The sequence below is a fragment of the Streptomyces shenzhenensis genome (assembly GCF_021462265.1).
Lineage (GTDB): Bacteria > Actinomycetota > Actinomycetes > Streptomycetales > Streptomycetaceae > Streptomyces > Streptomyces shenzhenensis.
The window spans coordinates 113,595-171,265 of sequence record NZ_JAJONF010000002.1 but is presented as its reverse complement, the minus strand read 5'-3'; the positions used below and the strand labels follow the sequence as shown (position 1 = coordinate 171,265).

The 57,671-nt window shown below is 71.1% G+C and carries 44 protein-coding genes and 3 pseudogenes (2 of these 47 cut by a window edge); 19 read left to right on the top strand and 28 right to left on the bottom strand.

Annotation, left to right across the window (positions count from 1 at the left end):
• A protein-coding gene (locus LQ326_RS03295) for an ABC transporter substrate-binding protein (protein ID WP_234532122.1) crosses the window boundary here: on the bottom strand, nt 1-288 show its beginning. 1,005 nt of this gene lie to the left of the window's left edge; only the first 288 of its 1,293 coding nucleotides appear in the window; its start codon is at nt 286-288; the stop codon falls past the left edge of the window.
• A 226-nt stretch (nt 289-514) separates the two neighbouring features.
• Here LQ326_RS03295 and LQ326_RS03290 point away from each other — a divergent pair, with 226 nt between their 5' ends.
• Complete coding sequence (locus LQ326_RS03290) at nt 515-1,558, top strand: LacI family DNA-binding transcriptional regulator (RefSeq protein WP_234532120.1); 1,044 nt, start codon at nt 515-517, stop codon at nt 1,556-1,558.
• A 125-nt stretch (nt 1,559-1,683) separates the two neighbouring features.
• Here LQ326_RS03290 and LQ326_RS03285 read toward each other — a convergent pair whose 3' ends face one another.
• Nucleotides 1,684-1,821, bottom strand: coding sequence for a hypothetical protein (locus LQ326_RS03285; RefSeq protein ID WP_234532119.1), 138 nt, complete (start codon nt 1,819-1,821; stop codon nt 1,684-1,686).
• Nucleotides 1,814-4,195 carry an alpha-L-fucosidase gene (locus tag LQ326_RS03280; protein ID WP_234532830.1) on the bottom strand — a complete coding sequence of 794 codons (2,382 nt, stop codon included), beginning with the start codon at nt 4,193-4,195 and terminating at the stop codon, nt 1,814-1,816. The genes LQ326_RS03285 and LQ326_RS03280 overlap by 8 nt, the downstream gene beginning before the upstream one ends.
• 255 nt (nt 4,196-4,450) lie before the next feature.
• On the opposite strand from LQ326_RS03280, the gene LQ326_RS03275 reads away from it, so the two are divergent.
• Entirely contained in the window at nt 4,451-5,794 is a 1,344-nt protein-coding gene (locus LQ326_RS03275) for an amidase (RefSeq protein ID WP_234532118.1), read from the top strand.
• A gap of 43 nt (nt 5,795-5,837) precedes the next feature.
• On the opposite strand, the gene LQ326_RS03270 is transcribed toward LQ326_RS03275, so the two are convergent.
• Nucleotides 5,838-6,320, bottom strand: coding sequence for a GNAT family N-acetyltransferase (locus LQ326_RS03270; protein ID WP_234532117.1), 483 nt, complete (start codon nt 6,318-6,320; stop codon nt 5,838-5,840).
• Between the two features lie 57 nt (nt 6,321-6,377).
• Nucleotides 6,378-6,551: a hypothetical protein gene (locus LQ326_RS03265; RefSeq protein ID WP_107436349.1), complete on the bottom strand. Its 174-nt coding sequence runs from the start codon at nt 6,549-6,551 to the stop codon at nt 6,378-6,380.
• Nucleotides 6,552-7,034: 483 nt separating this feature from the next.
• On the opposite strand from LQ326_RS03265, the gene LQ326_RS03260 reads away from it, so the two are divergent.
• Together LQ326_RS03260 and LQ326_RS03255 are read left to right on the top strand one after the other, a co-directional pair.
• Entirely contained in the window at nt 7,035-7,412 is a 378-nt protein-coding gene (locus LQ326_RS03260; protein ID WP_234532116.1) for a hypothetical protein, read from the top strand.
• 25 nt (nt 7,413-7,437) lie between these two features.
• Nucleotides 7,438-8,196 carry an SDR family oxidoreductase gene (locus tag LQ326_RS03255; protein ID WP_234532114.1) on the top strand — a complete coding sequence of 253 codons (759 nt, stop codon included), beginning with the start codon at nt 7,438-7,440 and terminating at the stop codon, nt 8,194-8,196.
• Nucleotides 8,197-8,395: 199 nt separating this feature from the next.
• On the opposite strand, the gene LQ326_RS03250 is transcribed toward LQ326_RS03255, so the two are convergent.
• The 6 genes from LQ326_RS03250 to LQ326_RS03225 all read right to left on the bottom strand — a co-directional run bounded on the left by LQ326_RS03250 (nt 8,396) and on the right by LQ326_RS03225 (nt 17,278).
• On the bottom strand, nt 8,396-9,898 hold the full coding sequence (locus tag LQ326_RS03250) for an SDR family NAD(P)-dependent oxidoreductase (protein WP_234532112.1): 1,503 nt from the start codon (nt 9,896-9,898) through the stop codon (nt 8,396-8,398).
• A 103-nt stretch (nt 9,899-10,001) separates the two neighbouring features.
• Entirely contained in the window at nt 10,002-11,333 is a 1,332-nt protein-coding gene (locus LQ326_RS03245) for a wax ester/triacylglycerol synthase family O-acyltransferase (RefSeq protein ID WP_234532110.1), read from the bottom strand.
• Between the two features lie 150 nt (nt 11,334-11,483).
• On the bottom strand, nt 11,484-13,805 hold the full coding sequence (locus LQ326_RS03240; protein ID WP_234532109.1) for a GH92 family glycosyl hydrolase: 2,322 nt from the start codon (nt 13,803-13,805) through the stop codon (nt 11,484-11,486).
• A gap of 160 nt (nt 13,806-13,965) precedes the next feature.
• Entirely contained in the window at nt 13,966-15,186 is a 1,221-nt protein-coding gene (gene glgC, locus LQ326_RS03235; protein WP_234532108.1) for a glucose-1-phosphate adenylyltransferase, read from the bottom strand.
• Between the two features lie 92 nt (nt 15,187-15,278).
• Nucleotides 15,279-16,430, bottom strand: coding sequence for a glycogen synthase (gene glgA / locus LQ326_RS03230; RefSeq protein WP_234532828.1), 1,152 nt, complete (start codon nt 16,428-16,430; stop codon nt 15,279-15,281).
• 38 nt (nt 16,431-16,468) lie between these two features.
• On the bottom strand, nt 16,469-17,278 hold the full coding sequence (locus LQ326_RS03225) for a (2Fe-2S)-binding protein (RefSeq protein ID WP_234532826.1): 810 nt from the start codon (nt 17,276-17,278) through the stop codon (nt 16,469-16,471).
• Nucleotides 17,279-17,490: 212 nt separating this feature from the next.
• On the opposite strand from LQ326_RS03225, the gene LQ326_RS03220 reads away from it, so the two are divergent.
• Nucleotides 17,491-18,588 carry a DMT family transporter gene (locus LQ326_RS03220; protein WP_234532107.1) on the top strand — a complete coding sequence of 366 codons (1,098 nt, stop codon included), beginning with the start codon at nt 17,491-17,493 and terminating at the stop codon, nt 18,586-18,588.
• Here the strand turns inward: LQ326_RS03220 and LQ326_RS03215 are convergent.
• Nucleotides 18,578-19,768, bottom strand: a complete 1,191-nt coding sequence (locus LQ326_RS03215) for a transglycosylase family protein (RefSeq protein WP_234532106.1) — start codon at nt 19,766-19,768, stop codon at nt 18,578-18,580. The two genes, LQ326_RS03220 and LQ326_RS03215, sit on opposite strands and share 11 nt — an antisense overlap.
• Nucleotides 19,769-20,120: 352 nt before the next feature.
• Between LQ326_RS03215 and gnd the strand changes: the two genes are divergently transcribed.
• The gene (gene gnd, locus LQ326_RS03210) at nt 20,121-21,560 is read left to right on the top strand and encodes an NADP-dependent phosphogluconate dehydrogenase (protein ID WP_234532105.1); all 1,440 of its coding nucleotides are present in this window, start codon (nt 20,121-20,123) and stop codon (nt 21,558-21,560) included.
• Between the two features lie 663 nt (nt 21,561-22,223).
• Here the strand turns inward: gnd and LQ326_RS03205 are convergent.
• From LQ326_RS03205 to LQ326_RS03170, 8 genes and pseudogenes are all read right to left on the bottom strand, one after another.
• On the bottom strand, nt 22,224-22,883 hold the full coding sequence (locus LQ326_RS03205; RefSeq protein WP_234532104.1) for an aspartate/glutamate racemase family protein: 660 nt from the start codon (nt 22,881-22,883) through the stop codon (nt 22,224-22,226).
• 3 nt (nt 22,884-22,886) lie between these two features.
• On the bottom strand, nt 22,887-23,231 hold the full coding sequence (locus LQ326_RS03200; protein ID WP_181805538.1) for a GNAT family N-acetyltransferase: 345 nt from the start codon (nt 23,229-23,231) through the stop codon (nt 22,887-22,889).
• A gap of 21 nt (nt 23,232-23,252) precedes the next feature.
• On the bottom strand, nt 23,253-23,672 hold the full coding sequence (gene panD / locus LQ326_RS03195) for an aspartate 1-decarboxylase (protein WP_234532103.1): 420 nt from the start codon (nt 23,670-23,672) through the stop codon (nt 23,253-23,255).
• Between the two features lie 447 nt (nt 23,673-24,119).
• Nucleotides 24,120-24,422 (bottom strand): annotated as a pseudogene (locus tag LQ326_RS03190) (NAD(P)-binding domain-containing protein); the annotation flags it as partial.
• 222 nt (nt 24,423-24,644) lie between these two features.
• The gene (locus LQ326_RS48225) at nt 24,645-25,364 is read right to left on the bottom strand and encodes a GNAT family N-acetyltransferase (protein WP_234532102.1); all 720 of its coding nucleotides are present in this window, start codon (nt 25,362-25,364) and stop codon (nt 24,645-24,647) included.
• A gap of 218 nt (nt 25,365-25,582) precedes the next feature.
• On the bottom strand, nt 25,583-25,897 hold the full coding sequence (locus tag LQ326_RS48565; protein WP_372496716.1) for a transposase: 315 nt from the start codon (nt 25,895-25,897) through the stop codon (nt 25,583-25,585).
• 107 nt (nt 25,898-26,004) lie between these two features.
• A complete protein-coding gene (locus LQ326_RS03175; protein WP_234532101.1) occupies nt 26,005-26,931 on the bottom strand; it encodes a GNAT family N-acetyltransferase in 927 nt (308 codons plus the stop codon).
• A gap of 173 nt (nt 26,932-27,104) precedes the next feature.
• Entirely contained in the window at nt 27,105-27,947 is an 843-nt protein-coding gene (locus LQ326_RS03170; protein WP_234532100.1) for a GNAT family N-acetyltransferase, read from the bottom strand.
• An 839-nt stretch (nt 27,948-28,786) separates the two neighbouring features.
• On the opposite strand from LQ326_RS03170, the gene LQ326_RS03165 reads away from it, so the two are divergent.
• Complete coding sequence (locus LQ326_RS03165; RefSeq protein ID WP_234532099.1) at nt 28,787-28,993, top strand: SDR family NAD(P)-dependent oxidoreductase; 207 nt, start codon at nt 28,787-28,789, stop codon at nt 28,991-28,993.
• Between the two features lie 281 nt (nt 28,994-29,274).
• On the opposite strand, the gene LQ326_RS03160 is transcribed toward LQ326_RS03165, so the two are convergent.
• Complete coding sequence (locus LQ326_RS03160; protein ID WP_234532098.1) at nt 29,275-29,802, bottom strand: TetR/AcrR family transcriptional regulator; 528 nt, start codon at nt 29,800-29,802, stop codon at nt 29,275-29,277.
• Nucleotides 29,803-31,346: 1,544 nt separating this feature from the next.
• Between LQ326_RS03160 and LQ326_RS03155 the strand changes: the two genes are divergently transcribed.
• From LQ326_RS03155 to LQ326_RS03145, 3 genes are all read left to right on the top strand, one after another.
• Nucleotides 31,347-32,339 (top strand): PP2C family protein-serine/threonine phosphatase, encoded by a 993-nt coding sequence (locus LQ326_RS03155; RefSeq protein WP_234532097.1) that lies wholly within the window; start codon nt 31,347-31,349, stop codon nt 32,337-32,339.
• Nucleotides 32,340-32,455: 116 nt separating this feature from the next.
• Entirely contained in the window at nt 32,456-33,958 is a 1,503-nt protein-coding gene (locus LQ326_RS03150) for an ATP-binding SpoIIE family protein phosphatase (protein WP_234532092.1), read from the top strand.
• 406 nt (nt 33,959-34,364) lie between these two features.
• Nucleotides 34,365-35,699 (top strand): FAD-binding oxidoreductase, encoded by a 1,335-nt coding sequence (locus LQ326_RS03145; protein ID WP_234532090.1) that lies wholly within the window; start codon nt 34,365-34,367, stop codon nt 35,697-35,699.
• A gap of 497 nt (nt 35,700-36,196) precedes the next feature.
• On the opposite strand, the gene LQ326_RS03140 is transcribed toward LQ326_RS03145, so the two are convergent.
• Nucleotides 36,197-36,766: a TetR/AcrR family transcriptional regulator gene (locus LQ326_RS03140; protein ID WP_234532088.1), complete on the bottom strand. Its 570-nt coding sequence runs from the start codon at nt 36,764-36,766 to the stop codon at nt 36,197-36,199.
• A gap of 200 nt (nt 36,767-36,966) precedes the next feature.
• Here LQ326_RS03140 and LQ326_RS03135 point away from each other — a divergent pair, with 200 nt between their 5' ends.
• The 3 genes and pseudogenes from LQ326_RS03135 to LQ326_RS03130 all read left to right on the top strand — a co-directional run bounded on the left by LQ326_RS03135 (nt 36,967) and on the right by LQ326_RS03130 (nt 39,591).
• Complete coding sequence (locus LQ326_RS03135; RefSeq protein WP_234532086.1) at nt 36,967-38,322, top strand: carboxypeptidase regulatory-like domain-containing protein; 1,356 nt, start codon at nt 36,967-36,969, stop codon at nt 38,320-38,322.
• 106 nt (nt 38,323-38,428) lie between these two features.
• Nucleotides 38,429-38,515: pseudogene (locus tag LQ326_RS48560) on the top strand (aldehyde dehydrogenase family protein); the annotation flags it as partial.
• Nucleotides 38,516-38,685: 170 nt separating this feature from the next.
• A complete protein-coding gene (locus tag LQ326_RS03130) occupies nt 38,686-39,591 on the top strand; it encodes an NAD(P)H-binding protein (protein ID WP_234532085.1) in 906 nt (301 codons plus the stop codon).
• Between the two features lie 641 nt (nt 39,592-40,232).
• Here the strand turns inward: LQ326_RS03130 and LQ326_RS03125 are convergent.
• Both LQ326_RS03125 and LQ326_RS03120 read right to left on the bottom strand, forming a co-directional pair.
• Complete coding sequence (locus LQ326_RS03125; RefSeq protein ID WP_372496729.1) at nt 40,233-41,759, bottom strand: FMN-binding glutamate synthase family protein; 1,527 nt, start codon at nt 41,757-41,759, stop codon at nt 40,233-40,235.
• Nucleotides 41,760-42,187: 428 nt separating this feature from the next.
• Nucleotides 42,188-45,040 carry a helix-turn-helix transcriptional regulator gene (locus LQ326_RS03120; protein ID WP_234532083.1) on the bottom strand — a complete coding sequence of 951 codons (2,853 nt, stop codon included), beginning with the start codon at nt 45,038-45,040 and terminating at the stop codon, nt 42,188-42,190.
• Nucleotides 45,041-45,199: 159 nt separating this feature from the next.
• Here LQ326_RS03120 and LQ326_RS03115 point away from each other — a divergent pair, with 159 nt between their 5' ends.
• Nucleotides 45,200-46,723, top strand: a complete 1,524-nt coding sequence (locus LQ326_RS03115; protein WP_234532082.1) for a 4-hydroxyphenylacetate 3-hydroxylase family protein — start codon at nt 45,200-45,202, stop codon at nt 46,721-46,723.
• Between the two features lie 190 nt (nt 46,724-46,913).
• On the opposite strand, the gene LQ326_RS03110 is transcribed toward LQ326_RS03115, so the two are convergent.
• The 4 genes from LQ326_RS03110 to LQ326_RS03095 form a co-directional block, all read right to left on the bottom strand.
• Nucleotides 46,914-49,133: a winged helix-turn-helix domain-containing protein gene (locus LQ326_RS03110; protein ID WP_234532079.1), complete on the bottom strand. Its 2,220-nt coding sequence runs from the start codon at nt 49,131-49,133 to the stop codon at nt 46,914-46,916.
• A gap of 174 nt (nt 49,134-49,307) precedes the next feature.
• Nucleotides 49,308-49,796 (bottom strand): flavin reductase family protein, encoded by a 489-nt coding sequence (locus LQ326_RS03105; RefSeq protein WP_234532077.1) that lies wholly within the window; start codon nt 49,794-49,796, stop codon nt 49,308-49,310.
• A gap of 343 nt (nt 49,797-50,139) precedes the next feature.
• Nucleotides 50,140-51,009, bottom strand: coding sequence for a dioxygenase family protein (locus tag LQ326_RS03100; RefSeq protein WP_234532074.1), 870 nt, complete (start codon nt 51,007-51,009; stop codon nt 50,140-50,142).
• Between the two features lie 70 nt (nt 51,010-51,079).
• Complete coding sequence (locus LQ326_RS03095) at nt 51,080-52,135, bottom strand: maleylacetate reductase (RefSeq protein ID WP_234532073.1); 1,056 nt, start codon at nt 52,133-52,135, stop codon at nt 51,080-51,082.
• Between the two features lie 504 nt (nt 52,136-52,639).
• Between LQ326_RS03095 and LQ326_RS03090 the strand changes: the two are divergent.
• From LQ326_RS03090 to LQ326_RS03065, 5 genes and pseudogenes are all read left to right on the top strand, one after another.
• A pseudogene (locus LQ326_RS03090) lies at nt 52,640-52,949 on the top strand (3-oxoadipyl-CoA thiolase); the annotation flags it as partial.
• A 125-nt stretch (nt 52,950-53,074) separates the two neighbouring features.
• Entirely contained in the window at nt 53,075-53,758 is a 684-nt protein-coding gene (locus LQ326_RS03085) for a TetR/AcrR family transcriptional regulator (protein WP_234532070.1), read from the top strand.
• Nucleotides 53,755-54,507 (top strand): SDR family NAD(P)-dependent oxidoreductase, encoded by a 753-nt coding sequence (locus tag LQ326_RS03080; RefSeq protein WP_234532066.1) that lies wholly within the window; start codon nt 53,755-53,757, stop codon nt 54,505-54,507. The genes LQ326_RS03085 and LQ326_RS03080 overlap by 4 nt, the downstream gene beginning before the upstream one ends.
• A gap of 151 nt (nt 54,508-54,658) precedes the next feature.
• A complete protein-coding gene (locus LQ326_RS03075) occupies nt 54,659-55,537 on the top strand; it encodes an ABC transporter substrate-binding protein (protein ID WP_234532065.1) in 879 nt (292 codons plus the stop codon).
• A 680-nt stretch (nt 55,538-56,217) separates the two neighbouring features.
• Nucleotides 56,218-57,671, top strand: partial view of a multifunctional oxoglutarate decarboxylase/oxoglutarate dehydrogenase thiamine pyrophosphate-binding subunit/dihydrolipoyllysine-residue succinyltransferase subunit gene (locus LQ326_RS03065; RefSeq protein WP_308401848.1) — the 5' portion only. It continues 1,447 nt past the right edge of the window; 1,454 of the gene's 2,901 nt are visible here — the first part of the coding sequence; its start codon is at nt 56,218-56,220; its stop codon lies off the right edge, out of view.

The following is a 57,671-nucleotide window of genomic DNA, read 5'->3' as shown; positions in this document are numbered from 1 at the left end:
GGTGCCGCCGGCCGCGTCTGCGCTGATCTTGTCGGCGTAGCCCTCGGCCGGCTGGTCGATCCACTTCACCTTGGTACCCGGGTACTTCTTCTCGAAGTCCGCGACCAGGCCGTCGAAGTACGGCTTGAAGTTGGCCCGCAGGTTCCAGGTCTGGAAGGTGATGTCGCCCTCGACCTTGCCCGAGGCGTCGGTGGAGCCGCCGTCGTCTCCCCCGGAACCGCAGGCGCTCAGCGGCAGGGCGAGGACGGCGGCAGCGGCGAGGGCGAAGGCTCTGCGGGAGATGCGCATGGTCCGTTGCTCCTTTGCGACGGGATCGGCGGAAGGTGCCGGGCCAGACCTTGCACGCCGTTTCCGCATCCCGTCAATGGATTCGGCGCAGCTAAAGTCATTAGTGGCGCGAAACCCCAGGTCAAAAAGGTGTTACGAACGCATTGCCGCCGATCACTAATGCGCTTTAGAGTGAGCGGACTCAAGCGCATTAGCAGAGCGCGGTCCGACCGAATGAGGAACTGAGTTGGCGGAGAAACGCACCCCCGCGCGCCGGCCGACGATGAAGGACGTCGCGCGCCGCGCCGGAGTCTCCGAGAGCGCGGTCTCCTTCGCGCTCAACGGCCGCCCCGGGGTCTCCGAGACGACCAGGGCCCGGGTCCAGCGGGTCGCCGAGCAGCTGGGCTGGCGCCCCAGCACGGCCGCCCGCGCCCTGTCCGGCGAGGGCGCGGCCACGGTCGGCTTCGTCCTGGCCCGCCCGGCGCACTCGCTGGGCGTGGACTCCTTCTTCCTCCAGCTGGTCTCGGGCATCCAGGAGGTGCTCGCCGAACGCCATCTCGGGCTGCTCTTCCAGATGGCGGAGGACGTGGCCGACGAGTGCGCGGTCTACCGCCGCTGGTGGGCGGAGCACCGCGTCGACGGCGTCCTGGTGGTGGATCCGCGCGCCGACGACCCCCGTCCCGGCCTGCTCGACGAACTCGGCCTGCCCGCCGTGGTGATCGGTGGCGCACCCGACGACCGGCACCCCGGACTGTCCACGGTGTGGGCGGACGACGCGGCCGCGATGGCGTCGGTGGTCGACGAGCTGACCGGGCTGGGCCACCGGCGCATCGTGCACATCGCCGGCCTGCCCGGCCTCGCGCACACCCAGCGCCGGATCCGCACCCTGCGCGCCGAGGCCGGCCGGCGCGGTCTCGGCGAGGTCCACTCGGTGACCACCGACTACTCCGACGCCGAGGGCGCCGCCGTCACCCGCCGCGTCCTGCGCGCGAGCCCGTCCCCGACGGCCCTGATCTACGACAACGACGTGATGGCGGTGGCCGGGGTCGCGGCGGCCGCCGAACTCGGCTACGCGGTACCGGACGACGTCTCGGTCGTCTCCTGGGAGGACTCGGCCCTGTGCCGCATGGTCAAACCCTGGCTCTCCGCCCTCTCCCGCGACAGCACCGCGTTCGGCCGCACGGCGGCACGGGAGCTGACGGCCCTGCTGGACGGCGGTGCGGCACGGGCGGTACGGGTGCCGGTGCCCCGGCTGACCGTCCGGGGCAGCACGGCACCCGCGCGCGCCTGAGCGCTCAGCCGGGTGGCGGTTCGTTCACCGCGGGCCGGCGGCGAGGATGCCGGCGGCCCCGTGCCCGGCCGCGCCGGAGGCGACGAGGCGCGCCCGCGAGTCGGACGACTCCCCCGCGTCAGGGTTCAGCCGGTCAGCGCAGGTACGGTGACCGGCGTGGCCGCCTGCCGCTCCCGCGCCACCCCCGGGGCCCGCGCCACCAGCGGGGCCGGCGCCGCCGCGGCTCCGAGGAGGGGCAGCCGCCTCTTCCCGGCCTCACCCATGCCACTCCACCTTGAACACCCACACGTGCTGTCCCGCCTTGCGGGCCGCCTCGGGCACGTCGATCACCAGGGCACCGCCGGTGACGGTCCAGGTCAGTGGCCGGCCGTGACCGAGCATCGTCACCTTGTCGCCGGCGCGGACGGGTACCGGCGCCTCGACGGTGAGCCTGGCACCCGGCCGGGTCAGGGAGTGGATGTAGAAGGCCTCGTTCGGACGGACCGTGAACCGCAGGTCCTCGCCGAGCTGGGCCATGCGCGACCAGTACGTGGTGCCGTAGACCGCCTCGCCGTTGACGGCGAGCCAGGCGCCCGTCTCGCGCAGCCGGGTCTGCATGATCTCCGGGATGGTGCCGTCGGCGCGCGGGCCGATGTCGAGGAGGAAGTTGCCGTTCTTGGAGACGATGTCGACGAGAGTGCGCACGACGTCCTCGGCGGTCATGTAGGCGTCGTCCGGGGTCTGCCGGTTGTAGCCGTAGCTGCGGGGGTCCAGGCCGCGGCTGGCCTCCCACTTGGCGACGACCGTGTCGGCGTACGTCGTGTACTCGGGTGTCGTGTAGTCGTGGAAGCCGATGCCCGAACGGTCGTTGACGGTCACGTCGACGGGGCGGTGGCGGTTCTTGGCATGGTTGAAGTACTCGGCGAGGACGTCGACGCTGTCGTTGGCGCCGCCGATGTCGCACCAGATGATCTCCGGGTCGTAGCCGTGGATCAGTTCGAGCAGCTGCGGGGCCTGGTAGTCCCGCACGAAGTCCCTGCCCGCGGTGTATCCGGTGTACGGCAGCGGATCCAGGGTGTAGGGGTTGCGCGGGGCGTGGCCCATCCAGGGGCTGTCGGGGTTGAACCACTCCGGCATGGAGAAGTAGAGACCGCGGTGGAGTTCGGGCGCGTGGCGCCGGGACGCGTCGAACAGTTCCCTGACCAGGTCGCGTCTGGGGCCCAGTCGGACGGCGTTGCGGCCGGAGACCTTGGTGTCCCACAGGGCGAAGCCCTCGTGGTGCTTGGAGGTCAGGACGTGGTACTGGGCTCCGGCGTCCCGGAACAGCTCCACCCAGGCACGCGGATCGAACTTCTCGGCGGTGAAACGGGGGATGAAGTCGTCGTAGGCGAAGTCCGCGCCGTAGGTGTCCCGGTGGTAGGCATGGGTGGGGTTGCCCGGGTCCTGCATCTGGTCCCAGTACCACTCGGCGTACTGCACCCCGACCGGCGCCCACGCGGGCACCGAGTAGACGCCCCAGTGGATGAAGATGCCGAACTTGGCGTCGTTGAACCAGTACGGCGCCCGGTGGCCGGCCAGCGAGGTCTCGGTGGGCTGGTAGTCGGCGGTGCCGAGCGTCAGCGGGCCGCGCCGGGCGGCGGCCTGGGCGCCGCGTCCGCGTACACGCACCGTGCCGTCCTCGGCGGTGCCGGGCGCGGTGCCCGTGCGGTTGCGGATGCCGACGTGGACGCGTGCCTGTTCGCCGGGGTCGAGGCGGCGGATGCGGGCGGGCTCGACCGTGCGGGCACCGGGGACGTCGACACGTACGGAGACCGCGTCGCCCGCCAGGATCGCCACGGTGCCCGCGTTGACGACGGTGGCCTCGACGCTCTGGGCGCCGGTGGCGGTGAGCAGCGAGCTGGTGGACCGGGTGTCGCGCAGGACCAGTGCCCGCCCCTGGGCGACGGGCTGGAGGGAGAGCGCGAAGACGTGCAGGGCGGTCTTGCCCGCCTCGGCCGGGTTGGTGACCGGCAGGGTGAGGGCGACGGCCTCGCGTCCCGGGTCGATCCACACCTCCGAGGTACCGATCCCGACGCTGTGCTCGTCCTTGCCGCCGTCCGGCCGACGGCGGTACGGCGCCGACAGGGGGCCGCCCACCGCGTACCAGTCGCCGCCGCTCAGGGTGGCGGTGCTGGTCGTGCCGTCGGCGTAGTGCACGGTGGCCGTGCCGGAGGCGCTGCCGTAGCTGCCGGCGGTGAGGAAGAGGGCCGACAGGTAGCGGCCCTTGGGCAGGTCCAGGCGCTGGCCCAGCGCGACGACGTTGTTCTTCGCGCCCGCGGTGGCGGCCGGGAAGTCGAAGGGGACGCCGTCGACCTCGATGCGGCCGGCCGGGAGTTCCTCGCCCGGGAACGTGTAGCCGGAGCCGTCGAAGTCACCGCCCTGGGCGGCGGCGGTGTCGATGCCATCGTTGTCATAGAGGGAGTCGAGCGGTACGGGAACCGGGTCGGGGACGGGAACCCAGGACGGCGCCTCCCCCGCCCGGACCCGCGCACCGGCCGGCCCGGCCTCGGCCGGCCCGGCGGCATGCGCTTCGGTCGGCGCGGCCAGGGGCAGGGCGGCCGCCGCGGCGGCGCCCGCCGCGATCCCCAGGACCTGACGTCGTCTTGGACTAGGAGACATGCTCATTGCGCGGCTCCATTCATCGGATGTCTGATGATCGAGCGGGCTCTGAATCCTGTCAATGGGGCGCGCACCAACGGAAGTTCACCAAGTCGTCGGATGACCTGAGGGAAAGGTGCCGCCGCCGATGGCCGCTCCGCGGCCCCTCCGCTCCGCATGACCAGCGGCCGAGCCCCTCGACGCGGAGCCCGCGGCGAGGCAGAGTGCCTTTTCGTACCGACGAGTAAGACGCATTCCGCACCCCGAGGAGCGCCCGTGACCGACTGGGCCGGCCGGACCGCCACAGACATAGCCGCCGCCGTACGCGAGAAGCGGGCCACTCCCCGGGACGTGGTCGCCGCGCATCTGGAGCGGATCGCCCGGCTGGACGGGCGGATCGGCGCCTTCCGCAAGGTCCGGGCGGACGCGGCGCTCGCGGAGGCGGACGAGGTCGCGGCCCGCGCCGACCTCGCCGGACTTCCCCTCGCCGGGGTGCCGTTGGCGGTGAAGGACAATCTGGCGGTGCGCGGCGAGGCGCATCTGGACGGTTCCGCCGCGATGCCGGACGCGCCCGCCGACGCGGACCATGTCACCGTGGCCCGGCTGCGGGCGGCGGGCGCGGTGGTCATCGGCCTGACCAACGTGCCCGAGCTGTGCGTCTTCGGCACCACCGAGGGGGCTCACGGCGTCACCCGCAACCCGTGGGACACCCGGCGCAGCGCGGGCGGCTCCTCGGGCGGCAGCGCGGCCGCGGTCGCCGCCGGGCTCGCGCCGATCGCCCTCGGCAACGACGGCATGGGCTCGCTGCGCATCCCCGCGGCCAACTGCGGTCTGGTCACCATCAAACCGGGATCCGGGGTGGTACCGGCCGGGATCGGCAACGGCGACTGGTTCGGCATGTCGGAGAACGGGCCGCTGGCGACCACCGTGGCGGACGCCCGGCTGATGCTCGCGGTGCTGGCGCAGCGGGAGTTCGAGAGCGCCGGGCAGCACACCCCGCGGAGGATCGCCGTCTCGCTGCGCAGCCCGCTGGTCGGGACCACCGTGAGCAGGCCGTATACGAAGGCGGTGACGGAGGCGGCCGGGCTGCTGGCGGGCACCGGGCACGAGCTGCGGCGCGCCGAGCCGCCGTATCCGACCTCGATCGGGGTCACCGCGCTCCGGCACTGGACCGCCGGGACAGCCGTGGACGCGGCGGGCCTGGACCCCGCCCTGCTGGCCCGGCGGACCCGGGTGCACGCGGCCGTCGGGCGCCGCTTCCTGCGCGGGGTGCGGGTGGGCGACGCCCGCGAGCGGCTGCGCGCCCGGCTCACCCCGTTCTTCGCCGAGTACGACGTGCTGCTCACCCCGGCCCTGGCCCGCCACGCTCCGCTCGCTGCCCCCTGGCACCAGCGGGGCTGGCTGCGCAACGTCCTGGCCGGAACCAGCCACTCCCCGCTGACCCCGGCCTGGAACCTGACCGGCTGGCCCGCCATGTCGGTCCCGTTCGGCACGCTGCCCTCGGGCGCCCCCTGCGCCGTACAACTGGTGGGCAGGCCGGGCTCGGAGGCGGTCCTGCTGGAGGTGGCCCGGCAACTGGAGACGCTCCGGCCGTGGCAGCGGACGGCGCCGCTCGGCTAGGGCCCGCCTCTCGGAAAGGACCCCGAGGCGGTGGTCCGCCGGGTCACAGGGCTCGGTACATGATGTGCAGGCCGACCGGTCCGTGTTTCGGGTGGTCGAAGGCGCGCGGGACCGTGCCGAGGATCGTGAAGCCGAGGGAGGTCCACAGGGCCACGGCGGGGTTGGTCTCGACGACGGCGTTGAAGACCATCGCCCGGTAGCCGTGCGCCCGGGCCTCGGCGAGGACGTGCTCGGCGAGTGCGCGCCCGATGCCCCGGCCGCCCTGGTCGGGATCGACCATGAAGCCGGCGTTGGCGACGCCGGCGGCGGGGCCACCGTAGTTGGGGGTGAGGTAGGCGGAGCCGACGACGGTCCCGGTGGGGTCCTCGGCGACGTAGACACGTTTCGCCGGGCCCATCCACAGGGCGCGGGCCGCCTGCTCGGAGGTGCCGGGGTCCCATCCGTACGTCTCGGCGGCGGCGACGATCCGGTGCCAGAAGGGCCAGATCTGCGGCCAGTCGGCCGCGGTGGCTTCTCTGATCAGCATGGGCGTGAGTCTCGCACGCCCATGCGCGTCGGCGATCGCGACGGAACAGCCCTGCGGTCAGTCCACGCTCGGCAGGATGTGGGGCTCGGCGAGGTCCTCCTCGTAACCCGCGAGGCGGATCGGGGCGGAACGGGCCCACACGTCGAGGCTGCCGAGCTGTCCGGGCCGGGTGCCCGCGCGCTCCGTGCGTTCCTTGGGGCGCTGCTCGCGATTCGTCTTCTCAGGTGTCACCGCGCACTCCTTATGTGTCGGTCACCCTCGGGGCGTGCCGGACGGTCTGCGTTCCGGTGCCCGGCGCCCGCTCGGGTCTGGATGGAAGGCCAGTTCGGACGCGGTGGCGCCGGTACTTCACAAGAGAGCAGGCCTGGTCGACCGGCTTGTCCCGGGACGGACCGTGGGTGTGGGTGGGACCCCTTGTTGCTGTCCGCCCCCCCTAGGTTAACCAAATGAGCAGGGGTCCGCTCGATCGGGAGTGCAAACAAGGTGTAACTATCGCGAGTCATTGCGCACGTCGATGACCCGGAATTGCACCCTCTTGTACCACAATGCTCTTTTCGTCCGCCACCCGCCCAGCCCGCCGCACGAACATCTCTTCGAACAAACAGGTCTGCGCTTTCTTCACGGGCTGCGCAGTTCAGCCCGCGTTGGCCGGGTCGAAAACTCGACCTGATCCGATGGCGCAGGACAACGGCTGTCTCGCGGAAGGACTGACGCATGGAGCTGCGCAGCGTCGAGGAGCTGATGGATCTGCTGTACGCCTGCCGGCACCAGCGCGCCCTGCGCACCGCGGCACTGCTGCGCCGCGGCCGCCCCGCCGACAAGGAGCTCCAGGTCGCCGGCCTGGTGCACGGCATCAAGGAACCGCCGGGCCCCGCCGACGGCGCCGCGCACGCGGTACGCCACCTGCTCGGGGAACGCGTCTACCACCTCGTCCGCGGGGACGGCGCCGCCACCCACGACGACGTGCTGCGACTGCGCCAGGCCGACGAGGAGAGCCGCACCGCACGCTTCGACGCGGGCGTCCTGGAGGACTGGCGGACCGTCCTGGAACTGGTCGCCGCCCGCAACTCCCGTCTGGGGGCTGTTGACTGACGGTCCGTCATGAGACGGTACGGCGATGACGTCGTCGTACGGGTTCAGGGGCAGGGCGGCCGTCGTCACCGGCGGCACGCGCGGGATCGGGCGCGCGGTCGCCGAGGCGCTCTCGGCGGCCGGTGCGCTGGTGTGCGTGAGCGCGCGGGACGCGGACGAGGTGCGGCGTACGGCCGCGGAGCTGGGCGGGGTCGGCCTGCCGGGCAGCGTCGCCGAGCCTGAGCACGCCCGGGAGCTGACCCGGCTGGCGCTGACCGAGTTCGGGCGGCTGGACATCCTCGTCAACAACGCGGCGACCAACCGCCCGTACGGCTCGCTCATGGACGCCGACCTGGGCGTGTGGCGGGAGGCGTTCACGGTCAACGTGGAGGCACCGCTGCGGCTGACGCAGTGCGCGTGGCGGGGCTGGATGCGGGAGCACGGCGGCTCGGTGGTCAACATCTGCACGGAGGGCGCGGCCCATGTCGGCCCCCACGTGGGGGCGTACGGCACCAGCAAGGCCGCACTCCTGCACCTGACCCGGCAACTGGCGGGCGAACTGGCCCCCCGGGTACGCGTCAACTCGGTCTCACCGGGCCTGGTCCGCACCGAGATGGCCCGCTTCATGTGGGAGCCGCGGGAGGACGAGATCGCGGCGGGGCTCCCGATGGGGCGGATCGGCGAGCCGGAGGACGTGGCGGGGGCGGTGCTGTGGCTGTGCTCGGACGCCGCGCGGTGGGTGACCGGAGCGGACCTGGTGGTGGACGGCGGTACCCGGGTCCGGGCGGCACGCACCACCACGTAGGGGCGCGGGGCCGTCCCGCTCGGCGGCTGCCACCGCGCCGACCCGACCGACGGCGTCTCACGACGTCGCAGGCGCGACCCCCGGGGGCGCGGGGCAGAAGCTGCATGCGGCTCCGCCGCGTGGGCGCGACCAGCGCCAGCCCCCACGCACCCGCACCCGCACCCGCACCCGCACCCGCACCCGCACGATCACGCAGGACTTACCACTTGCCCGGCTCGTAGTCCTTCAGGAAGACCCCGTACACGTCCTCCCCCTCCTCGCCGCGCACGATCGGGTCGTAGACCCGGGCCGCCCCGTCGACCAGGTCGAGCGGCGCGTGGAAGCCCTCCTCGGCCAGCCGCAGCTTGTCGTAGTGCGGCCGCTCGTCTGTGATCCATCCCGTGTCGACGGAGGTCATGAGGATGCCGTCGGCCTCGAACATCTCCGTCGCGCTCGTCCGCGTGACCATGTTCATGGCAGCCTTGGCGGCGTTGGTGTTGGGGTGCCCGGCGCCCTTGTAGCCGCGGCCGAAGACGCCCTCCATCGCCGAGACGTTGACGACGTACGACCGTTTGCGCGCCGCCTGCCTCGCGGCCGCGGCCATGGCCGGGCGCAGTGCGCTGATCAGGATGAACGGCGACGTGTAGTTGCAGAGCTGGGTCTCCAGGAGCTCCACCGGGGAGATCTGGTCGATGGTCTGCACCCAGGTGTTGGTGTCGACGACGTCCGGGACGAGGCCGCCCGCGTCGATGGCGGTGCCGTCGAGGTGCCGGGCCACGCTGGCGTTGCCCGCGACGAGGGCCAGGCCGGCGACCTGCTGCGCGTCCAGGCCGCTGGTACCGAGGGGCAGCGCGGCGATGCCGTCGACGGCTCCGGAGTTGAAGGCGCCGATGACGTGGTGGGCGGGGAGCTCACCGGCGGGCAGCGGGGCGCTCTCGCCCTCCACCAGGGCGGCGTACGCGGAGGGCAGCCGGCGTACGGTCTGGGTCGCGTTGTTGATCAGGATGTCCAGCGGGCCCGCCGCGCTGACCTGCTCCGCGAGGGCGACGGCCTGCGCCGGGTCGCGCAGGTCGATGCCGACGACCTCCAGGCGGTGCAGCCAGTTCGCCGAGTCCTCCATCGCCTTGAAGCGGCGGATGGCGTCCTTCGGGAAACGGGTGGTGATCGTCGTGTGGGCGCCGTCGCGCAGCAGCCGCAGCGCGATGTACATGCCGATCTTGGCGCGGCCGCCGGTGAGCAGGGCGCGCTTGCCGGTGAGGTCGGCGCGGGCGTCGCGCTTGGCCCGGTTCAGCCGGGCGCAGTCCGGGCAGAGCTGGTGGTAGAAGTAGTCGACCTCGACATAGCGGGTCTTGCAGGTGTAGCAGGAGCGCGGGCGCTGGAGTATCCCCGCGACCCTGCCCTCGTCGGTCCGGGAGGAGGGCAGCAGGCCCTCGGTCTCGTCGTCGATGCGCTGGGCGGAGCCGGTCGCGGTGGCCTCGGTGACCGCCTTGTCGTGGGCGGTCTTGGCGGCCCGGCGCTCCTGGCGGCGGCGCTGCTTGACCGTGCGGTAGACGCCGGCCGTGGCCCGGCGCACCGCGATGGCGTCCGGGTGGTCGACCTCCAGCTCGTCCAGCTCCGCGAGCACGCTGAGGCAGACGGCGAGCCGCTCGGGGTCGATGCCGGGGCCGTAGACCACGGCCTCCACCGTGTCCTCGGCCGCCGGGCCGTCCTGTGTCACCGTCATCGCGCTGCCGCTTCCCTGGTCCACCAGCGGCGCTCCGACTCGCGCCCGCTTTCGAACCAGGAATTTTACGGAGCGCCCGGCGTTACCTCCAAACTCGACCGGATCATGGATCGCAGACCGCGATCAGCGAGTCCACCTCGTCGGTGACCGCGCGGGCCAGCACGTGGAGGTCCGGGACGGCGCTCGCGTCGGCGACCAGGCCGTAGTGGACGCGGTTGCGGTAGGTGGAGATGGCGACGGCCAGGGACTGGCCGGGCGCGAGCGGGGCCAGCGGATAGACCGCCGTGAGCGGGTGCCCGCCGAGGCGCAGACCGACGCCGGGCAGCGGCACGCTGGTGACCAGGATGTCGAACCACAGCCGGGCGGCCTGGCCGACCAGCGGCCCGCCGAGCCGGTGCCCGAGCGCGGGCACGTGGTCGGCGAGCAGGGCGACGGCACCGGCGCCCCGGTTGGGGCCGGCGTCCTTGTTGCGGACCATCGCCGTGCGGACGCGGTCGAGGCGGGCGAGCGGGTCGGGGTTGTCGACCGGGAGCCGTATCAGATACCCGGAGAGCCGGTTGCCCTGTGGGGTGGCGGTGCGCGGGCGGCGCTTGGCGACCGGGATCAGGGCGCGCGGCGCGACACCCTCGGTGCCGTCGCCGCGCTCGTCCAGCCAGCGGCGCAGGGCACCGGCGACGACGGCGATCAGGACGTCGTTGACGGTGCCGCCGACGGCCTTGCGGACCCGGTGCACGTCGTCGATGTCGAGGTCGACCCCGGCGATGCTCCGGGTGCCGGTCGGCTCGGACTTCAGTGCGGCCGAAGAGCTCACCCCGAGGGCGGACAGGGCGACGGAGGCGCCGATGTCGAGGGCCCTGCCCACGTCCGAGAGGGCGCCGCGCACCAGCTCGGGCAGCCTGCGCACGTCGGGCAGCGCGAGCATCGGGCGCGGCGGCTCGATCGAGCGGGGGGCACGCGCGGGCAGGTCGAGCGGGTCCATGACCCCGGCGGCCAGCTTGAGGGCGCGCAGCCCGTCGGCGAGGGCGTGGTGGAACTTGAACAGCACCGCGAAGGACACCCCGTCCTCGCCGGGCAGCACATGCGCCTCCCACGGCGGCCGGCCGCGCTCCAGGGGACGCTCCATCAGCCGGCTCGCGACGGCCTGGAAGTCCGAGGTCGGCGCGTGCAGCCGGACGTGGTCGAGGGGGTCGAAGTCCGGGTCGCTCTCGCGGGCGGCGCCGCCGAACGCGAGCGGCTGCCAGACGTCCCGGATGCGCATGCGCAGTCCAGGCACGGCGGCGGCCCGCGCCGCGAGCAGGTCGGCGGCGTGCGCGCCGGCGGTCGGCGAGTGCGCCGAGAACACGCCGAGCGCCCCGAGGTGCATCGGGTGCCGGTCGGACTCGATGTTCCAGAACGCCAGATCGAGAGGTGCGAGCAGGTCAGCGGTCGCAGTCATCAAAACGGGTGCCTCGCGTCGGACGAAGGGTGGATCAGCAGTCAAACGCCGACTCACGATTACGGTCAAGTACGATCAGGCTACGCTCAGTTAACAGCAGATTAAGTCCCGCCCGCTCCGAAAGAGGCGGGGCGCAAGGGACACCTGAGGTCACTTCAGCACCGGTGGCCCCGCCTCGGGTGACGTACCCCACTCCGACGGGCGCGAGCCGACCGTGAACGCCAGCGACCGCAGGGAGCGCAGCGCGCCGGTCGTCAGATAGGTACGGCCGTAGTCGGTGTCGTCGGTACGGGCCCGCTGGATGTACCGGTGCTCGGCGGAGGTGCCCGGCGCGGTCACCGTGAACCCGCCGCTCGGCCAGAAGCGGCGGTCGAGTCGGACGTCGGCCCGGTCGAAGACGGGCGTGGACAGTCCCCAGGTGCCGTAGCCGGGCTGCACCGGGAAGATGCCGAGGGACGACAGCACGTTCCAGGCGGACATGGTGCCGAGGTCGTCGTTGCCGGTCATACCGGTCGGTCCGTCGGTGAACAGGGTCAGCGCCGCGTGCACCACGTCGGTGGTCTTCCAGGGCTGGCCGGTGGAGAGATAGGCGTACGGGGCGGTCAGGTCGGGCTCGTTCATGGGGTTGTACACGGCCGCGTTGTAGTAGGCGTACGCGTTGCCGTGCACCCACACCTCGCGCGCGGTCCTCTCCGGGTCGGCGAGCAGCTTGTCGTAGGCGAAGAAGGAGTCGAGCCGTGCGTTGGCGGCGCGCTCGCCGCCGATCAGGGAGATCACGCCGGGCAGGTCCTGCGGGACGAGCCACTGGTACTGCCAGGCGGTGCCCTCGTGGAAGCCGATGCCGCGGGCCGGGTCGGGGTCGCCGGTGAAGGCGCCGGAGGCGTCGCGGGCGCGGAAGAAGCCGGTGGAGGGGTCGAAGACGTTGCGGTAGTTCTGCGCCCGGGTGGCGTAGCGGGCCGCGTCCGCGCCGTGGCCGAGGTCCCGGGCCATCTGCCCGAGCATCGCGTCGGACAGCGCGTACTCCAGGGTGACGGAGGCGCCGTGGTCGTAGTCGGAGTCGCCCACCTTGGCGTGCGGGCGGCCCTTGAGGTACGGCGCGAACCCGTCGGCGAGGTACTCGGCGTTGGCCTCGCGGCCGACCCCGGCGTTGGCGGCCGGCGGCACGCCGTCGGCGTTCTTCCGCAGCGCCCGGTAGGCCCGCTCCTCGTACCCCTTGAGCAGGCCCAGTTGGTAGGCGGTGGTCAGGAACGGGGTGACCGGGTCGCCGGTCATGATGTTCGTCTCGACCGTGCCGTAGCCCCACTTGGGCAGCCAGCCGCCCTCCTCGTCGATCTTCAGCACCGACAGCGCCATGTCACGTGCCTCACGCGGGGCGAGCAGGGCGAGCGCCTGGGCCTGGGTGCGGTAGGTGTCCCAGAGCGACCAGTTCTGGTAGTAGGTGAACCCCCGGGCGCGATGGACCCGGCGGTCCCAGCCGGTGTAGCGGCCGTCGGCGTCACCGCCGACGTTGGGCGCGAGGAAGGTCCGGTACAGGGAGGAGTAGAAGGTACGGCGGAGGGTCGGCGAGCCGCCCCGCACGCGGACACCGGCGAGCCGCCGCTCCCAGGCGTCCTGGGCCTGCCGCCGTACCGTGTCGAACGGACGTCCGCCTTCGGCACGCAGGTTGGCCTCGGCGCCGTGCGCGTCCACGTACGACAGGGCGGTGGTCGCCTCGACCGTACGGTCCCGGGTGGTGTCGAAGCGGACGTAGGCGCCGTCGGCCCCGGTGCGGGAACCGGGGGTGAGCGCGGTGCCGTTCCAGGTGCCGTACGCGATGAAGGGGCGGCTGAAGCGGGTGACCGTGTAGACGGTGTAGGGGGCCGTCTCGCGGCAGAAGCCGTGTCCTGTGATCCTGGTGCGGACCGTGTGGTCGTCGAGGATCTCGACCTCGCTGCCGACCGGCTTGTGCAACGCCTGGGCCGCGTTGAGCAGGACGTTCGCCTTGCCGGTGGCCGGGAAGGTGTAGCGCTGGACGCCGGTGCGGGCGGTGGCGGTCAACTCGGCCGTCACGCCCGAGTCGAGGCCGACCCGGTAGTAGCCGGGGCGCGCCGCCTCGTCGGCGTGGTCGAACCCGGCGGCGTACCGGGCGTAGTCCGTCTGTGTGACGTCCCCGGTGGTGGGCAGCACGGGCAGGTCGCCGCCGATGGCACAGCCGACGCCGGAGAGGTGGACCAGGGAGAAGCCGCGGATCCGGTGCTGGGAGTAGTCGTAGCCGGTGCTGTGCCCGGTGTCCGGGGAGAGTTGCACCATGCCGAAGGGCACGGCCGCGCCGGGGAACGTGTTGCCCTCGTCCTGGCTGCCGATGAAGGGGTTCACCAGGTCGGTGAGGTGGCCGTCGGCCGGTCCGGCGGCACCTGCGGCGGGGGCGGTGAACAGCGCGGACGCCGTCAGTACCCCGGCGAGGCACAGCCGTGTGCGCCGGGTCCCTCTCATGTCGGATGACCTCCGAAGCTCGACATTGCTGTCTGCATCGTGAGGGGAAAGAGCCGCAAAGTCCGGCAAATAAGGGTTTTTTACTCACCGCGCGTCGCGCGAGTCGGCACCCCGCGACGGGGTCGCGCATGAGTCGGCCGCACCGGGTCGGGGGCTGGTCCTAGGAGACCAGCTGCCCCTTCCCGAGGGCGATGACCCCGCCCTTGGAGACGGTGTACAGCTCCGCGTCCCGGTCCGGGTTGACGCCTATCGTCGCGCCCGGCGGGACCTCCACGTTCTTGTCCAGGACCGCACCGCGCACCACCGCGCCCCGGCCCACGACGACGTTGTCGTGCAGCACCGACCCCTGGACCACCGCGCCCGGGTCGACACGCACGCCCGGGGACAGCACCGACCGGGTGACCTGGCCGCGGATCAGGCAGCCCGCGCTGATGATGGACTCGCTCGCCATGCCGCCGGCGTTGAAGCGGGCCGGGGAGAGCTGGTACGAGTGCGTGTAGATGGGCCAGCTGCGGTTGAACAGGTTGAACGCGGGCCGCTCGGCGATCAGGTCCATGTGGGCGTCGTAGTAGGCGTCGAGGGTTCCGACGTCCCGCCAGTAGCCGCGGTCGCGGCTGGTCTCACCGGGTACGTGGTTGGCGGCGAAGTCGTAGAGCTGGGCCTCGCCGCGGGCGGTGAGCTGGGGCAGGATCGAGCCGCCCATGTCGTGCACCGAGTCGTCGTCCTCGGCGTCCCGGTGCAGGGCCTCCACCAGGGCCTTGGTGGTGAAGATGTAGTTGCCCATGGAGGCGAAGACGCAGTCCGGGTCGTCCGGCAGGCCCGGCGGGTCGGCGGGCTTCTCCAGGAAGGTCTCTATGGTCTGCCCGTCCGAGCCCGGGGTGATCACACCGAAGGCCGAGGACTCCACGCGCGGGACGCGGATGCCCGCGACGGTGACGCCGGCGCCGCCCTCGATGTGCTGCTGGAGCATCTGCCGCGGGTCCATGCGGTAGACGTGGTCGGCGCCGAACACCGCGACGTACTCGGGCTGTTCGTCGTGGACGAGGTTCAGGGACTGCAGGAGGGCGTCGGCGCTGCCCAGGTACCAGCGCGGGCCGAGCCGCTGCTGGGCCGGGACCGGGGTGACGTAGTTGCCGAGCAGACTGGACATCCGCCAGGTGGTGGTGATGTGCCGGTCCAGCGAGTGCGACTTGTACTGCGTCAGCACGCAGATGCGCAGCACGTCCGCGTTGACGAGGTTGGACAGCACGAAGTCGACCAGGCGGTAGGTACCGCCGAAGGTCACCGCTGGTTTCGCGCGGTCCGCGGTCAGCGGCATCAGGCGTTTGCCTTCCCCGCCCGCCAGCACGATCCCGAGTACCGAAGGCCCACCACGACGCATGGCCGCTCCCCTCACCCTGGTGCTCCATGCCTGCCCTGGGAGCACACGCGCTAAGCCTGCACCCGGATCACGTCGAACAGGCGGCCTGTTCGTTACGCCTGTTTGAGAATCTCCTCGTAGAGCCGGACCGTGCGCCGGGCCACCGCGTCCCAGCCGAACTCCCGCACGGCGCGCTCCCGTCCGGCCTCGCCCATCCGGCGGGCCGTCTCCCGGTCGCTGACGACCGCGTCCAGCGCCCGCGCCAGGCCCTCCTCGAAGTCGTCGTCCAGGTCGACCAGCAGACCCGTCGTGCCGTCCTCGACGACCTCCGGGATACCGCCCACCCGGGACGCCACCACGGGCGTGCCGCAGGCCATCGCCTCCAGGTTGACGATGCCGAGCGGCTCGTAGACCGACGGGCAGGCGAACACGGCGGCGTGGGTGAGGAGTTGGATGACGTCGGCACGCGGCAGCATCTGCGGGATCCAGTGCACGCCGGCCCGGACCCGGCTCAGTTCCGCGAACAGCTCGCGGAACTCCCGGTCGATCTCCGCGGTGTCGGGCGCCCCCGCACACAGCACGACCTGCGCCGCCGGGTCGATGTCCCGCACCGCGCGCAGCAGATGCGGCACGCCCTTCTGGCGGGTGATCCGGCCGACGAACAGCACGTAGGGGCGGTCCGGGTCGATGCCGATCCGGGCGAGGACGTCGGTGGCGTGGTCCGGGCGGTAGAGAGTGGTGTCGATGCCGTTGTGCACGACGTGGACGTTGGCCGGATCCAGGGCGGGATAGCAGTCGAGGATGTCCGCGCGCATCGCGCCGGACACCGCGATCACGCCGTCGGCGGCCTCGATCGCGCTGCGCTCGGCCCAGCTCGACAGGGCGTAGCCGCCGCCGAGTTGCTCGGCCTTCCAGGGCCGCAGCGGCTCCAGCGAGTGGGCGGTCACCACGTGCGGGACGCCGTACAGCAGCTTGGCCACATGGCCGGCGAGGTTGGCGTACCAGGTGTGGGAGTGGACGAGTTCGCGGCCTTCGAGGCCCGCGGCCATGGCCAGGTCCACGGAGAAGGTGCGCAGCGCGTCGTTGGCGGTGTCCAGGGCGGACCAGGGGCGGTGCCGGACGACGCCGACCCCGCGGCCCTCGCCCCAGCAGTGCACCTCCAGGTCGACCAGGGGCCGCAACTCACGGGCGAGGAACTCCACGTGAACACCCGCGCCGCCGTACACGTCCGGGGGGTACTCCCGGGTCAGCAGTCCGACTCGCACCCGCAACCCCTCGCTCTCCACGGCCGGTTGTTCCATGGTCACCCAGATGCGACGCGCGGGGAAGAGCGCGGCGGTTGTGTGAAACAACAGTCACCGCAGACCCCGCCGCCCGGTACCCGGTAGTAGAGACAGCAACTCCGGCGCCGGAGGGCCAGGCCGGTCCGGGTGCCCGTCGCGCTCAGCAGGGGGTGCGTGAAGAGGGCGTCGGTGAGAGCGCGGGTCCGGGCGGCCGCCTGCGCGTGGTCGTTCGCGCGCGCCCAGCGGTCGAGTTCCCGGGCGGCACCGGCCAGCGCGGAGCCGGCGTTGCCCCACAGCAGGCCGGGAGCGATGCCGTAGCGGTCCCGCAGCGCCTCCCCGAGGGGTTCGAGATGGCCGTGGACGACCGTGCGCACGACGGTGTCGGCGAGCGCGGCCGGGCCGGCACCGCCGGGCTGCGCGCGCACCTCGGTGAGCCAGAGGTCGTCGGGGGCGGCGGCGCCGGGGTCCCAGCGGAGCAGGGCCGGGTCGAGGTCGGGGAGGCGGCCGTAGCGGACGGCGCAGCCGAGGCCGACGGACCAGAGCCGGGCGGCGAGTCCCTGGTGGGCGATGGAGGCGGCGACCCGGGGTTCGTCGGTGCGCAGACGCCTCGAAACATCGTCGACCCGGTAAGTCAGGGAATTCAGGCGAACATCCGATGTGGGTCTTTCGTAGCTCTTTGCCAGAGTCGCGAGTTCACCGGTCCGCGCCGCCTCGGGACCTCCTGCCGTCGACCTGAGCGTCCGCAGGACGAAGAAGCCGCCGAGCTGGCGAAGCGCGGCGAAATCGGGGTCCAGGTCCGTGAAAAGGTCCACGAACAGCAGTAGTACCAGGCCTCCCGAAATCCCGTGCGCACGCCCTCTCCACCCCGCGGCCCCCACCCTGGGGATGATCGGGATCCCGTCGTACTCCATCGGTAGTACGACCCATTGGGTGCTCAGGTACGACGACGGGAAGCATACGGGCCCGGCAGAGTGTTGCTCATGGAAGCCGACCGATCACCGCGCGGGGCCAGGCGGCACCGCCAGACGCAGAGGAGCCGAGTATGAGCGCCCTCGCGTTGTCCGTGCTGCTTTCCTTCGTCTCCGCTGTCGCCTACGCCGGCGGAGCGATCGTGCAGGAGCAGGTGGCGGTCTCCTCCCCCGACGAGCAGTACGCGCCGCTGCGCCGCCCGAGCTGGTGGGGGGCGATGGCGCTGAACGGCCTCGGCGGCCTGCTGCACGTGGTGGCACTGGCCTACGGCCCGCTGAGCCTCGTGCAGCCGCTGGGCGCGCTCACCATCGTGTTCGCTCTGCCCATGGCGGCCCTCTTCGTCGGCCGCCGGGCCGGGACGACCGCCTGGCGGGGCGCGATCATGGCGACCGTGGGTCTGGCCGGTCTGCTCTCCCTGGTCGGCTCCTCCGACTCGCACACCCTGGACTCCGCCGGGCGGATCGGGGTCGCGGTGGTCACCGGCGGCGCGGTCGTCGCCCTGATGATCGCGGGCCGGGCCGTGCACCGGCACCCGGCGGTGCGCAGTGTGCTGCTCGCCACCGCGTCCGGCATAGCCTTCGGCATGTCCTCGGTGTTCACCAAGGTCGTGGCGATCGACTGGGACGGCGGGATCGCCGCCGCCGACCTGCTCTGGCTGGCCGTGATCGGCGCCTATGCCGTCGCCGGCGTCCTGATCTCCCAGGCCGCCTACCGCGGCGGCGGCCTCGCCGCGCCGCTGGCGACGCTGACCGTGGTCAACCCGGTGCTGGCCGCCGCGGTCGGCATCACGATGTTCGGCGAGACGTTCCGCCACGGCGCGACGGGCACCCTGCTGGCGCTCGGCTGCGGTGTGGTGGCGGCGGGCGGTCTGATCCTGCTGACGACCGAGCGCATCGAGCGCACCCCGCACCCGGCGCTCCCCGTGCCCGAGCCGCTGGTCGAGGCGCTGGTGGAACTGGCCGAGGCGGAACTGGCCGAGGCCGGTGCGGCGGAGGTCCTTTCGGCGGGCGACGGCGACGCGCGCGCCGTGCCGGCCTCACTGGTCCAGATGCCCCAGCAGCGGACGGGGTCCGCGGCGCCCGCGCCGGAGGTGGCCGACGTGCTGCTGCCCGCCGCGGACTACGCGCACGGTGCGCTCCGGGACCGGCACCGTACCCGGGTCACATCCTGACGCCGCCGGCCCGGAGATAGGCGACCGGGTCGATGTCCGTGCCGAAACCGGGCCCCGTCCGCACCTCGAAGTGCAGATGCGGGCCCGTGGTGTTTCCGGTGGATCCCGAGCGGCCGATCCGCTGGCCCGTGGAGACGCTCTGCCCGGCCCGCACGGAGATCGCCGAGAGATGGCCGTACTGCGTGTAGCGGCCGTCCGCGTGCCGGATCACCACCTGGTAGCCGTAACTGCCGCCCCAGCCCGCCGTGACGACCTGCCCGGCCTCGACCGCCTTGACGGAGGTGCCGGTGGGCGCGAGGAAGTCGACGCCGGTGTGGTAGCCCTTCGACCAGTGCGAACCGGACGCGTGGTAGGGGGTGCCGATCGGGGCGTCGACCGGGGCGACGAGAGAGTGACCGGTGTGGGTGGCGGCCTTGGTCCGCGTCTCGGCCTTGGTCTTCGCCTTGGTCCTGGCCTCGGTCTTGGGGTGGGGCTCGGTCTTCGGGTGCGACTTGGTCTTCGGGTGGGACATGGTCTGGGCGGCCTGGGCCTTAAGGCTGAGCCGTTGCCCCGGCAGGATCAGGTCGGGGTCGGAGCCGACCGTCGTACGGTTGGCCGCGTACAGCCGGTGCCAGCCGCCGGCCACGTCGTGTTCCTCGGCGATCCCGGAGAGCGTGTCCCCGCGCACCACGGTGTACGTCTCGGCCCGGCCGGCCCGGGACTGCGGCGTGGTCTGCGGCTGTACATCCCGTACAGAGCTCTTCGCGGCGTTCGTCGCGGGACGGGTGGCCGCGCTCTCGGTGCGCACACCGGGGACGTCGCCACCGCGGGTGAGCCCGGCCCGCACCGAGCAGACCGGCCAGGCACCCGGCCCCTGGCCGTCGACGACCTTCTCGGCCACGGCTATCTGCTGGTCCCTGGTGGCGAGGTCGGCGCGCGGCGCGTACCGCGTGCCTCCGTAGGCCTCCCAGGTGGACTGGGTGAACTGGAGCCCGCCGTAGAAGCCGTTGCCGGTGTTGATGCCCCAGTCGCCGCTGGACTCGCAGGCGGCGACCTTGTCCCAGGTGGACACGGAGGCCGCGTCGGCGCTGCCGGCCGCGGCGAGCGGGAGCGCGAGGCCCGCGCCGCCCGCCGTGACGGTGAGCGAGGCGCGGTTGAGCCTGTTCGGCTGGTACCGGCGGTGCCGGCCGCGTTCGGCCATGTCTGAGTCCCCCTCGCCACGCGCGTCAGGAAGGCCAAAAGTAAGTGGCCCGAACAGGCCATGACAAGACGGCAATCGGCCTCCTCCCGTCTCTCGGGCACGGCCGCCCCGGCCCGAAGGGGTGCGGGACGCAGGCGGGTTGAGGTGCCGTCAGTCCCGCCGGTCCCGCGGCGTCCCCGGAAAGCGTTTCGCGAGGTTACTGAGGCGTCGGGGCCGTGTCGCCCGTATCTGCAAGTGCGGCCGGTCGGACGCCGGGTCAGGATGGCCTTTGGGCAATACTTGCGGGCATGAGCGGCAGCAGCATCCCTTGCACGTGCTACGGGATCGACTTGATTCTTGAGGAGCAGGCGGTATGAGCACTTCGGCGCAGATCGGCGTCACGGGTCTCGCGGTCATGGGCCGCAACCTCGCCCGGAACTTCGCGCGCAACGGCTACACGGTGGCGTTGCACAACCGCACGGTGTCGAAGACACGTGAGTTGGTGGAGAACTTCGGGGACGAGGGCGACTTCATCGCGGCCGAGACCGCCAAGGAGTTCGTGGCGGCGCTGGAGCGGCCGCGCCGGCTGGTCATCATGGTCAAGGCGGGCGGTCCGACGGACGCGGTGATCGAGGAGTTCGCACCGCTCCTGGAGCCGGGCGACATGATCATCGACGGCGGCAACGCGCACTTCGCGGACACCCGGCGCCGCGAGAAGGCGCTGCGCGAGCAGGGCATCCACTTCGTGGGCATGGGTGTGTCCGGTGGTGAGGAGGGTGCGCTGCACGGGCCGAGCATCATGCCGGGCGGGCCGAAGGAGTCGTACGACTCGCTGGGCCCGATGCTGGAGAAGATCTCGGCGAAGGCGGCTGACGGCGCGCCCTGTGTGACGCATGTCGGTCCCGACGGGGCCGGGCACTTCGTGAAGATGGTGCACAACGGCATCGAGTACGCCGACATGCAGCTGATCGGCGAGGCGTACCAGTTGCTGCGTGATGTCGCCGGGTACTCCCCCGCGCAGATCGCGGACATCTTCCGTACCTGGAACACCGGCCGGCTCGACTCGTACCTGATCGAGATCACGGCGGAGGTGCTGGCGCACGTGGACGCGGCGAGCGGCAAGCCGTTCGTGGACGTGGTGGTGGACCAGGCGGAGCAGAAGGGGACCGGCCGCTGGACGGTCCAGATCGCGCTCGACCTGGGCGTGCCGGTGTCGGGCATCGCCGAGGCGGTGTTCGCGCGGTCCCTGTCGGGTCACGCCGGCCTGCGGGCCGCCTCCCGGGACCTGGCCGGTCCGAAGCCGGCGGCGCTCTCCGGGGCGGAGGCGGCGGCCTTCGCGGACCGGGTGGAGCAGGCGCTGTACGCGTCGAAGATCGTGTCCTACACGCAGGGCTTCCACGAGATCCAGGCGGGCAGCGAGGAGTACGACTGGAACATCGACCTCGGGGCGGTGTCCGCCATCTGGCGGGGTGGCTGCATCATCCGGGCGGCGTTCCTGGACCGGATCCGGGCCGCGTACGACGCGCGGGCGGACCTGCCGAGTCTGCTGTCGGACGAGACGTTCGCACGGGAGATCGCCGAGGCTCAGGACGACTGGCGTGAGGTGATCATCGCGGCGACGCGGGAGGGGGTGGCGGTGCCCGGGTTCTCGGCGGCGCTGGCGTACTACGACGCGCTGCGGGCGGAGCGGTTGCCTGCGGCGCTCACGCAGGGGCAGCGGGACTTCTTCGGGGCGCACACGTATCGGAGGGTGGACCGGGAGGGGACGTTCCACACGCTGTGGGGCGGGGACCGCTCGGAGGTCACGGCGTAGGGCCGGCCGTTGAGGGTGCGGGTGGGCTGCGGTTTCGCGCAGTTCCCCGCGCCCCTGGGGTGGGCGGGCCTTCGCGGTCGGGTGCGGGCACGTCGTGGGTTTTCGCGCAGTTCCCCGCGCCCCTGGGGTGGGCGGGCCTTCGCGGTCGGGTGCGGGCACGTCGTGGGTTTTCGCGCAGTTCCCCGCGCCCCCGAAAGGGCGCACCTCCGCCGTCCGGCGCGGGCACGTCGCGGGCTTTCGCGCAGTTCCCCGCGCCCCCGAAAGGGCGCACCTCCGCCGTCCAGCACAGGCACGTCGCGGGCTTTCGCGCAGTTCCCCGCGCCCCTGGGGTGGGCTCGCCATCGCGGTCCGGCGCGGGCACGTCGTGGGCTTTCGCGCAGTTCCCCGCGCCCCTGGGGGTGTGGTCGCTTGTGGGTCAGGTGAGGGGTGGGCCTGGTTGGGGGGTGGGGGTGGGTTCTGGGTCTGGGATGGGGGGTGGAGGGGTGGGAGTGGGGGGCGGGAGTGGTGGGGTCGGTTCGGGGGCGGGGGGTGGTTCGGGGGTGGGGACCGGGGAGGGGTAGGGGTCCGGAGGGTGGGGGGTGGGGGGTGTGGGGTCTGGGTGGGGCGTGGTCATGGTGTCCTCCGGCCAGTGGCTCGATGTCACCTCTGGGTCTACAGGGTCACCTACCCGACCGTCGCTCGCGCACTCCCCGTGCGGACCGCCGCCGCGGCCGCCGCCAGGCCCGGGCGTGGGCTGGACAGGATCGGGAGTGCGGTGGTCGTGATGCGCGCGGCCGGGGTCATGGAGGCCTGGGCCAGGAGGATCACGTCGGCGTCGGTCACGGCGTCCGCCGTGGCCGCCACCAGGCGGGCGCAGCCTTCGACGTCGCCGGCCTCGAAGCGGGTCCAGGCCTCCGGCACGACCTGGGCGCGGGCATGGATCGGGCGGGCCGCTCGGCGGGCCTCGTCGTCGAGCAGGGCCAGGGTGGGGGTCAGGGTGCTCTCGACGGTCGCCAGGACGGCGATACGCGGGCCCGCCGCCACCGCGGCCGCGGCCATCGGGCGGTCGCCGCGGATGACCGGTACGCCCACCTCGTCGGCGGCCCGCTCCGCCACCTCGCCGATCGTCGAGCAGGTGCAGAGCACGGCCTGGACGCCGTTTTCCGCTGCGTGATGGAGGGCCGCGGTGACGTCTTGGGCGACGGCGTCGGGGCCCTCCCCGCGGGCCCGGGACAGGAGGTCCGGGGCCACGAAGTGGCGTAGCTCCAGGCCCGGGTGGTGCTCGTCGCGCAGGGCGTCGAAGACCGGGACGTGGAGGGGGGAGGTGTGCAGGAGGGCGAGCACGGCTCAGAAGCGGCCGGGGTGGGCGACCAGCCATTCCTTCGCCGCGCGCAGCAGCTCGGGGTCCGGCGTCGGTGCCACGTCGGGGTGCCGCTCGGCCCACCTGACGACGTACGGGCAGAGCGGGGCCACCGGGGTCTTCTCACGCTCGGAGATCGCGTACAGCTCGCGGGCGAGGGAGCCCGCGATGCCCTTCCCCTCGTGCTCGGGTTCCACGATGGTGTGGACCGGCACCAGGGCCCGGGAGGGCGACTCCAGGACGAAGTACTCGATGTGGCCGACGACCTCGTCGCCGGCGACCGCCTCGAGACGGCCGGCCGCCCGGTCGTCTCGGATCTCGATGTCGCTCATGTCGCCCTCCTGGTCCGCCGGTCAGGCCGACACGGCCTGCGGGCTGCGTTCCTGGTCCGAGCCCGGTACCGGCTCGGACGGGTCGGCACCGAGAGCCACGATCCGGTTGCCGTGGTCGACGTGCACGACCCGCGGCCGAAGAGTACGCGCCTCGGCGTCGGTGACCTGAGCGTAGCTGATGATGATCACAAGGTCGCCGGGATGGACGAGATGCGCGGCCGCCCCGTTGATCCCCACGACACCGGAGCCCCGCTCGCCCTCGATGACGTACGTCTCCAGCCGGGCGCCGTTGGTGATGTCGACGATGTGGACCAGCTCGCCGGGGAGCAGGTCGGCGGCGTCGAGGAGGTCGGCGTCGATGGTCACCGATCCCACGTAGTGCAGGTCGGCCTGGGTGACGGTGGCGCGATGGATCTTGGACTTGAACATGGTGCGCAGCACTTGAACTCCTCGAAGACGGCTCCCCGCCGGCTTTCTGCAGGTCGGAGGCGTCGTTCACTGTACATCGGCATGCGTTCGACTCGAAGACTTTCCTGGACATCGCGCGCTGCGCGAGCAGGCTTCTCACCTGCGCGATTTGCGCGGGACAAGGTGTCGCGAAGCCGTCGGTCAAGAGCATGTACGGCGCACGGCGGGCCAGCCCGCGCTGAGGACCGACGGTGCGGCCGTCGGGCCGGCCGGACCTGCGCGCCGACGGCCACCGGATACGGGAAGAGGGGATGTCGCCGGTTGCCGCCGTTGGTGCGGCACCACAGCGACATACTGGGCCGCTGCTCCTCGCCCTGAGGTCCGACCTGCCCAGGACGTGAGCGGACAGACCTGGCGCATTGTCAGGACGGGCTCCTGCTGCAGTCGACGGGGCGGGCACCAGCAGCCGGTGGGCGTCGGGGGAGCCGCCGGGCATGATGCCGGGGCCCTTCAGGGCGCCTTCCTCGCCGCCGGAGATGCCGGCGCCCAGGAAGTGGATGCCGCGCTCGCGCAGGGCGGCTTCACGGCGCCGGGTGTCAGCGAAATGGGCGTTGCCGCCGTCGACGATGACATCGCCAGGATCGAGCAGCGGCGCGTACTCGGCGATCATGTCGCCGGTGGGCCGGCCTGCACCGTGACGATCGGACGCCGCGGCCGCTGCAGCGCGGCGACCAGTGCCTTCGCGGAATCCGCCGCGACGGCGGAGCCCTCGTGACCGAACTGGGCGCCGCGGTGGCAGAGTGGTCCCGGCGGGATGAGGGGCGATGTCCACAGGTCTCCCCAGGCACGGACCCCTGGAACCCTGTGTGGCCGCGGTCGGCCCGGCACATGCCACCGCCGCGGAGTACGACTCCGCGCGGCAGGTCGGGGCGCATCCGGCACCGTCGGCGTCACCGGTGACGTGACGCCCGGTGCCCGAGCCTGACCGCGCCAACGCGGCGGCGGTCAGGCTCCGATCAATGACGTCCAGGTTTCCGCGGTGCGGAAGCCGAAACTCTCGAAGAGGCCGACTGCTTCATCGGTCGCGTGCAGGTAGGCCGTGTGCGCGCCGGCGGTCCGCCCGTCCGCCAAGATCTTTTCGACCATGACCCGGGCGTGACCCTTTCTGCGGTGCTGCGGCGTCGTGGCGACGTTGATGACGCCGAGGTGGTCCTCGACGACGACCCCCAGGCCCGCGGCTACGGCGACCCCGTCCGCCTCGGCCACGTAGGCGTTGATCCCCTGCGCGTCCAGAACAGCCGGTGTGTACAGGCTCGAAATGATCACCGGAGGGGCACCGAACCCCGCGGCCAGCACCTCGGCGAAGGCGTTGTACTCGTGACCGCCGAGGGCACGCACCCGTACCTGCTCGCCCTCCCGGGCGCGCACGGACGCGTCCTTCAGTGGCATCACCATGAAGGGCTGCTCGGACTTGCCGGTCAGGCCGTACTCACCGGCCCTGCGCGTGATCGCGTCGTCCGGGCCGCCGCGAAGGCGGATGCTCCAGGGGAATCCGTCTCGGCCCGCCTCCTCGGCGGCCACGGCAGCAAGGTCCGCGATCTTCCCCGCGTCGGGTTCCCTCGCCGTGCTCATCACCACGTTCAGAGCGGGTATCTGCGAACGAGTGAGGGCGAGGAGAGTGCCTTCGGGGCCGCTGCGGCCGGTGGCGCCGGGAACGACGCTCACCAGCCTCTCCATCGCCGATCCGAAAGCGTGCGCGGCCGCATCCGCCCGGGAACCGAGAGACTTGGGATCCATGTGAACTCCACTTGCGAGGTGCTTAGACACCGGCAGGACGCCGGACGGGGAGAGAAGCGATCGTGAGGCGAAGTGCGCGCCTGATGGGCACAGCTCCAGGAGACGTCCCTGATCACGCGGACCGCCAGTTAGATGTTAACCAAAATCTATTGCGCTCGGCAAACCGCACGTCCGCGAGGCAGCGGCAGAAGTGGCGGTGAACCACCCGGGGCCCGGGCCTGCAGCCTGGTCGGCAGCACCGGCCGGACAGCATGCCACTGCCAACGCCGAAAGAGTCCGCGGACGGCCTGCCACGGCCCGTACTCCTGTGGCACGTCACGCCACTGAGCTCCGGTCCGTACCCGCCACCGGATTCCGTCGATCAATCGCCGCCGGCCGACCGCCGGCCTGCCCCGCATTGCCGCCGGCAGCAACGGCTCCAGCACCGCCCACTGCTCGTCAGAAAGGTCTCCTCGCCCCACGCCGAGATCATCGTGGCGCGGAACGGCACACCGAGCCCACTTTCAAAACACTGCCGAGAAACGGCCGTTGGACGCGGCGCCGCCGCACGAGCCGGGTTCACGGATCGTCAGCGCGAAGTCTGTGCACGGCCGTCTCCTCCGTTGTCCGACAGCGGGCCGCCGCTCCGGTTCCTCAGTCCGCACAGGGGCAGGTCGCACTGAACGGGGAAGGTGAAGAGGCGGTACTGCGAAACCTCGACGAAACCGAATCGCCGGTACAGCGGCTCGCCGGCCGGGCTCGCGGCGAGTGCTGCCAGCCGCATTCCACGGTCCTGTCCCACGCGGAGCGCCGCCGCGGTCAACGCTGTGCCGATGCCGAGTCGGCGATGCGTCTCAGCCACATGGACAATGAAGATCCCGGCCACGTCGTGGGCCGCGATCACCACGGTCGTCCCGACGACGCGGCCCTCGAGAACCGCCGCCAGGCGGACGATGTCCGCGTTGTCCCGACGTTGTGACTCGATGCGCACGATGTCGGACTCGATGTCCGCAGCGACGCCCATCGAGGCGCTGTAGGTGCGGACCAGTTCCCGCAAGCGGTGGTCACCGCTCACCGCTTCGATCCGCAGGCCGGGCGACGATTCCGTCGGATCCATCGCCTGGTCGAGCGGTCTGACCATCACCGGGATCGTGGTGAATTCCTGGGCTCCGTGCTCGGCGAGGGCCGACGACGTGCCCGCGGGGCTGTCCGGGCCGACCCACCACCACCAGGGCACTCCGGCGAGCCGCTCTCGTGCGGTGGCAGTGATCTGCTCGACCTCTTCCAAGGAGCGCACCCTCACCACCCCGTTGAACTGCGGCTGCGCCAGCCCGCTGCGGAACCAGTCGATGTCACTGTCACCGGCGTCCACCACGCCCCATCCGGTCAAGTACTGCCGGAAGTTTGCGGTCACGTCAGCCATGATCCCGGGATGCCGCAGGTCGTGCGGTACGCGCCTGCCCGGCAACGCGCCCGCCGCAGACGGTTCGCCGGCTCCGCTGGATACGTCGGTCATGGGTGTTACCTCTGTCTGAAAGCCTCGGACCTGGGGCGGTCCGAGAAGGTGTCTCGCGGCTGTCGGGCCGGCTTCACACGCACGTTTTTCCGACCGTGCGACGCAGCCGTTGGGTCCTTGTCTCCGCGCACGGCCGTTGCCTGCGGCCGTCGACCGCGCCGGCTCTTGCGGTCTCAGGACACCACGATGCGGAAGTCCGAGACGGGGCGGTATCCGATGCGCTGGTAGACGCTGTTGCTCGCCGGGTTGGCGAGGTCGGTGAAGAGGAGCACGTGCTCCGCACCGGCGTCACGCGCCGCTTGGGAAACCGCTGCGGTGACGGCGGAGCCGTAGCCCCGGCCGCGTTGTTCCGGCAGCGTGTAGACGGGGGTGAGGCGAGCCGTGCCGGCCACCACCGACGTCATGGCGGCCGTGGCCACCGGTTCGTCCCCCACCGTCCACAACCGCCAGCCGCCCCGGCTCAGCCGCTCGTCGATGAATGCGTCGAGATCGGCTCCGAGCGAGCCGGCTTCGGTGACGAAACGGGTGCACCAGTCGTGGAGCAGAGCCCGGTCGTCGTCGGTGGCCGTCCGCGCTGCCCCCGGTGGTGCGAGGGCAGGGCGCACAAGCCCGTCGAGCCGATAGAGGCGCAGGTGCGGTCCGCTCTTCGGCTGGGAGCCGGTGGTCGTCTGCCACGCATCGGAGAAGGCACGGGCCGATGAGTCGTCGGCCACGAGCTGTGTGAACGGTTGGGTCCGGTCAGACAGGACGTCGGCCAGGTGTGTGGCCGCCTCCTGGGAAAGGCGGCTCGCTGCCAGCAGGTGCGGAGGCATCCACACGAACGCGGCCGTCGTCGCCGTCTCATCCGGTTCCCGCCACCAGCCCAGCACCGCGGGCGGGGCTTTCCCTTCGGACCGCAGTCGCTCAATCGTGTCCAGCCCGGACAGCAGCATGGTGTGCCAGTCGGGCCGGGCGGCGAGAAATGTCCCCGCCTCGGATCGAAACACCTCGGGCTCGTCCGTGGTGAACCAGGTCACGGGATTTTGCCTCCTGCTCGCCTGGGGCGCGGTAGGAATGCACCACGCCGCAGCGGTGGTTGGTGCCCCCAGCCGCAGCACGTCCGGCTGGGGGGCCTGTTCTTGCCTGCCTCAGCCGCGGAGGGCCGGGAAGGGGAGGGCGAATGCGAACCGCCGGCTCCAGGGTCCCGATCCCACGTCCGAGGGGTTGCGGATGCCCGGGCTTGTTCGTACTCCGGGCGACGGCGACGGCAATGCATTCGAACCTCATGGGTCAGGTGCTGCGTTGAACATGGACGTGCGGCCCATCATGGAGGCCCCGCCGCACAGCGTCCACGTGATAGATGTCATACATAATCTATATATCGGGACCGGATCGCCCTACCGCGAGAGACGGGGCCACCCCGACCCGCCGGCGGCACACTCAGGGTGGAGCGTCCAGGTCCCGGCGACCCCGCCACCCTCTGCCGGCGCGGCCTGACCAGGTTGCCCACCGGACCTCATTGAGGATTACCTACATGATCCAAGAGGTGTGCGACCAGCGCGTCCATCCGCAAGAGGGGGCGGCATGGGCACCTGCTGATCAATCGTTCTCCACGTGCAGCGCACGCCCGGAAACGGCAGACGACTCACCCACGACTGGTCAGGTCCGCGCCCCGAAGAAGTCCGGCCGCACTCCCCGCCCACACCTTCCGCCGCACCGACCACCCCGGCAGCTACCACACCCGCTGGGGCACCGACCGCACCGAGGAACCACCCCCTGACATCGGCTCTACGCCGTGTCGCAGACGCAGAGGCATGCGACTTTTAGATTATAGTGACACTCTAACGTCCGCGTCTACCGAGGAAAGAGGACGACCATGTCCACACAGAAGGCCGGGGCGGCGCTCGTCACCGGCGCGACCGCGGGTCTGGGTGCCGCCTACGCCGAGGAACTCGCGGCGCGGGGCCACAACCTGCTGCTCGTGGCTCGTGACCAGGCGCGGCTGGAATCCGCCGCAGCCGGCCTCGCGGAGCGTTCCAGCGTCGAGGTCTCGATGCTGAGCGCCGACCTGTCCACGCCGTAGGGAACGGCGAAGCCCGGGTACCGCCTTCCCTCCGAGGGCGGCACCAGAGGGTCGGCCGTCCGCCGGGCCGCCGCACGCCCTGGCGACCGTCATACCGCCGGGCGGCGGCGACAGAACCGCATCGCCGGCCGGGTGCGGCCCGCCAGGTCAGGAGGGGCGGGACAGGCCGCGAGCTCGGGACCGCGCACGAACCAGCCGCGGGCCGGCGACAATTGACGCACCTCACTACGCGCATGTGCCGCGGCGGGACGTCTGGAGGTCAGGACGCGGAGGCGTACACGTCAGTCGGTCGCCGCCTGACCGCTGTCGGCAGCCCTCGCCACCGCCGCATGCACGGCCTGCAGGATCTCCTCGGACAGGGGTGTGCCCGCGGTCGCACGGGCGAGCAGGATGCCGCCGACGAGGGTGGCATAGGCCGCCAGCCCGGCCTCGCCGGGCGCGATCCACCCCGCAAGCTCCTGGATTCCCCTGGCGTACGTCTCCCGGTGCTCGGGCTCACGTGCCACGTCGCCCGCGAAACCGGCGGCGGGACAACCGGTGCCGGGGTTGTCGCGGTGCTCGACGGAGAAATAGGACTCGAGCAGCGACTGCCACGCCGCCTGATGCCCCCCGGTCTCACGGTCCAGAGCCACGAGGTCCTGCAAGTTGTCGGAGAAGGCCTTGGCGACCGCTTCGTCGACGAGAGCGGCTTTGGAGGCGAACTGCTTGTAAAAGCCGCCTTGAGTGAGTCCGATCGACTTCATCACATCCGCGACGCCGACCTTGGCCACACCGTCCTCGCGGAACAGCCGAGAGGCCGCCAGCACCACTCGCTCCCGGTTGACCTTCGCTTCTGCTTGCGAGACGCGACTCACGTATCACCCTCCGTAATACCGGCCAGCCACTGTCACGTCGGGAGTCGTCACCACGACCAGCCGATCGACACCCACTCTAAGATTACGCCTGCCGTCTATAGCTTGCCGCAGCTCCCTGCCGGCCGGCACTCGCCGCCGATCCGTCGCACCAGCGGATGCGCGCGCGTCCACGCCCCAGAGGGCATGAACGACGCCCCGCATGTAAGATGGCGAGCAGAATCTAATATCGCGTCGCCGCCCGGATCGACCGGGGTCGGCATCCATCTGCTCAAGAGCCGAAGTGGGCCCCTCGGCACATCGCCCGTGACGTCGTGCACCGTTGGACGGTGCGGTCGGGCAGTGGACCCGCGAGAGCGCCATCGGACAGGCACCGATCCTCGTGCTTCAGGGCGAGTGGCGACTGTCACTGAGAAGCCGCGGGACGATCCGGCCGGCCCGCCGCCGATTCCCGTTCCCGTCCGAGCAGCACTGCCCGTGCGGCCGGTCCCCTCACCAGGACCCCGGTCGAGACCCCCTCCGACGGCGATACCGCCCTCCGGGACCGGTCAGGCGAGACCCGCGACATGCCCAGAGAGGAACCGCACAGGAGGCACCCATGACGAGATCCGGACCGCCGACTACGCCACCGGGCAGGTACTCCCGGGAGGGTCACACACACTGGACTGCTTCTCGGTGGAAACGCCGTACCTGCACGCATCCGACATCGTCCGCATGGCCGACCTGCCGTCATCGACCGTGGTGGACATGCTGCCCCCACTGGTCGACCAGAACTTGCTGCGGCATGACGGCCCCTTCTGCAGCGTCGACCTGCGCGTGATCCGGTGGGAAGCCGCAGCCGACGCGGCCTCGGAGCCTGTGACAGCAGCCACGTCCTCGCTGCCGACCCTTCGCGGACCGGACCAAGTGAAGGACGGCGGAACTGTGACGCAAACAGAGCCGCGCAGATACCGAAGACCTCACCGCACCGGCGTGGGCCCTCTCCTGGCCCGTCTGCCTCCGTGGGACACACCAGTCGCCCCCTCGCGCGCACCGCGAACCGCAGTGACCCGCCGATGCGCTGAGGTGGCCACTGTGCGGACCGCCCCCTGACCGGACCATCACCGGTCTGAACGCCGCCCCGCCAAGAGGACCGCTCGCCGGAGACGACCCGCCGGCGAACCCGGCGGGTCGCAACCCCACCCTTCGTCACCGTGACCCTTCGTCACCGTGATGGCACGAAAGCCGCCATGTTGATACGACGCAGCCCTGCCGGAAGAATCCGGTCGCACCCCGGCCTCGTGATGCGCCTCTTCCCGCGCACCCCCGGCACCCGGCGCGCGACCGATGACGGAGCCCGCTCGCTCCCGGGCCCCGAAGTCCCCGAGCGGCCGAAGGCTCGTGGCCGCGGCACCGGACCCCTGGGCTTGCGCGGCCACGTGGTCCCTCCGCTGCTACTGATCGCGGCCATCACCTCCGGTGCGTCGCTCGCCCCGCTCGCGGTTCATCTGTCCCCACTGCTCGTGGCAGCCCCCACGTGCACGGGCACGTTCGCACGAACACGCTTCACGAGCGTCGTCGCGCTCCTGGCAGCCGCGGCAGTGCTCCTCGTGGACCGCCACGACGGCCTGCTCCACTCACCACTGCTGCCCATTCACATCGGAGCAGTCCTCATCGTCTCCGCGTTCGTCATCGCCTCCCGGACCGTGCACGACCGCGACCTGCGTGAACTGGCCCAGGTACGGGCCGTCTCCGAAGCAGCCCAACGGGTGCTGCTCCGGCCGATCCCGGCGGAGCTGGGCCCCCTCCACGTCGCATCGATGTACCGCGCCGCGGCGGCACACGCTCTGGTGGGCGGCGATCTGTACGCAGCCGCCCGCACCGCGCACACCACACGCATCCTCATCGGAGACGTCCGCGGAAAGGGCCTCCCGGCCATCGACGACGCCTCCGCCGTCCTAGGCGCTTTCCGCGAGTCAGCCCAGCAGTACCGCACGCTCCCGGAACTCGCGGCCTCCCTGGAACGCAGCGTTCGCAGGCACCTGAGTGAGCTGACCCGTATCGCCCCTGACAGCAGCGAGCGGTTCATCACCGCCCTGCTGATCGAACTCCCCGACGACGAAGAAATCGCCAGAGTGGTCAGCTGCGGGCACCCGCCGCCTCTGCTGCACCAGGGCAGCCGGCTCACCCTGCTGCCCGTCACCCAACCCGCCCCGCCGCTGGGGCTCTCAGCAGACACTCCCCACGCCTTCCGCCTCGACACCGTCGCCTTCGGTCCCGGAGACACCCTGCTCCTGTATACCGATGGCCTGGCAGAGGCCCGCGACTCCGCAGGTCGCTTCTTCCCCGTCCTCGAACGTGCCGAGACATGGACGTGGGACTGCCCCAGCCGCCTGGTACAGCACATCAGCGTCGACGTGGACCGGCATGCGGGCAAGAACCTCCAGGACGACCTGGCCCTTGTCGCTGTCCATCACCCAACGCACCCCGCCCACTCCGAACAGGCGCCACCGTGAACTTCCACAGTCCGAAGTCCCGCACGCCCGCGCAGACAACTCCGAACCATGCGCCGCACGCCATGCGCACCATCTCACGGGCTCTGCGCACGACATCAAAAGCGACGGTGACGAGGATGGCCACGCCCAGACTCCTCCTGCTCCGGCATCCGAGTACACTGCTCGCCGTCTATCTCTCTGCGGCCTGCGCACTGCAACTGAACGCCTCTGCAGTGGGCTTGGTCCGCTGGTCGGACTACTCGGTCCTGGCACCCCTGATAGCGGCAGCGCTGCTGCCCATCAGGCACACCCTGATCGTCGGAGCCTGCACGCTGGCGACCAGCGTGGCCATCTACGGTTTCACGATCCGGGGTGTGTCGGAGGGCGGCCGGACGGTTGTCGTCACCGCGGCCTTGCTGTCTCTGGTCGTGAGCCTGTTCATCTGCCGAGTCCGGATCCGCCATCAGGCCAGGTGCGCCTTCGCCGCGCCTCCCCCGGGCGGTGAGGAGAAGGGCCGCATCGCTCCTGCACCACGCCAGGACGCCGGCAATCTTTGCGCGTCCCTGCTTGCCGGGGGACCCCCGACCGGGCACCTCCCGCAACTGGCGGCGGTGGAACTCGCGTACGACCGGGCCGATGACGGAAGTCCGCAGGCCCATTGGCTTGACGCCATCCCACTGCCCGGAGCCCGGGTGGCGCTGGTGGCCGGCAGCGTGACCGAGCACGGGGAACCGGCCCCCGCCCTGGTGCCCGAACTCCGCGCCGCGGTACGAACCCTGGCGGACATCGACATGCAACCGGACGAGACACTGACCCACCTCCAGGACGTCCTCCACCGGCTCCGACCGGACGAGGCCGGCCACGACGTCACGGCAAGCTGCCTGTACGCCATCTACGACCCCATCACGGCAGACTGCACCTTCGCCTCCGCCGGCCACCCCGCCCCCGTCGTCATCAGCTCCGAAGGTTCACCCATCGCCGTCGACCTTCCCTCCGGGACACCGCTCGGACGCGCGCGGACGCATGTCGCGACCGCGGAGATCCGGCTCGGCAAAGGCAGCGTGCTCCTGCTGCACACGCACTCCGCGAAGCCAACCGGTTCCGGGTCCAGGACCGATGGATCCACCGTGCCCGGACGACGCATCGAACCACAGTCCTCGCTCGCAGCCACCTGCCATACCGCCCTGCAGGCCCTTGCGGCAGAGGGTGGCCCCCGTCAACTGCGTGTGCTCGCCGCACGAACCCGCACACTCGACACCACCACCGTGGCCACGTGGGACCTCACCGCCGATCCAGCGGCCGTCTCCGCCGCGCGCAAACATGTCACCGCCCAGCTGACGGACTGGGGCCTGGACGACGCGACCCCCACCACCGTCCTGATCGTGAGCGAGCTGGTCACCAACGCCATCCGCCACGCCCAGCCACCGCTGCATCTCCGCCTGATCCGCTGCGACACCCGTCTCACCTGCGAGGTCACCGACGGCAGCACCACCACTCCTCACCTACGCCGCGCCCGCACCCTCGACGAAGGCGGCCGCGGGCTCTTCATCGTCGCGCAACTCACCTGCCGCTGGGGCACTCGCCACCACCCCGAGGGCAAGACCATCTGGGCCGAACACACCTCGCAACACGAAACATAGGAGGAGACACACCGTACGTCGCCTCAGAGGAGGTGCCCCTCCGGGTCGACGTGCGTCTTCGGCGCGGGCGCGCCTGACGGATCCTGAATGCCGGAGGGCAGCGGCGCAGAGCGAAGAGGTGGTCACCGCGGCCGATCCTGCGTGCTCGGCGCGGTGACGGAGACATTCACCTACCCGGGGCCGGGTCACCGCCGACCACTTAGATTATTGCTGTAATACACTCCGGGGGTCGGCCGGGCCGCACCGTATGTGGCCGCCGCCACCTATGCGGAAACATTCACAGGCGCTGGATGCAGCGGACTCACGTCCATTCGTTCCGGCACCATCTCCTGAGGGACCTCACATGACTTTTGACGATGCGTTCGCACGAGTGTCGCCCACGGAGGCAGAGGAACTGACGTCACGGGTGAGCGGCCCGGTTCTGCTGCCCGGCGACGAGGGCTACGAGGCCGAATGCCGGATCTACAACCTGAACGTTCCGGTGGAACCGGCTCTGGTAGTCGGTGCCGCCGGCGCCGCCGACATACAGGCGGCGGTCGGTTTCGCCGCGCGCCAGGGCCGGCCCGTGGCGGTGAAGACCACAGGCCACCAGCAGGTCAGCCCCGCCCGGGGCGGGATTCTGATCAGCACCCGTCGTATGAAGGGCATCGTCATAGACGCCGCCGGACGGCGCGCACGCGTCGGGGCCGGCGCGATCTGGCAGGAGGTGATCGACGAGGCCGCCGCCGTCGGGCTCGCCCCGGTGAGCGGCTCGGCTCCGCTGGTGGGCGTGGCCGGCTACACCCTCGGGGGTGGACTCAGTCCGGTCTTCGGCCGGAGCCGGGGATACGCGGCGGATCATGTCCGCTCGCTGGACGTGGTGACCGCTGACGGCGAGTTGCGGCATGTCACGGCGGACAGCGATCCCGAACTCTTCTGGTCCCTGCTCGGAGGCAAGGGCAATTTCGGCGTCGTCACCGCGCTGGAGTTCGACCTGTTCCCCTTGACCCACTTCTACGGCGGCGGCATCTACTTCCCCGGCGAGCACCTCGCCGATGTGCTGCGCGCCTGGCGCACCTGGCAGTCGGAGATGCCCGAGGAGATGTCCTCCTCGCTGGCCGTGCAACGGCTGCCCGAGTTGCCGGAGCCGCTGCGAGGGGCGTTCGTGGTGCACGTGCGGATCGCCCACCTCGGTCCGGCGGCCGAGGGCGAGCGGTTGATCGCATCCCTGCGCGCGGCCGCCCCGGCGCTCATCGACACCGTGGGCGAGATGCCGTACACCGCCATGGGTGCCATCCACATGGACCCGCCGAAGCCGATGCCCTATTTCGACCGCACGACGATGCTGCGGGCGTTTCCCGCCGAGGCCGCGGACAAGCTGATCGAACTACTGGGTCCCGACTCGGACTCCCCGCTGGTGAGCGTCGAGATCCGCACGCTCGGCGGCGCACTCGACCGCGAGCCCGCGGTACCCAACGCCGTCTCCAGCCGAGGGCTTCCTTTCGTCCTCTTCGGTTTCGGCGTGGGCGGCCCGGACCAGGCCAGGTTCCTGAGCGGCGGACTCGACGAGGTCATGAACGCGATGGAGCCCTGGGCGGACGGGCGCAGGATGGTCAACTTCCTCTCCGTCGAGGAGGCCACCGACCCGGAGCGGCTGAGCGAGGTCTACGGCGCCGAGCGCTACCTGCGCCTGGCTGCCACGAAGAAGGCCTACGACCCCACCAACATGTTCCGGGTGAACCACAACATCCTGCCCGGCTGACGGGGCACGGCCGCCGGGATCGGGCTTGATACCGGATCGGCCTGTCGGGCCCCATGGACGCCCGGGGTCGGGAGCCACCAGGGGGATGACTTGCTCCGGCAATGAGCGGCTTGTCGGTCCACTGAGGAGTGCCCCCGGGCTCAAACCGAGCACGTGGAGACCGGAGCTCCTGCCGCAGCGGTACGGCTGCGGCAGGAGCCCGCTCAAGTAGTGCCGGCCCGGACGGGCGGAGGCGGACTGCCGGTGGGCGGCGGTGACCACGGCCTTCGCGCGGTGAACCGCGGTGAACAAGGCGTCGAGCGAAGGCGTCACGAATGCCGTCATGGGCCGGAACCCGAGTGGCGACGATGCCGTCGGCGGTCACCCCGACGTCGGCGCCCTCGAAGACGAGTACGGCCGGCCGCCCGGTCGGCCCTTGGGGCGCTGCGCCGGAAACCCTGACCGGACGCCGCCTTCGGAGTGAGCTCCGCCACCTGCGCCCGGGCGGGGGCACAAGTTCAGTCGGCCGCCGCGACCGCGCCCCCGATGAGGCGGCGAGCGGCCGCGTCGGTACGGGCGACGTCATGGGTCACCAGGCGGTCCTGGCACAGACCGCGCAGGCCGGAGACGAGGAGCGTGGCCCCTGCCTGCGCCTGCTGCGGCGAGTGCCCCAGCCGGACGTACGCCGCCGCGATGGGGCCGACCATGACCTCGACGGTCTCGGCCGCGGCCTCGCCGTACTGCTCGGGATCGGTGGCGGCCAGGCTGAGCAGCTGCAGCAGCATGCGGATCGGCCCGGACTGCTCCCCGACGGTCATCGCTTCCCACAGGGCATGGGCAGCCTCACGCAGTCCCGCGGTGTCGCTGACGTCGTCGAACATCGCGTGGGCGTCGGGACGGCTGACGGCCAGCGCCTGGGCCAGCAGATTCTCGCGGCTGCCGAAGTAGTAGAGAAGCATGCGCTTGGTGGTGCCGATCGACTCGGCGAGCGGACTCAACGACATCTGCGCGACGCCGTGGTGCTGGAGGTGGTGCACCACCTGCTTCAGCAGCTCGGCGCGCTTTTCGGCATTCACGGGGCGAGGCACGGCTTTGACTGTACCGACCGATACGCGTATGGTCCACCGACGTAGACGTGCCGATCGGTACATTTATGGAACGGCGCCATGGCGACGGTCGGGCGCGGGCGGCCGGGAGGAGCGCCGTGAAACTGGTTGGACCGCGGGTGGTACAGGACCACCGGCACCGAAGAGGCGGCCGTCGGACCGAGCGTCCCCCCGGCGTCACCTTGGCCAAAGTCCTGGCCGAGACCCTGACGATCCCGGCCCTGCTCTTCCTCGGCCTGCTGTTCTGCTTCCCCATGGCCTTCCACCAGCCTCAGCCCGACCACGCGAAGCTCGTGATCGCCGGTGCCCCGGTGGCGGGCAAGGTCGACACCGCTCTGCAGCGGCAGCATCCCGGCGGGTTCGACGTCACCGCCGTGACAGACGCCCGGGAAGCCCGCCGGGCGGTACTGGACCGGGACGCCGTGGCCGGCTTCGCCGCGCAGGGCAAACACGCCGTGCTCTACGTGGCCGGGGCCAACGGAGTGAGCCTCGAGCAGGCCCTGGCCAAGGGCTTCACCCAGCTTGCGGCGCACAACCACCAGAAGCTGACGATCACGGACGTGGCGCCCACCGTGAGCAAGGACGGACTCGGCACGACCCCGGTGTATTTCGCGATCGCCTGGAACATACCCGGCTACATCCTCGCGACGTCCCTGCTGCGGGCGGTGACCCTCAACCGGCGCAAGAAACTGCTGACGGTCGCGTGCTTCGCCGCTGTCTTCAGCGCCGTGGGCTTCTTCGTCGGCGTGGGGCTGGGCTACCTGCCCAACTCCCCCGCCGCCCTGGCGATCGCCTTCTTGCTCACCACGGCGGTGGGCACGTTCTCCCTCGGCATGGCGCCTTTCGTCAGACACTTCTTCCCGCTCGCGGGCCTGGGACTGTACATCGTGCTGAGCGTTCCCTCCAGCGGCCTGGTCCCCGTCCAGCTGCTGCCGCGGTTCTTCCAGGGCCTGCACGCCGTCATGCCCCTCGGCAACGCGGTCGACGGCCTGAGGGGGGTTCTGTACTTCGACAATGCGGGCGTGCTCCGGCCGGTCCTCGTGCTGTGCGCATGGATCACGTCAGGTATGACCCTGCTGGCTCTCGACGCGTGGCGGCACCATCGCACGGCCGCACGACAGGGAGGCGAGGACGAACAGGAGGACATTCCGGAACCGCCGGTGGAGGACCCCTCCGTGGAGGCGCCCGTGCCCACGGCACTTCCGGTCCGCCCCCATCACTTCGGCGAGCTGCTGCCGATGCTGGAGGGCACCGTCCACGACGGCGAACAGCAGGCCGTCCGCCATGCCGCAGTGACCGTCATGGACACCAGCGGCCGTCAGGTCGTGCGAACCGCGACGAACGCGCGGGGCGAGTACGCCGTGACCGGTCTGCCCGAGGGATACGTCAATGTGGTGGTCTCGTACCCCGGCCGCAACCCACTGGTGCACCAGAAGCTCCTGCAGTCCGGTGTGGCGGTCCGGGCCGACTTCACCCTGCACGACCGGCGCGACGGGACGACTCGCGCGGCGGCTCAGCTCCTCGGTCCCCCGGCGTAGCCGCAGTGACACGTGCCCCTGGCTGAGAACGCGGCCCGGCGCCGTCTTCCTCGCCCCGTGACCGACCCCGCGACCGGACAGGTCACCACGCGGGTGGCCATGGCAGGTGATCGGCATGTGGATGTTCCCCATGGCGATCGCCTGCGGGAACACCTTCGTGCACAAGCCGAGCAGCAAGGCCCCGTCCGCGTCCGGGCGGCCTGGCGTCCCGGGGGGGGCGGATTCCCGAGAGCAGTGACGCCTGTGTAGCGGTGAACCACCACACACAACTGGGGAAGGCAACCGGCGGCAGGGTCTCTTTCGCCGGACGCAATCAGAAGAGGGGTGCGCGATCGACGCGGGCCCGGATGGAGGCAGACACGTATGTCCGAGAAGAACCACGCCACGGTTGCGGTCACCGGGGTGACCGGGGCGCTGGGCGGCCGGATCGCGGCCCGGCTCGCCGACCGCGGCGTCCCGCAACTCCTCGTCGGGCGCAACCCCGACCGCATGCCTGAACTGCCTGGCGCCCAGCGGCGCGGCCCGGCCGCCTACGCCGACGCTCGCGCCATGCGCAAGGCGCTCGAGGGCGCATCGGCCCTCGTCCTGGTCTCCGCACACCGCACGGGCCGCCGGCTGGAGGAGCACGCCAGTGCGGTCGAGGCCGCGATCGCGGTCGGCGTGGACCGGGTTCTGTATGTGTCCCTCGTCGGCGCGGCGCCCACCGCCACGTACCTCAACGCCCGCGACCAGTGGCTGACCGAACAGTTCCTGACAGGGGCCGGGATCCGCCACACGGTGCTCCGGGCCGGCTTCTACACGTCGACGCCGGCCGCCCTCGCGGACGAGGAGTTCGTCGTCAGCGGCCCGGCGAACACCGGCCGGGCCGCCTTCGTCACCCACGAGGACATCGCCGACGTGATCACGGCCGTCGTCCTGGACGAGGGTCCGCGCTCCGAGCACGACGGCGCGACCCTCGAGATCACCGGGCCCGAGGCCCTGACCCTCGACGAGGCGGTCACCCGGATCGCCGCGGTCACCGGCCGGCCCTACCGCTACGAACCCGAGACCCTTGAGCGAGCCTTCGCACGACGCTGGCGACGGGGCATGAGCGGGGCCCAGATCGAAACCTGGATCTCGTGGTACCAGGCGATCGAGAAGGGCGAGATTTCCACAGTCACCGACGTCGTCCCACGGCTCACCGGCTCACCGGCGACCCCGATCTCGGACGCAGCCTGGTGGCCCGCACCGAACACGGCGCGCGGCACCGCCGAACTCAGGCGGGGCTGAAACTGAGAAGGTGTCGATGCGACAGCTCCGCGCTGGATGCCGCCGATCCTGGTTGCACAAGGCCATGCCGAATCGGCTCCGGCGTGAAGCGCACATGTCGCACTCGCGCCACGAGACGGACAGGTATCCGATGAGGTCCCGTCAGCCGACGGATCACGGCGCAGGCGGCAGTTCCGTCCAGCCCTGGTCAGGAACGATGTGATTGCGCCTTCCGGGTTCGGCGGGCGTCTCGGCTCTGCCAGCGGCGACCCGCCGAGGCCGTTCTTGGTCTTGGGTGTTGCCGGCCACGTAGAAGCAGCGGACTGTGCGGCCGGTTCTCACTTCACGTCGCGATGGTTCTCATGCCCGGTGGCCAGCCAGGCCAGAAGCCAGGGCTCCAATTCGTTCTCGGGCACCTCATGGCTCGCTTCATTTTCTGGAGAGTCGAAAACCGAGGCGGCGCACTCCTGGGTGGGGGGGCGGCACGGAGAGCGGGTTTCCGATTCACCCGGCGTGAGGCCCCGAAACGGGGACGTAGCGCTCATCGTGCCGGCACTCCTCAGTAGTAACTACCGACACCACCAGTGTCGGTCGGCTCGTCCGTTGACGGTCAGGCATTCCCGTACGGGCGCACACGAGATTCAACGACGAGGCGAGACTTGTCAGGCGTCGAAGCGATCGGGATCGGCGGCCTTCCAGTCCGCCGTCCACGACTCGGGCGGCTCGATCAGCAACTGCCCCGGGACCAGCCAGTCGTAGAGCTCCGCGTAGGACCGGACAGTGACCGGGTCCACACGCCGGCGCAGCATGTGCGGGCGCAGCTCGGCGGGTTCGCTCACACCCAACGAGGCGATGATCTGCTGTGCGCTCCTGACCGTGGCGGAATGAAAGCGGTGGACCCGAGCCGATTTGTCGTCGACGTTCAGTGCGCGTGCGCGGCGCGGGTCCTGTGTGGCGACACCGACGGGGCAGGCGTTGGTGTGACAGCTCTGCGCCTGAATGCATCCGACGGCGAACATCATGGCGCGTGCCGCGTTGGTGAAGTCCGCCCCCTGCGCCAGGCGCTTGACGATGTCGGCTCCCGTGGCCACCTTGCCGCTGGCGCCGATCCTGATGCGGTCCCGCAGGCCGGTGCCGAGCAGGGCGTTGTGGACGGTGATGAGCCCCTCGGTGAGTGGACTGCCGAGGTGGTCGGCGAACTCCAGCGGGGCCGCTCCGGTGCCGCCCTCCGCCCCGTCCACGATGATGAAGTCCGGTGTGACGCCCTCGTCGATCATGGCCTTGCACACCGCCAGGAACTCGCGCCGAGAGCCCACGCACAGCTTGAAGCCGACGGGCTTGCCCCCGGCCAGCTCACGCATCTCGGCGATGAACCGGATCAGTTCCCGGGGTGTACCGAAGGTCTGGTGAAAGGGAGGCGAGACGACGGTCCGCCCCTCGGGGACCCCGCGCACACGGGCGATCTCGGCGGTGACCTTTTCGCCGGGCAGCACCCCGCCGATGCCGGGCTTGGCTCCCTGAGACAGCTTGAGTGACACGCACTTCACATGATCGTGAGCGGCTTTCTCGGCGAACCTCGCTCGGTCGAAGTCGCCGTTCTCGGTGCGGCAGCCGAAGTATCCGGTGCCGATCTCCCACACCAGATCCCCACCGTGGCGCAGGTGGTACTCCGACAGGCCGCCCTCGCCGGTGTCGTGCGCGAAGCCTCCCAAGGCGGCACCCCGGTTCAGAGCGAGGACGGCGTTGGCGGACAGCGAACCGAAGCTCATCGCCGAGACGTTGAGCAAGGACATGTCGTAGGGCTTCGTGCAGTCCGGGCCGCCGACGCGGACCCGGGGCTCCTTCGCTCCCACCGGGAGGGGCCTGATCGAGGTCTCGAAATACTCGTAGCCCTCGGCATAGACGTTCCGCTCCGTTCCGAACGGCAGCTCTGCTGCACCTCCTTTGGCACGCTGGCACACGAGACTGCGCACATCCCGGTCGAACGGGCGGCCGTCGTAATTGCGTTCAATGAAATACTGCTGCAGCTCCGGCCGGATCGACTCCAGCATGAAGCGGACATGCCCGAGTACCGGATAGTTGCGCAGGATCGAATGACGCCTTTGGGACAGGTCATGAATGCCGACTCCGGCTGTCGCCGCGCACAGCACGGCGGCCGGCCACCACCAAGGGGAGACGGTCGACGCCATGGCGCCAAAGACGACCGCGACGGCTCCGATGAATCCGATCACGACGGTTCTGATCATGTGTGGTACGCACATCTTTCCGGGTATACGCGGTACACGGGCAAACGCCCGTGCCCGTGCTCGGTCGCCTGGGCCGAGCCGGTCGCCGGCACGGAGGGGACTGGGTGCCGGCCGACGGTCTCCGTCTGCGCACCGGCACCTGCCCCTGCGGAGACGGCCGCGCCGGCAGAGGGGCCGCGGCGGTGGCGATGCGCCGTGCGGGCTTTTCCACTGCTGTTTCTCCGTGCGTCAGCAATGCGCTGACACAACGAGTCTTGGACAGAGACCCGCCCAGGGCATCGCGCAATCTAGTGATTGACGAGGTACTCGCCGACCTCGCCTGTCAGAAGATCCGGCCGCTCCGTTCCGCGGTCGGCCGGCTCGTGCACCGTTCAGTCGTCCTCGTCGGCGCCGATACCCCGCTCGATCGACAGCCGGGTCAGCTCGACCCGCGAGTTGATGCCGAGCTTGGCGAAGATGTGCTTCATATGGGTGTTGACGGTGTGCACGGACACATAGAGCCGGTCGGCGATGGCCCGGTTGGTGAGCCCCTCGACGACGAGCGGAATCAGTTTCTGTTCGGATTCGGTGAGATCCCCCCACCCTCGGGGGCCGGCCGAGGAGCTCCGCACGGGGGCGGTGCGCACGCCGAGCCGGCGAAGCCGCCGCCTGATCCGTTCCTGATCACGGCCGGCTCCGGAGGCCGACGCCAGCCGGCCCGCTTCTTCGAGGTACGGGACCGCCTGCGTCGTATCGGCCGATGCCGCCATGAGCTCGCCGAGGTCCTCGCAGGCCCCTGCCAGAGCCAGCGGCCTGCCAGTGCTCCGGTAGCCGGTCACGGCGGTCTCCAGTGCACGGGGGTCGCGGTCGAGCAGGCCGTCCACGTGGGCGCGGACCGCCCCGATGATCTGCCGGGTCTCGTTCTGCACGGTCAGGCTGCGCAGTGCGCCGGACACGGCCTGGCCGAGTGAACGGTCCTCGCCGCTGAGGGCGATGCGCACGATCGTCGGCCAGTGGGACGGAGCGAGCGCGAGCAGCCGCGTCGGCTCATGCCTTGCGAAGCCCGCCCCGAGTACCGCCGCCGCCTCGCCGCCCTCGCCCTCGGCATCCGCCAGACAGGCACGCGAGAGGGACACCCACGGACCGTACCTCTGGGCGTTCGCACCGGAACCGGTTCCGGCGGCGCGGAGGTGGTCTGCGGCCTTGACGAGGTCACCGCGTCTGATCTCCACCAGTGCCAGTACGGAACGGGCCTGCGGATTCACCGGTGTGACCTCGAGTTCGTCCGCCACCATGAGACTGGCCTCGGCCTCCACGGCCGCGTCGTCCAGGGCTCCCCGTTCGAGGAGCGCACAGGCCCGGGCGGCGTGCCAGTGGGGCAGTGACCAGCCGAGGCCCAGCGCCTCCGCCTCGCGCTGTCCCTCCCGTAGGGTCCGCTCTGTGTCGGCGAGCCGGTCGGTGACCGTCAGCACGGTGGCCAGCCACAGTGCCGGAATCCGCGGAGGGCGCAGGTAGAGCGCGGCGGGCTGGGTGGCGGCGCCTCGGGTGGCCTCCTCGGCGAGTTCCAGGGCGCTGTCCAGGTGCCCGCGGTAGAACTCGGCCTGTGACTGGAACACCATGGCGCTGACGATGACGGCCGGGTCGTCGCTGCGGTAGGAGGCCTCGACCAGTCCGGTCCCGGTCTGCTCGGCAGCGGTGACGTCCCCCAGGTAGACATGGCCCGTGGCCTTGGTCTTCAGCAGCCGGACCCGCAGGTCGGACGGCAGCCCGGGAAGGTCGAGGGCCTTCTGGAGGTGCGTCATCGCGGCGGTGTCGTCACCCGAGGCCTGGTGGATCTCGGCGGCCACCAGGCGCAGACGGGCCTCCTGCAGGGGTTCGAGGCCCTCCGGCAACGTGGCGTCGACCAGGTCGAGCGCCTCGTGCACCCGGCGGGTGCGGCCGAGATACTCGGCGGCGTCGGTCAGCAGGGCGATACGCCGCCCGTCGTGCGGGGCCAGCAGCCCGGCGACCCGCTGGGCCAGATCCGCCGCCGCCTCGGGAGCCGACGACGACAAGTCCCGTACGGCGGTGGTCATGGTGGTCACGGCATCGTCGTCGACCGGGCCGCCCGACATGACGACGTGCCAGGCCACCTCCGCCGGCCGTGCTCCCGTGCCGCGCAGGCTCTCGGCCGCTTCCCGGTGCAGGGCGGTCCGCACGGCCAGGGGCAGGTCGTCGTGGACCGCCTGCCGTGCGAGGTCGTGGCGGAAGGCCAGTCGCGGGCCGTCACCCGAGAGCAGACCGGCGTTCAGCGCGGCTTCGACACCCGAAAGCAGGCTGCCGACCTGCCTGCCCAGCATCCGGGCGGCCGTGCCGAGGTCGAATTCGCGGCCGAGGACGGATCCGATCTGGAGCAGGCGCACGGCGTCCTCGGGGAGCCGGTCCACGCGCGCGGCGACACTGCGCCGGAAGCTGACCGGGATGCCGTCACGCAGAAGGCTCGCCTCACCCGTCTCCGTCCTGCCCCCATCCGTGTCGCCGAAGGCGCGTACCAGTTCGATGGCGAGAAAGGGATTGCCCGCGACACCCCGCAGCAGTCTGGCCAGTCCGGGTGACGGCGTCGCCCCGAGGACATCGGCCGCGATGTGCTCCAGGTCCTGCTGGGGCAGGGGGCCGAGGGTCAGCCATCGGGCTCCCAGGCGTTCCAGGTCCTCCCGGACCCTGGACACGATCAGCCGGTCGGTGTCCGACCGCACCGCCAGCACCCACAGGATCCGCGAGGCGGCCAGTCGTCCGGGCAGGGTGCGCAGCACGAAGAGCGTGGCGGGATCCACCCACTGCGCGTCGTCCACCAGTACGGCCACCGGGGCGCGCTGGGCTCGGTCCTCCAGAGCGTCCGTGATGCCGTCCAGCAGCCGGAGCCGCTGGTCGCCGGCGGCCGCGACGGCTCGGTGGGAACCGTCGAAGGATTGCAGGGCGGCCTGCAGGGCCGCTCCTGCCGCGTACTGATCGAGCTCGTCGGCCCGTACCGAGACCACGTCGAACCCGGACCGCCGCGCCATCCGGTCCAGCTCCGCGAGGAACCGGGTCTTGCCGACGCCGGCGGCGCCCTCCACGACAACGCAGGCGCCGCGTCCGCCACGTACCGCGTCCAGCGCATCACGGGCCGCCGTTGTCTCGCGGTCCCGTCCCCGCAGGCGCGGTCCCGTCCTGTCCTGGCTCCCGCGCCCGTCGGCCTCGTCGCCGGTGGGGTCTGAGCTGTGCATGGGGCCCAGCATGGCGCAGGGCTCATCCGCCCTCAACGTCAGTTCCGCCGTGATCACCGCTTTCACCCGGGTGAAAGCGGCTCCGGCGCCGTCGGCTCACCCTGTCGCGACGCATGCTCCGTGCCATCCAGATCGCTGTCCCACGGAGAGGAGCACGACATGCGTACAGGCAAGGAGTACCTGGCGGCGCTGAACGACGGTCGCAGGGTGTGGGTGGGAGACGACCTCGTCGACAACGTGGCCACGCACCCGAAGACCCGGGCGTACGCCCGGAGCATCGCGGCCTTCTACGACCTTCACCACCGCCCGGACCTCCAGGACGTCATGACGTTCGTGGACGAGGACGGGGTGCGGCGGTCCATGACCTGGTTCCAGCACCGTTCCAAGGACGACCTGCGGCGCAAGCGGATCTACCTGGAGACGGTGCAGCGGGAACTGGGCGGCGGGGCGGTCCCGCGCACACCGGATGTCAACAACTACGTCCTGCTGACCTACGTCGACGACCCGGAGCCCTGGAGCAGCCAGTCCGTCGGAACCGACGGGAGGGACCTCACCGAGGGCATCCTCGATTTCTGGAACGAGGCACGGGACGGTGATCTCAACGCGACGCCGGCCTTCGTCGACCCGCAGGCGGACCGCTCGCGCGATTCCGCACAGGCCGAGTCCCCGGCCCTGCGCGTGGTCGGCACCTCGGACGAGGGCATCACCGTTCGCGGTGTGAAGGCGATCAGCACCGGCGCGGCCTTCGGGGACGTGATCCACATCGGCGTCTTCTACCGCCCGGGCATCGTTGCGGAACAGATCATCTACGGTGCGGTGACGCCCAACACCCCCGGGGTCACCATCATCTGCCGCGAGAGCAACGTCCGCGACGGCGAGGAGGTGGAGCACCCGCTGGCCTCGCAGGGTGACGAGCTGGACAGCATCATCGTCTTCGAGGACGTGCTCATCCCCTGGAACCGCGTCTTCCACATCGGCAACCCGCAGCACGCGTCACTGTATCCGCAGCGCGTCTTCGACTGGCTGCACTACCACTCGCTGGTGCGTGCGATGGTGAAGGCAGAACTGATGCTCGGTCTGGCACTGCTGATCACCGAGCACATCGGCACCTACCAGCTGCCGCCTGTCCAGGCCCGGATCGCCCGTTTCGCGGGCTTCCACCAGTCACTCAAGGCACATGTGATCGGTTCGGAGGACCAGGGGTTCTTCACTCCCGGTGGGATCTTCAAGCCGAACGTCCTGATGTTCGACTTCGGGCGGGCGTACTACATCGAGCACATCGGCGAGATGGTGCACGAGCTGATCGACCTGGCCGGCCGGGCCGCGCTCATCTATCCCACCGAGGGGCAGTGGCAGCGGCCCGAACTGCGGCCGTGGCTGGAGGCGCTGCAGACCGGACCGGTCGGCAGGCCTCACGACCGGCTGAAGATAAGCCGCGTGATCCGCGACATGTTCCTGTCCGACTGGGGCGACCGCATCAGCATCTTCGAGAACTTCAACGGCACGCCGCTGCTGGCCATCCGCACCCTCACCATGAAACGGGCCGAGATGTCCCCGAACGGCGCCATGGCCGACCTCGCCCGCAAGGTCTGCGGCATCGAGAGCGTGAGCGAGCGGGAGTCGGCGTACCAGGCCCAGGCGAACTACGCCCGCCGCCAGGACGCCTCACGCCAGGACGCCTAGTGCTGTGGCCGGGAAGGTTTGCCGGAAAGCTCGCGGCGTCCGGTGCGGTGCATCGCAAGGCGGAGCATCGCCCGCGTACTGGATGTACTCGGGCGATGCGACAACGCGGCGAGGTGCCGTGCCGGGCGTCGCGAGCCGGTGAACCTTTCCGGTCGCAGCACTAGCTAGGGGCCGCACGCCGGGGCCCGTGTCACAGCACACCGCACTGCCGGGCCCTGGCGACCGCCTCGCTTCTGTCGTGTGCGTCGAGCTTGCGGAAGATCGCGCGTACCTGTGTCTTGACGGTGTTGTGGGACACGAAGAGTTCGGAGGCGATCTCACGCAGTGTCAGCGTGCCGCAGAGCGCACGCAGCACTCGGCGCTCACCGAGCGACAGGTCCTGGGGGCGGGGCGCGGCGGCGGGGGCCGCGGTGTCCTCGCCGGCCCGGCCGAGCAGGTCCGTCAGCATTCCGGGCGACTCGCACCGGGCCGCCGCTCGTTCGGCGGCCTCCCGGGACTTTCGTGCCGCGTCGGTTTCGCGCCGTGCGCTCTCCAGCCGTGACCGCATGAAGTGCCACAACGCACGCATGTGGGGTTCGCCCTCGGTCCGGGGCGAGCCCGCCAGCGCTGCTTCCGCGTCGGCAAGTACCGCTTCCGCCTCCTCGACGAGCCCTTCTTCGAGGAGGAGCCCGGCCCGGCCGATGTACGCGGGAACAGAGACGAAGTGCCGCTCCAGGCCGAGCGTCGCGACCTCTTCGAGGGCCTCGTCGCCCAGGATGCGTGCCAGTTCGTGCCGACCGGCCAGGAGCGCGCACACGGTGCGCAGACCCAGCGCGCGGACGAGCGCCAGGCCGTGCCCGGCGGCATGCGCGTCGCGGGTCGCCTCCCCCAGCAGCGCCTCCGCCTCCTCGTATCTGCGGGTCCACAGGAGAGCGGCGCCACGGGCCGTACCGGCCAGCGCACGCCAGGAAGTCAACGGAAGGGTGCCGGCGACGGCGGACACGCCGAGACGGTCGGCCGTCAGGACCTCCCCCAGCAGACAGCACGCCACGGCCTGAGCGACGGCTGCCGCATCGGACACCGTGCTGCCTTCGCCGACCGTCTGCCGCCCCGTCTGCCTCAGCCGGGCCACGTCCAGCCAGCGCCGGGCCGCTACCGGGGAGCCCGCCGAGAGCGCCGCCATCGCCGCCACGACGCACAGTCTCGCGTCGGCGGCCACCGTGCGCGGCGGCAGCAGGTCCAGCCATTGCGAGACCTGCGCACCGCGGCCCGCCGAGAGCGCCCTCTCCCAGCTTTCGAGGACGGACGCGACGGCCGCGGACTCGTCGCCGCCCAGCATCCAGTGCCGTACGGCTGCGGTCGTGTGCCCGTGCCGGGAGTACCACTGGGCCGCGGACCGGTGCAGGGACGCAATGGTGTGCGCCGCTTCGGCATCGAGGACCTCGGACAGCAGCGCCGACAGTGCCCGGTGATGCCGGTACGCCGACGGCTCGGCGGCGACGGGCACGAGCAGTTGCACGGTCCGTGCGAGCTCGTGCAGCAGGACGCCGGCGCGCTCTCCGGCGAGGGCCTGGCACGGCCCGACGCTCAGCTGGTCGAGCACGCCGGTACGCAGGAGGAACCGGCGCTGTTCGGTGGTGAGCCGATGGAGGACCTCGGTGGCCAGGTAGTCGGTGACCGCTCGCCTGCCCCGGGCCATGTTCCCCTTGGTGTCGGCTTCGTCCGCCGAGCGGGCGAGGGTGCGTCCCATGAGGCAGAGCCCCGCCGCCCATCCCTCGGTGGCTTCGTACAGGGCGGCAGAGATCTCCGGGGCCGGGGCGGATCCGAGCAGTTCGGTGAGCACTGCCCCGGCCTCCTCGGGGCTGAAGGCCAGGTCGCGCTGGTCGAGTTCGGCGAGCAGGCCCCGGGCGCGCAGCGTCGGAAGAGGGCTTCCGGGGACGTGCCGCGTCGACAGCACGATACGGAAGCCGTGCGGAAGTCTGGTCAGGAAGTCCGCCAGGGTACGCATCGCGTCGGCGTCCGTGACGGATTCCAGTCCGTCGAGGATCAGCGTGAGCGGTCCCGCCGCGCCCAGTCCGGTCACCAGATTCGGCAGGATCTCCGCAAGCCATGCGTCGACCCTCCACTCACCGTCGTCGAGGTGAGCGGGCAGTTCGGGCCGTGCGTGGCGCAAGGCCCCCAGGACGCCCGCCCAGAGACGGTCCGGGGCGTTGTCGTGGGCGTCCAGGCTGAGCCAGGCGCACGGGCCTCGAGCCGCCGAGGCCCGCGACCACTCGGTCAGCAGTACCGTCTTGCCGGCACCGGCCGGCGCGGAGACGACCACCACGGGCTCGGTCGCCACGTCCAGCCGGCGCAGCAGACGCGGGCGGGACAGGAGATGCGGGGGCTGGGCCGGAGGGCGGAGCTTGAAGGACGGCACGGAGCTGGTCATGGCACTTTCCGTGGAGTGGTCGGGACGAGCGGAGCCCCCGACGGCCGTGGCCCGCCTCGCGCGAGCCGGATGTCGGGGGCGGTGGTGGGCGGGTCACCGGGCCCGCAGCGGCTCCTCCCACCTCAGTTGCTGAGTCACCGCTGCTTTCCTGCGACTCGACCCGCCGGACAGCCGCTAGAGCGCGGCCCTGAGCGCGCCGAAGCCGCCGGCGAAGTGGAGCAGCGGCCGGCTGTCCGCCTGGTGTGAGCAATAGCGGACGTCACCCACGAAGATGGTGTGATCACCGCCGGGAAGCGCCTCGGCGACCTCGCACACGACGGCCGCGATGGCGTCCTTCAGCACCGGCACGCCGTGGTCGTCGATGGTCTCGACGCCTGCGAACTTGTCGGGTTTGGAGACGGCGAAGTTCCGCGCCAGTGACTCGCTGTCCTCACCGAGCACGTTGACCGCGAAGCGGCCGTGCTCGGCGATCGCGGTCCGGGTGTAGAGGTGGTTGCCGATGCACACGAGCAGCTGAACCGGGTCCAGGGAGAGGGCGGACACGGCGCTCGCCGTCATGCCGATGGGTGTGTTCCCGGAGCGTGTGGTGATCACGCTGACACCCGTGGCGAGCCGGCTCATCGTGGCTCGGAAATCGACCGTCATGTCGAGGATTTCAGTCATCGGAACCTCCGTGGGAGTCGGGAAGGGCGTCGGTCTGTTGCTCGGGGACGGGGAATGGCTCCCGGTCGCGGTGGGCGTGTGGGCGCACGTGCCGTTCGAGCGCGGCCCGAGGATGCAGGCGGCTGCCTCGGTGACTCACCTGCGGTCGCCGGGCGTGCAGGGCACCTCGCGCTTCGCCGAGTTGTCGGCGCTCGTCCGCGGCAGTCCCGCACCCGGGACTCGCCGACGCCCTGCGGAGCGGCGCTCCGGTGACCGGGGTGGCGTGTGCGGCGCCGACCGCTCGGCCGGACGGGGCGAGTTCTCCCGCGGATGCCATGGCGAGTGCGTCCGCGCGGCAAAGGGTTCAGGCCCCGGGAAGCGGTTCGAGGACGAAGGTGCGGCGCAGCAGGGTGTACGGCACGTCGGTCAGCCCGCGGCAGGGGCCGTCGTCCGGCGCGTACGTGTCGTAGGCCTCCAGCAGTGACTCCTTGACCCCGAACACCGGATCCGCGTCCAGGTACGCGTCGTCGGACGGGAACAGCATGGTGGTCACCCGCTGGAATCCGGGGGCCTCGATCAGCAGGTGCACATGGGCGGGACGCATCAGGGACCTGCTGGTCGCGCTCATGAGTTCACCGACCGGGCCGTCACCGGGTATCGGGTAACTGGACGGGCGGATGGAGCGGAAGCTGAAGTGTCCCGTCTCGTCGGTGCGAAACAACGCGCGCATGGCCGGGTCGACCTGACCGGGCACCTCCATGTCGTAGTGACCGTCCGCGTCGCTGTGCCAGACGTCCACCGCGGCGCCGGCCACCGGCGCTCCCTCAGCGTTCACGACCCGTCCTTCGAAGAACAGCGGGATGCCGGGCAGGCCTCCGGAGATGTCGGCGCCGTCGGTGTGCTGCGGCCGGTCCTCCCTGAAGTAGGGGCCCAGGACGCTGTTCTGAGTGGCTTCGGCAGGGCGCCGATTGCCCAGGGCGTCGACCAGCATGGTGACGCCGAGCACGTCGGACAGCAGAATGAATTCCTGGCGAGCAGGCGTGCACATGTGCCCGGTGCGGGTCAGGAAGTCCACTCCCTGGGCCCACTCCTCCGCCGTCAGTTCGACCTCGCGGACGAAGGCGTGGAGGTGCCGCACCAATGAACCCAGGATCTCCGCGAGCCGGGGGTTCTCGGTGTCCCCCATGGTCGAGATCACGGCTCCGGTGATGGTGTCGCTGGTCAGATCACGCATGGCGTCCTCCTGTGGTGAGTGGGTGTCCGGTGACGGAGTCGGTCCGGGAGTGCGGGCGGCCCGGTGACGGCTACGGCGTCTCTCCGGCCCAGGCCCGGGCCAGGAAGGCGCGGACGGTGCTCCGGCCCACGGGACGCGGATTCCAGTAGCCGTCCCGCACGACGAGTTCGGCCGCCCGGTCGATTCCCGATTCGGGCATGCCGAGGTCCCGCAGTGCCCTGGGTGCGCCGAGCCGCCCGGCGAGGTCGTACAGGGCGTTCGCGGGGTCGTCCCCCGGCAGTGCCTGCGCGATGCGTGCCATGGCCTCGCCGGCCGCCGGAGCGTTGTAGGCGATGACGTGCGGCAGGACGACCGCGTGGGTTTCGGCGTGCGGAAGGCCGAAGGTGCCGCCCAGCACGTGGCACACCTTGTGATGCAGGGCCATGCCCACCGTGCCCAGACATGTGCCGGCCAGCCACGCTCCGTACAGCGCGTCGGCCCGCGCCTCCGTGTCGTCCGGATGCCGCACGACGAGGGGAAGGGACCGGGTGAGGGCGTCGAGTGCCTCACCCGCCATCAGGAAGGCGACCGGGTCCCGGTCCTGTGCGTAGAGCGCCTCCACGGCGTGCGCCATGGCGTTGATGCCGCTGACCACCGATGTCGCCGGCGGGAGGGTGAGCGTCAGGTCGACGTCGTACACCACCGTCTTGAGCAGTACTTCCGGCAGCCGCCGGGTCGTCTTCCGGCGGCCTTCGGTCTCTCCGAGGATGGGTGTCATCTCCGAGCCGGCGTACGTGGTGGGCAACGCCAGCTGCGGAAGGCCGGTCCGTGCGGTGATCGCCTTGCCCAGGCCGATGGTGGAGCCGCCGCCGATGGCGAGCACCGCGTCGGCTTTCACGGACCGGGCGTACGCGACCGCCTTGTCGGTGACCTCGACGGGGGTGTGCGGGGCCGCCTGTGCGAAGGTTCCCGCGGCTGTCGCGCCCAGTAGTTCGCCGGTCCGGGCAGCCTGGTCCGCCTGGCCGGGCGTACACAGGATGAGCACCCGACGGCATCCGAGAGCATCGGCCTCTTCGGGAATAAGGCTGCGGGTGCCGCTGCCGAAGACCACCTTGGTGATCTGTCCTCGGTGCACGAATTTCTTCACGATGATTCCCTCGGTCCTGCGGCTCCTTCGACGAGACGAAGCGTCGCCACCGAGACGAGGTGCGTCAACGGAATCCATGGGGGATAACGCCGATCGGCGCCGGAATACCCAGTTCGCGCGACACGCACCTCCGCACCAGCCTGGGGGCGGCGTCCGATATCACTCATCTACGGGATACCCGTGCAGGACTGGGCGTTGGGACCGTGGACGCATGTGTCGGCCGGGGCGGACGCGTGGCAAACGGGCCCGTCCCGGGCCGATTCGCTCCCACGACTCCCATAATTCCCGAAAGTCGTGACAGGGGCCGGACGAATTTCTTGTGCATTGCCTTACGAAAACGGTTTTCGATGGGTTCGCAGGGGCGAAAGGCGGGGTGTGGGACATGGACAAAGGACTGCGGGCCGGCGGTGCGGGGATTCCCGCTTTCCACACCCCGGCCGCAGGTGGCCGGCGGCGGACTGCCGTGGCGGTACGACGGCTCGGGCGGGGTGGCGCCGGCCTCGCCCACGTCGAGCCGTCGACCGGGCGCCGGCCAGGACCGGCCGGACCTTCGCCGGTCTCGACGCGCTGGAACTCAACGAGGCCTTCGCCGCGCAGGTTTCTGGGGTGTCTGGCCGAATGGCCCGAGTCCGGTACGGCGATCCTCGATCCGCTGGGCGGTGCCATCGCCCTCGGACACCCCCTCGGTGTCTCCGGCGCCCGCCTCGCCGGCACCGTCGCACACCAGCTCGCCTGCCGCGGCACCGGCACCGGCACCGGCACCGGCACCCTCTGCATCGGCGTCGGCCAAGACCTCGCTCCGGTCCTCGAACGCCGGCACGGGCCTGGTCCCTCGAACGCCGACACGTGCCGCCCGCATCGCCGCCGATCCCAGCCGCGGCGGTCCCGCCCGGACGACATGCCTTGACAGTACGCGGGGAGGCACCCAGGATGAAAACCATGGAAACTAATCCAGTATCGAAAGTTTCCGAAGACGACAGGCAGCGCGCCGAGGCGATCGTCGAGGCAGCCGGGCGGTTGTTCCTCGCGCCGGGCCTGGCGCGGGTGAGCATGGACGATCTCGCGCGTGAGCTCAGGATGAGCAAGAAGACGATCTACCGTTGCTTCCCGGACAAGCGCAGCCTGCTGGTCGCAGTGCTGGACCGGCAGTTCGCGGCGGTGGAGCGAACGCTGGTGATGTCGGCCGAGGACGCGGAAGGCCAGCCGTTCGATGTGCGGGTCCACCGGTTCCTGGTCGCGGCGGGCACCGAACTCGGAAGGATCGGCGCCGCGCAGCTCGCCACGGGGCGTGGCGGAGACCCGGTGCTGCGCCAGTACGTGGAACAGCGTGTGGACACGGTGATCTACCGGCGTGTCGACGAGTTGTTCCGGGAAGGTCACCGGCAGGGACTGCTGTCGGCGCCGCCCGAACTGCTCGGTGAGATCACCCGCGGCGCTTTGGAGCGGCTGTTCACCTCCCGGCTGCCGTACGAACTGGAGTGGACCGCGGCGGATCTGCTGCGGGCGACCGTCGACACCGTGCTGTACGGGGCGATCCGCTCCACCGGCCCCGCGATCGACGACGAACGACTCGGGGCGGTCATTCCGACGGCCCGCGACGACGAAAAGGAGGTGGGCCCATGACCGGGACCGGCAGGGTGGCACTGGTGACGGGGGCCAGCAGCGGAATCGGTGCGGCCACCGCACGTCTCCTGGCCGCGCGGGGGATGCGCGTGGTGGTCAACTATCTCAGCAGCGCCAAGGCGGCCGAGGAAGTGGTGGCCGACATCGAGACCTCCGGTGGCCGGGCCATGGCCGTCCAGGCCGACGTACGCGAGGTGGCGGCGGTCGAGAGCGTGGTGGAGCAGGTCCGGGCCGCATGGGGCGGCATCGACGTGCTCGTGCACAACGCGCTGATCCCGTACGCGGTCAAGTCGTTCCAGGACATGACGTGGGAGGAACTGGGCGGCAAGCTCGACGCCGAGATGCACGCGGCCTTCGCGGTCACCAAGGCCGTCCTGCCCGCCATGACCGAACAGGGCTGGGGGCGCATCGTCTACATCGGGACCGGCCTCAGCCGCCGGCCCCGGGAGGGCATGATCGCACTGGGCACGTCCAAGGCCGCCCTGGAGCAGTTCGCCCGGTATCTCGCCCAGGAACTGGGTCCGAAGGGCATCACCGTCAACGTCGTGGCACCTGGGCCGGTGGAGACCCGTACCACCGAAAACCTGCTGGACGACGCGACAAGACAGCGGCAGGTGGCAGCCACTCCCCTGGGCCGCCTGGCACACCCGGCCGACGTCGCCCAGGCGGTCGCCTTCTACGCCTCCGAGGACAACGCGTTCATGACGGGCACCACGGCCGCGGTCAACGGTGGGATGGCCATGTACTGACGCCTCGCCGACGCCCCGGCACACGGGGCCGTTCGGGCCGGGTCCGGCCGACGGCCGGACCGTATCCGGTACACCGTCACCCGAGCCCGGACACCACTGGACCCGTTACGGGCCCGGCCGCTGACGGTGACACGATCAAGGACAAGCACCCATGCACACGATCGATCTTGCCTACGTCGGGCGGGGCCTGCACGAGGAACTGGCCGCCTACATCGCCGACCAGGAGGACTTCTACGCCGCCGAGGACGTCCACGTCGCACTGCGCGACGGCTGCACGTGGGACGAGGAGCGGCTGCGCCGTTGCGCCACCATCGGGCTCGGCCGGGCACTGCTGTCCCGGCTGACCGACGGCACTCCCTGGGTCGGGCTCAGTGTCAACACCCACCGGCCGCTGTTCTGGTTCCTGGCCCGCTCCGGCCTGACCTCCCTGTCCGACCTGGCCGGCCGACGGCTGGCGGTGCATGCTCCGCACACCGCGCCGGGGTGTTTCACCAGGATCGTGCTGCGCAGGGCGGGCCTCGACCCGGACCGTGACATCAAGACCGTCGTCCGCCCGCCCGGCGACTACGGCATGGACCTGCGCCGGTTGCGCGAGGGCGAGATCGACGCCGCGCTGGTCGGCAGCACCATGGCGCCGGAGGCGGTGGCCGCCGAGCACGGGTGGGAGGTACTGGCCTGGGTGGGAGACCACTTCCAGATCCCCACCGTGGGCCTGGCCGTCGACCCCACCTACACCGACCCGGACGGCCCCGCGGTCCAGGCCGTCCTGCGGGCGCACCGGCGCGCCCTGCAGGTGATCCGCAACGACCCCGACACCACGGTGCGGCACATCCAGACGTTCCTCGGCGGGCACACCGCGGACGAGGCCCGAGCTCACTACAAGACGTTCATCGCACCGCATTTCACCATCGACGGACAAGCCGATCTGGCCATCGGCGACAGGGCGATCACCGCGGTCGCCGCCGAACTCGGCGTCCCCGCAACCGTCACAGCGGCCGAGTTCTACCGCACGGCCACCACCACGTCCTAGAGATGGGTTCCCGAAACGGCGTCCATGGATCCGTGCCATGGACACCCGGGTGCGGATGCCGTCCCCCTGTCCCCGAGACCGCCCGGCATCCGCCACACCCATACAGGCGTCGCGGTCCGGCCATCACGGGAGCTTGACCGCTACCGCACGGCACCGCGACGGTGACCAGACAGCACGGTCCAGGTCGGTGCCGGCGTCGCCCTCCGGCCCGGAGCTGTCCCCGGCACCGGGCCGGAGGGCTGTCCATGGGTGCTGCACCGCGCCGGGCGGTCACAGCTCGAGGCAGTCGTGGAGCGACAGACCGTGCCGCGCCCGCGACTCGTCGCGCACGCGCCCAGGGCTCCACAGGATCGGTGGAGGCTGCCGTGCGGTGTCCGCCGAACCGCGGTCGGTCATGTTCGTTCCCCGGGTGGGTTTACCGGCCGCGGGCTCGCGGCCGCATGGTGGCGCCCAGGTTCCCCGCGCGACCGATCGCGGGCCGGTGGGACGTGAAGCCCTCGGATCAGGACACCGCCTCGCCCGCGCCCGCTCCGCCATTCGGTGGCGGCACCCGCGGCCGGCCCGCCGGCCGATGTCCCGATACGAGGCTGATGTGGCCCGCCGGACCGTCCGTCCCCGTTCTCTCACGGATTTAGCGTCGTCGATGCGACGTGCTCGCAGAGGTTGGTCCGTGAAGCGGGATGCCCCGGTCCGGGGTACGGCACACGCGGGGCGGGCGGATGTCGGGGCTACGTCGGGATCGTAGGCTTCACACAGGGAAGAAGGCGTGCTACGCCATGGCCTCGCAATCAGACACCGCTCGAACCGTGCTCCACGGACTGGATTTCGGATTCAACGCATGGGTCGTGGACGAGCAGCGGCAACGTTTCCTGCGCGACCCGGACTCGGTCGAGGAGACGTGGAGGGACTTCTTCGCGAACCCGGGGGCCCCGGCCGCCGCGGCGTCCTCGGCCACTGCGGCTGCGCAGGACACATCGCCGGCCCGGCCGGTGGGCGCCGGCTTCGGTCCGGACCACGAGGACGGCGACGAGGCGGCGCTCAGGGCCGTCCGGGTCGCGGCACTCATTCACGCCTATCGCGTGCGCGGACATCTGACAGCCGGCACGGACCCGCTCGCGGCGCAGCCCGCCGCCCATCCGGAACTGGACCCCGCCGCGTTCGGACTGCACGGCGTGGATTCGGCACAGGACGTCGTCGTGGACGGCTTCGCCGGGCGTGCCGCGACAACGCTCGATGAAGTGCTGGGCGCCCTTCGGGAGTTCTACTGCGGCGGTGTCGGGTTCGAGTACATGCACATCCAGGACTCCCGCGAACGCCGCTGGATCCAGCAGCGCGTCGAGAGCCCGCAGCATCGGCCGGACCGTGCCCGGCAGCTGCGGATCCTGTACCGGCTGGGGGCGGCGGAGGCCTTCGAGACGTTCCTGCAGACCAAGTACGTGGGCCACAAGCGGTACTCGCTGGAAGGCGGCGAGTCGACGATCGTGCTGCTCGACTCCCTACTGCTCGGGGCCATCGGGGACGGTGTCGCAGAGGCCGTGATCGGCATGGCGCACCGCGGCCGGCTGAACGTCCTGGCCAACATCATCGGCAAGTCCTACGCCCAGATCTTCGGCGAGTTCGAGGACGCCGTGGACCTCGAGTCCGTGCAGGGTTCGGGGGACGTGAAGTACCACCTCGGTGCGGAGGGCACCTACCGCGCCCTTCGCGGCGGAACGATCGCCGTCTCGGTCGTGGCGAACCCCTCCCATCTGGAGATCGTGGGGCCGGTCACGCAGGGAGTGGTGCGCGCCAAGCAGGATCTGGCGGCAGAACACAGCGGGGCCGCGCGCGTCCTGCCGGTCGTCGTCCATGGAGACGCGGCGTTCGCCGGTCAGGGGGTGGTCGCCGAGACGCTGAACATGTCGCAGCTGCCCGGCTACCGCACGGGCGGCACGGTTCACGTCGTGGTCAACAACCAGGTGGGCTTCACGACTTCGCCTGCCAGCGGCCGCTCCAGCACCTACGCCACCGATGTGGCACGGATGGTGGAGGCCCCGATCTTCCACGTCAACGGCGACGACCCGGAGGCGGTCGACCGCGTCGGGCGGCTGGCTTTCGAGTACCGCCAGACCTTCCACAAGGACGTCGTGGTCGA

Coding starts and splice junctions, on each gene's coding strand:
- LQ326_RS03075 (WP_234532065.1), top strand. CDS start 54,659: ATGCACACGATCGATCTTGCCTACGTCGGGCGGGGCCTGCACGAGGAA.
- LQ326_RS03080 (WP_234532066.1), top strand. CDS start 53,755: ATGACCGGGACCGGCAGGGTGGCACTGGTGACGGGGGCCAGCAGCGGA.
- LQ326_RS03215 (WP_234532106.1), bottom strand. CDS start 19,768: ATGGCCGAACGCGGCCGGCACCGCCGGTACCAGCCGAACAGGCTCAAC.
- LQ326_RS03220 (WP_234532107.1), top strand. CDS start 17,491: ATGAGCGCCCTCGCGTTGTCCGTGCTGCTTTCCTTCGTCTCCGCTGTC.
- LQ326_RS03200 (WP_181805538.1), bottom strand. CDS start 23,231: ATGAGCGACATCGAGATCCGAGACGACCGGGCGGCCGGCCGTCTCGAG.
- LQ326_RS03120 (WP_234532083.1), bottom strand. CDS start 45,040: ATGCACAGCTCAGACCCCACCGGCGACGAGGCCGACGGGCGCGGGAGC.
- LQ326_RS03240 (WP_234532109.1), bottom strand. CDS start 13,805: ATGAGAGGGACCCGGCGCACACGGCTGTGCCTCGCCGGGGTACTGACG.
- LQ326_RS03285 (WP_234532119.1), bottom strand. CDS start 1,821: ATGGGTGAGGCCGGGAAGAGGCGGCTGCCCCTCCTCGGAGCCGCGGCG.
- LQ326_RS03105 (WP_234532077.1), bottom strand. CDS start 49,796: ATGACTGAAATCCTCGACATGACGGTCGATTTCCGAGCCACGATGAGC.
- LQ326_RS03100 (WP_234532074.1), bottom strand. CDS start 51,009: ATGCGTGATCTGACCAGCGACACCATCACCGGAGCCGTGATCTCGACC.
- LQ326_RS03250 (WP_234532112.1), bottom strand. CDS start 9,898: ATGACGGTGACACAGGACGGCCCGGCGGCCGAGGACACGGTGGAGGCC.
- LQ326_RS03165 (WP_234532099.1), top strand. CDS start 28,787: ATGTCCACACAGAAGGCCGGGGCGGCGCTCGTCACCGGCGCGACCGCG.
- LQ326_RS03150 (WP_234532092.1), top strand. CDS start 32,456: ATGGCCACGCCCAGACTCCTCCTGCTCCGGCATCCGAGTACACTGCTC.
- LQ326_RS03115 (WP_234532082.1), top strand. CDS start 45,200: ATGCGTACAGGCAAGGAGTACCTGGCGGCGCTGAACGACGGTCGCAGG.
- LQ326_RS03085 (WP_234532070.1), top strand. CDS start 53,075: ATGGAAACTAATCCAGTATCGAAAGTTTCCGAAGACGACAGGCAGCGC.
- glgC (WP_234532108.1), bottom strand. CDS start 15,186: ATGCGTCGTGGTGGGCCTTCGGTACTCGGGATCGTGCTGGCGGGCGGG.
- LQ326_RS03270 (WP_234532117.1), bottom strand. CDS start 6,320: ATGCTGATCAGAGAAGCCACCGCGGCCGACTGGCCGCAGATCTGGCCC.
- LQ326_RS03130 (WP_234532085.1), top strand. CDS start 38,686: ATGTCCGAGAAGAACCACGCCACGGTTGCGGTCACCGGGGTGACCGGG.
- LQ326_RS03255 (WP_234532114.1), top strand. CDS start 7,438: ATGACGTCGTCGTACGGGTTCAGGGGCAGGGCGGCCGTCGTCACCGGC.
- LQ326_RS03280 (WP_234532830.1), bottom strand. CDS start 4,195: ATGTCTCCTAGTCCAAGACGACGTCAGGTCCTGGGGATCGCGGCGGGC.
- gnd (WP_234532105.1), top strand. CDS start 20,121: ATGAGCACTTCGGCGCAGATCGGCGTCACGGGTCTCGCGGTCATGGGC.
- LQ326_RS03175 (WP_234532101.1), bottom strand. CDS start 26,931: ATGACCGACGTATCCAGCGGAGCCGGCGAACCGTCTGCGGCGGGCGCG.
- LQ326_RS03110 (WP_234532079.1), bottom strand. CDS start 49,133: ATGACCAGCTCCGTGCCGTCCTTCAAGCTCCGCCCTCCGGCCCAGCCC.
- LQ326_RS03260 (WP_234532116.1), top strand. CDS start 7,035: ATGGAGCTGCGCAGCGTCGAGGAGCTGATGGATCTGCTGTACGCCTGC.
- LQ326_RS03245 (WP_234532110.1), bottom strand. CDS start 11,333: ATGACTGCGACCGCTGACCTGCTCGCACCTCTCGATCTGGCGTTCTGG.
- LQ326_RS03125 (WP_372496729.1), bottom strand. CDS start 41,759: ATGGCGTCGACCGTCTCCCCTTGGTGGTGGCCGGCCGCCGTGCTGTGC.